General features: G+C 38.4%; 52 protein-coding genes and 1 tRNA gene (1 of these 53 only partly in view). 44 read left to right on the plus strand and 9 right to left on the minus strand.

The window, feature by feature from the left end; genetic code table 11:
• The first annotated feature begins 91 nt into the window (after positions 1 to 91).
• The 17 genes from HT693_RS03710 to smc all read left to right on the plus strand — a co-directional run bounded on the left by HT693_RS03710 (position 92) and on the right by smc (position 20,140).
• Positions 92 to 1,135: a TIGR00341 family protein gene (locus HT693_RS03710; RefSeq protein WP_007284808.1), complete on the plus strand. Its 1,044-nt coding sequence runs from the start codon at positions 92 to 94 to the stop codon at positions 1,133 to 1,135.
• 165 nt (positions 1,136 to 1,300) lie between these two features.
• Positions 1,301 to 3,388 (plus strand): type I DNA topoisomerase, encoded by a 2,088-nt coding sequence (topA, locus tag HT693_RS03715; RefSeq protein WP_172924871.1) that lies wholly within the window; start codon positions 1,301 to 1,303, stop codon positions 3,386 to 3,388.
• Positions 3,389 to 3,493: 105 nt separating this feature from the next.
• Complete coding sequence (locus HT693_RS03720; protein ID WP_166736707.1) at positions 3,494 to 3,853, plus strand: YbaN family protein; 360 nt, start codon at positions 3,494 to 3,496, stop codon at positions 3,851 to 3,853.
• Between the two features lie 92 nt (positions 3,854 to 3,945).
• Positions 3,946 to 4,578 carry a copper homeostasis protein CutC gene (locus tag HT693_RS03725; RefSeq protein ID WP_172924873.1) on the plus strand — a complete coding sequence of 211 codons (633 nt, stop codon included), beginning with the start codon at positions 3,946 to 3,948 and terminating at the stop codon, positions 4,576 to 4,578.
• A gap of 43 nt (positions 4,579 to 4,621) precedes the next feature.
• Complete coding sequence (locus HT693_RS03730; protein WP_172924875.1) at positions 4,622 to 5,278, plus strand: MmcQ/YjbR family DNA-binding protein; 657 nt, start codon at positions 4,622 to 4,624, stop codon at positions 5,276 to 5,278.
• A gap of 314 nt (positions 5,279 to 5,592) precedes the next feature.
• Entirely contained in the window at positions 5,593 to 7,155 is a 1,563-nt protein-coding gene (locus tag HT693_RS03735) for a 2-isopropylmalate synthase (protein ID WP_172924877.1), read from the plus strand.
• An 11-nt stretch (positions 7,156 to 7,166) separates the two neighbouring features.
• Complete coding sequence (gene leuB, locus HT693_RS03740) at positions 7,167 to 8,204, plus strand: 3-isopropylmalate dehydrogenase (protein ID WP_172924879.1); 1,038 nt, start codon at positions 7,167 to 7,169, stop codon at positions 8,202 to 8,204.
• The gene (locus HT693_RS03745) at positions 8,201 to 8,470 is read left to right on the plus strand and encodes a DUF1294 domain-containing protein (protein WP_172924881.1); all 270 of its coding nucleotides are present in this window, start codon (positions 8,201 to 8,203) and stop codon (positions 8,468 to 8,470) included. The genes leuB and HT693_RS03745 overlap by 4 nt, the downstream gene beginning before the upstream one ends.
• A 3-nt stretch (positions 8,471 to 8,473) precedes the next feature.
• The gene (gene leuC, locus HT693_RS03750) at positions 8,474 to 9,856 is read left to right on the plus strand and encodes a 3-isopropylmalate dehydratase large subunit (RefSeq protein ID WP_172924883.1); all 1,383 of its coding nucleotides are present in this window, start codon (positions 8,474 to 8,476) and stop codon (positions 9,854 to 9,856) included.
• Between the two features lie 9 nt (positions 9,857 to 9,865).
• Positions 9,866 to 10,459 (plus strand): 3-isopropylmalate dehydratase small subunit, encoded by a 594-nt coding sequence (leuD, locus tag HT693_RS03755; protein ID WP_172924885.1) that lies wholly within the window; start codon positions 9,866 to 9,868, stop codon positions 10,457 to 10,459.
• Between the two features lie 24 nt (positions 10,460 to 10,483).
• Entirely contained in the window at positions 10,484 to 11,263 is a 780-nt protein-coding gene (locus HT693_RS03760; RefSeq protein ID WP_000160505.1) for a Sua5/YciO/YrdC/YwlC family protein, read from the plus strand.
• A gap of 156 nt (positions 11,264 to 11,419) precedes the next feature.
• A complete protein-coding gene (locus HT693_RS03765) occupies positions 11,420 to 13,129 on the plus strand; it encodes an AAA family ATPase (RefSeq protein WP_172924887.1) in 1,710 nt (569 codons plus the stop codon).
• Positions 13,116 to 14,432 (plus strand): McrC family protein, encoded by a 1,317-nt coding sequence (locus tag HT693_RS03770; RefSeq protein WP_001866200.1) that lies wholly within the window; start codon positions 13,116 to 13,118, stop codon positions 14,430 to 14,432. Before HT693_RS03765 ends, HT693_RS03770 begins: the two co-directional genes overlap by 14 nt.
• 174 nt (positions 14,433 to 14,606) lie before the next feature.
• Entirely contained in the window at positions 14,607 to 15,593 is a 987-nt protein-coding gene (locus tag HT693_RS03775; RefSeq protein WP_000931155.1) for a GMP reductase, read from the plus strand.
• Between the two features lie 65 nt (positions 15,594 to 15,658).
• Positions 15,659 to 15,730 (plus strand) — tRNA-Arg (locus HT693_RS03780).
• A gap of 181 nt (positions 15,731 to 15,911) precedes the next feature.
• The gene (gene rnc / locus HT693_RS03785; protein ID WP_000661493.1) at positions 15,912 to 16,610 is read left to right on the plus strand and encodes a ribonuclease III; all 699 of its coding nucleotides are present in this window, start codon (positions 15,912 to 15,914) and stop codon (positions 16,608 to 16,610) included.
• Positions 16,601 to 20,140 (plus strand): chromosome segregation protein SMC, encoded by a 3,540-nt coding sequence (gene smc, locus HT693_RS03790; RefSeq protein ID WP_000280947.1) that lies wholly within the window; start codon positions 16,601 to 16,603, stop codon positions 20,138 to 20,140. Before rnc ends, smc begins: the two co-directional genes overlap by 10 nt.
• 193 nt (positions 20,141 to 20,333) lie before the next feature.
• On the opposite strand, the gene HT693_RS03795 is transcribed toward smc, so the two are convergent.
• Entirely contained in the window at positions 20,334 to 21,185 is an 852-nt protein-coding gene (locus HT693_RS03795; protein WP_172924889.1) for an Rgg/GadR/MutR family transcriptional regulator, read from the minus strand.
• A gap of 79 nt (positions 21,186 to 21,264) precedes the next feature.
• On the opposite strand from HT693_RS03795, the gene shp3 reads away from it, so the two are divergent.
• The 13 genes from shp3 to tnpA all read left to right on the plus strand — a co-directional run bounded on the left by shp3 (position 21,265) and on the right by tnpA (position 34,109).
• Positions 21,265 to 21,336, plus strand: a complete 72-nt coding sequence (gene shp3, locus HT693_RS03800; protein WP_001812431.1) for a peptide pheromone SHP3 — start codon at positions 21,265 to 21,267, stop codon at positions 21,334 to 21,336.
• Positions 21,337 to 21,437: 101 nt separating this feature from the next.
• Positions 21,438 to 23,294: a hypothetical protein gene (locus HT693_RS03805; protein WP_000744515.1), complete on the plus strand. Its 1,857-nt coding sequence runs from the start codon at positions 21,438 to 21,440 to the stop codon at positions 23,292 to 23,294.
• Between the two features lie 495 nt (positions 23,295 to 23,789).
• The gene (locus HT693_RS03810) at positions 23,790 to 24,260 is read left to right on the plus strand and encodes a hypothetical protein (protein ID WP_172924891.1); all 471 of its coding nucleotides are present in this window, start codon (positions 23,790 to 23,792) and stop codon (positions 24,258 to 24,260) included.
• A 5-nt stretch (positions 24,261 to 24,265) separates the two neighbouring features.
• On the plus strand, positions 24,266 to 25,387 hold the full coding sequence (locus tag HT693_RS03815; RefSeq protein ID WP_172924893.1) for a hypothetical protein: 1,122 nt from the start codon (positions 24,266 to 24,268) through the stop codon (positions 25,385 to 25,387).
• Between the two features lie 3 nt (positions 25,388 to 25,390).
• Complete coding sequence (locus tag HT693_RS03820) at positions 25,391 to 26,323, plus strand: hypothetical protein (protein ID WP_001144047.1); 933 nt, start codon at positions 25,391 to 25,393, stop codon at positions 26,321 to 26,323.
• Positions 26,310 to 27,536: an MFS transporter gene (locus tag HT693_RS03825; RefSeq protein ID WP_138704662.1), complete on the plus strand. Its 1,227-nt coding sequence runs from the start codon at positions 26,310 to 26,312 to the stop codon at positions 27,534 to 27,536. Before HT693_RS03820 ends, HT693_RS03825 begins: the two co-directional genes overlap by 14 nt.
• On the plus strand, positions 27,520 to 28,287 hold the full coding sequence (locus tag HT693_RS03830) for a site-specific DNA-methyltransferase (RefSeq protein ID WP_138704661.1): 768 nt from the start codon (positions 27,520 to 27,522) through the stop codon (positions 28,285 to 28,287). Before HT693_RS03825 ends, HT693_RS03830 begins: the two co-directional genes overlap by 17 nt.
• 21 nt (positions 28,288 to 28,308) lie before the next feature.
• Positions 28,309 to 28,842 carry a hypothetical protein gene (locus HT693_RS11870; RefSeq protein ID WP_240152713.1) on the plus strand — a complete coding sequence of 178 codons (534 nt, stop codon included), beginning with the start codon at positions 28,309 to 28,311 and terminating at the stop codon, positions 28,840 to 28,842.
• A gap of 81 nt (positions 28,843 to 28,923) precedes the next feature.
• Positions 28,924 to 29,475: a UDP binding domain-containing protein gene (locus tag HT693_RS11875; RefSeq protein ID WP_240152715.1), complete on the plus strand. Its 552-nt coding sequence runs from the start codon at positions 28,924 to 28,926 to the stop codon at positions 29,473 to 29,475.
• Between the two features lie 1,069 nt (positions 29,476 to 30,544).
• A complete protein-coding gene (locus HT693_RS03845; RefSeq protein WP_172924895.1) occupies positions 30,545 to 31,336 on the plus strand; it encodes an HAD family hydrolase in 792 nt (263 codons plus the stop codon).
• Complete coding sequence (locus HT693_RS03850) at positions 31,336 to 32,154, plus strand: Cof-type HAD-IIB family hydrolase (RefSeq protein ID WP_050208148.1); 819 nt, start codon at positions 31,336 to 31,338, stop codon at positions 32,152 to 32,154. The genes HT693_RS03845 and HT693_RS03850 overlap by 1 nt, the downstream gene beginning before the upstream one ends.
• Positions 32,155 to 32,157: 3 nt before the next feature.
• Positions 32,158 to 33,447 (plus strand): signal recognition particle-docking protein FtsY, encoded by a 1,290-nt coding sequence (gene ftsY, locus HT693_RS03855; protein ID WP_000522341.1) that lies wholly within the window; start codon positions 32,158 to 32,160, stop codon positions 33,445 to 33,447.
• Between the two features lie 197 nt (positions 33,448 to 33,644).
• On the plus strand, positions 33,645 to 34,109 hold the full coding sequence (gene tnpA / locus HT693_RS03860) for an IS200/IS605 family transposase (protein WP_000057429.1): 465 nt from the start codon (positions 33,645 to 33,647) through the stop codon (positions 34,107 to 34,109).
• 135 nt (positions 34,110 to 34,244) lie between these two features.
• Here tnpA and zwf read toward each other — a convergent pair whose 3' ends face one another.
• The 3 genes from zwf to HT693_RS03875 form a co-directional block, all read right to left on the minus strand.
• A complete protein-coding gene (gene zwf / locus HT693_RS03865) occupies positions 34,245 to 35,735 on the minus strand; it encodes a glucose-6-phosphate dehydrogenase (protein WP_000096154.1) in 1,491 nt (496 codons plus the stop codon).
• 150 nt (positions 35,736 to 35,885) lie between these two features.
• Positions 35,886 to 36,626 carry an amino acid ABC transporter ATP-binding protein gene (locus HT693_RS03870; protein WP_001096330.1) on the minus strand — a complete coding sequence of 247 codons (741 nt, stop codon included), beginning with the start codon at positions 36,624 to 36,626 and terminating at the stop codon, positions 35,886 to 35,888.
• Positions 36,626 to 38,791 (minus strand): ABC transporter permease subunit, encoded by a 2,166-nt coding sequence (locus HT693_RS03875; protein ID WP_000726253.1) that lies wholly within the window; start codon positions 38,789 to 38,791, stop codon positions 36,626 to 36,628. The genes HT693_RS03870 and HT693_RS03875 overlap by 1 nt, the downstream gene beginning before the upstream one ends.
• A 182-nt stretch (positions 38,792 to 38,973) precedes the next feature.
• On the opposite strand from HT693_RS03875, the gene HT693_RS03880 reads away from it, so the two are divergent.
• The 5 genes from HT693_RS03880 (at position 38,974) to HT693_RS03900 (ending at position 43,555) form a co-directional block, all read left to right on the plus strand.
• On the plus strand, positions 38,974 to 39,927 hold the full coding sequence (locus HT693_RS03880; protein ID WP_138704660.1) for a CPBP family intramembrane glutamic endopeptidase: 954 nt from the start codon (positions 38,974 to 38,976) through the stop codon (positions 39,925 to 39,927).
• 76 nt (positions 39,928 to 40,003) lie between these two features.
• Complete coding sequence (gene uvrB, locus HT693_RS03885; RefSeq protein ID WP_138704659.1) at positions 40,004 to 41,992, plus strand: excinuclease ABC subunit UvrB; 1,989 nt, start codon at positions 40,004 to 40,006, stop codon at positions 41,990 to 41,992.
• A gap of 9 nt (positions 41,993 to 42,001) precedes the next feature.
• On the plus strand, positions 42,002 to 42,565 hold the full coding sequence (locus HT693_RS03890; protein WP_000639828.1) for a GNAT family protein: 564 nt from the start codon (positions 42,002 to 42,004) through the stop codon (positions 42,563 to 42,565).
• Positions 42,531 to 43,019: a GNAT family N-acetyltransferase gene (locus HT693_RS03895; RefSeq protein ID WP_050223079.1), complete on the plus strand. Its 489-nt coding sequence runs from the start codon at positions 42,531 to 42,533 to the stop codon at positions 43,017 to 43,019. The genes HT693_RS03890 and HT693_RS03895 overlap by 35 nt, the downstream gene beginning before the upstream one ends.
• Before the next feature lie 68 nt (positions 43,020 to 43,087).
• Positions 43,088 to 43,555: an 8-oxo-dGTP diphosphatase gene (locus tag HT693_RS03900; RefSeq protein ID WP_172924897.1), complete on the plus strand. Its 468-nt coding sequence runs from the start codon at positions 43,088 to 43,090 to the stop codon at positions 43,553 to 43,555.
• Here HT693_RS03900 and HT693_RS03905 read toward each other — a convergent pair.
• From HT693_RS03905 to coaB, 5 genes are all read right to left on the minus strand, one after another.
• Positions 43,552 to 44,067 (minus strand): transcription repressor NadR, encoded by a 516-nt coding sequence (locus tag HT693_RS03905; RefSeq protein ID WP_138704657.1) that lies wholly within the window; start codon positions 44,065 to 44,067, stop codon positions 43,552 to 43,554. The genes HT693_RS03900 and HT693_RS03905 overlap by 4 nt on opposite strands.
• A gap of 11 nt (positions 44,068 to 44,078) precedes the next feature.
• Positions 44,079 to 44,606: an ECF transporter S component gene (locus tag HT693_RS03910; RefSeq protein WP_172924899.1), complete on the minus strand. Its 528-nt coding sequence runs from the start codon at positions 44,604 to 44,606 to the stop codon at positions 44,079 to 44,081.
• Between the two features lie 178 nt (positions 44,607 to 44,784).
• Positions 44,785 to 45,348 carry an ECF transporter S component gene (locus HT693_RS03915; protein WP_000747412.1) on the minus strand — a complete coding sequence of 188 codons (564 nt, stop codon included), beginning with the start codon at positions 45,346 to 45,348 and terminating at the stop codon, positions 44,785 to 44,787.
• The gene (gene coaC / locus HT693_RS03920) at positions 45,332 to 45,883 is read right to left on the minus strand and encodes a phosphopantothenoylcysteine decarboxylase (RefSeq protein WP_172924901.1); all 552 of its coding nucleotides are present in this window, start codon (positions 45,881 to 45,883) and stop codon (positions 45,332 to 45,334) included. The genes HT693_RS03915 and coaC overlap by 17 nt, the downstream gene beginning before the upstream one ends.
• An 11-nt stretch (positions 45,884 to 45,894) precedes the next feature.
• Positions 45,895 to 46,584, minus strand: a complete 690-nt coding sequence (gene coaB / locus HT693_RS03925) for a phosphopantothenate--cysteine ligase (RefSeq protein WP_172924903.1) — start codon at positions 46,582 to 46,584, stop codon at positions 45,895 to 45,897.
• A 229-nt stretch (positions 46,585 to 46,813) separates the two neighbouring features.
• On the opposite strand from coaB, the gene HT693_RS03930 reads away from it, so the two are divergent.
• The 9 genes from HT693_RS03930 to HT693_RS03975 all read left to right on the plus strand — a co-directional run.
• Positions 46,814 to 48,484: a formate--tetrahydrofolate ligase gene (locus HT693_RS03930; RefSeq protein WP_172924905.1), complete on the plus strand. Its 1,671-nt coding sequence runs from the start codon at positions 46,814 to 46,816 to the stop codon at positions 48,482 to 48,484.
• A gap of 415 nt (positions 48,485 to 48,899) precedes the next feature.
• The gene (mutY, locus tag HT693_RS03940; protein ID WP_172924907.1) at positions 48,900 to 50,075 is read left to right on the plus strand and encodes an A/G-specific adenine glycosylase; all 1,176 of its coding nucleotides are present in this window, start codon (positions 48,900 to 48,902) and stop codon (positions 50,073 to 50,075) included.
• A gap of 55 nt (positions 50,076 to 50,130) precedes the next feature.
• Entirely contained in the window at positions 50,131 to 50,835 is a 705-nt protein-coding gene (gene yycF, locus HT693_RS03945) for a response regulator YycF (protein ID WP_050223087.1), read from the plus strand.
• Complete coding sequence (vicK, locus tag HT693_RS03950; RefSeq protein WP_172924908.1) at positions 50,828 to 52,177, plus strand: cell wall metabolism sensor histidine kinase VicK; 1,350 nt, start codon at positions 50,828 to 50,830, stop codon at positions 52,175 to 52,177. The genes yycF and vicK overlap by 8 nt, the downstream gene beginning before the upstream one ends.
• Before the next feature lies 1 nt (position 52,178).
• Entirely contained in the window at positions 52,179 to 52,988 is an 810-nt protein-coding gene (locus HT693_RS03955) for an MBL fold metallo-hydrolase (RefSeq protein WP_172924910.1), read from the plus strand.
• Between the two features lie 90 nt (positions 52,989 to 53,078).
• Positions 53,079 to 53,312: a DUF6290 family protein gene (locus HT693_RS03960; protein WP_172924912.1), complete on the plus strand. Its 234-nt coding sequence runs from the start codon at positions 53,079 to 53,081 to the stop codon at positions 53,310 to 53,312.
• 10 nt (positions 53,313 to 53,322) lie between these two features.
• Positions 53,323 to 53,577 carry a type II toxin-antitoxin system RelE/ParE family toxin gene (locus HT693_RS03965; protein WP_172924925.1) on the plus strand — a complete coding sequence of 85 codons (255 nt, stop codon included), beginning with the start codon at positions 53,323 to 53,325 and terminating at the stop codon, positions 53,575 to 53,577.
• A 75-nt stretch (positions 53,578 to 53,652) separates the two neighbouring features.
• Positions 53,653 to 55,524 carry an Eco57I restriction-modification methylase domain-containing protein gene (locus tag HT693_RS03970; RefSeq protein ID WP_172924914.1) on the plus strand — a complete coding sequence of 624 codons (1,872 nt, stop codon included), beginning with the start codon at positions 53,653 to 53,655 and terminating at the stop codon, positions 55,522 to 55,524.
• A gap of 164 nt (positions 55,525 to 55,688) precedes the next feature.
• Positions 55,689 to 57,671, plus strand: partial view of a DEAD/DEAH box helicase family protein gene (locus tag HT693_RS03975; protein WP_172924916.1) — the 5' portion only. It continues 1,272 nt past the right edge of the window; only the first 1,983 of its 3,255 coding nucleotides appear in the window; it begins with the start codon at positions 55,689 to 55,691; its stop codon lies off the right edge, out of view.

Raw genomic sequence — 57,671 nt, forward strand, 5'->3', positions numbered from 1 at the left:
TACATATATCTACGGCAAGGTGAAGCTGACGTGGCTTGAAGAGATTTTCGAAGAGTATTAGCGACTAGTTAGCTGGGAAAGGAAGATATTTGTGACAAATAATAAACTGTATTCGTTGATAGAATTTAGAAATAAAATATATGAAGAATTAGAACTTTCCAGAAGTGATTTAGCGATTTTACTATGTGCCATGCTTATCGCCTCTATCGGATTAAATATGGATTCGACTCCCGTGATTATTGGAGCCATGTTAATCTCTCCTTTGATGACACCTATTCTGGGAGTGGGGCTCTCTCTAGCTATATTTGATTTTAAATTGTTAAGAAAATCTTTTAAAATATTAGCTATTCAAATTCTTGCCAGTCTAATAGCTTCAACACTTTATTTTTATCTTTCTCCCATTTCGTATGCTAGTTCGGAGATTGTTGCTAGAACCTCTCCGACTATTTGGGATGTTCTCATTGCTTTTGTAGGAGGGATAGCTGGTATTATTGGTGCTAGGAAAAAAGAGACCAATAATATTGTTCCTGGTGTTGCTATTGCAACCGCCTTGATGCCTCCTCTTTGTACAGTAGGTTATGCTATTGCTTCTGCTAATCTAAAATTTATCATAGGCTCCTCTTACCTATTCCTCATCAATTGTAGCTTTATTGTCATTGCGACTTATATAGGTGTTAGGTTGATGATGGTTAAGAAACATTATTTTAAAGATAATGAAGAAGACTCTAAAATGCGCAGGATTTTGCTTCTAGTTGCTGTTTTGCTGATGATTCCGAGTTTTATCTCTGCAACGACTTTAGTGAGAGAAACGTTGAAAAAAGAGTCCCTTAAGAAATTTATATCAGAGCAATTTCAGGGGCATAATATTTTGAAAAAAATCTATTCTAAAAAGACTCATACCCTAAAGCTAACCATTTCAGGAAATTATTTGACAGAAGAAGAACTCGATATGATTTCAAGTAAGAGAGGTGACTATGGTTTAAGTGATGTTTCTGTTCAAGTTTCCCAATTGTCTGATTCAGAACAACTTAGTAAGGAAGAACTGGTGGAGTATTTCTTCCAGTATATCAAGGATAAGGAAGCGAAAGAAAAGGAAAAGGCTAATAAATTTGATACAGAGTCTGAGGAACAATAATTTCTTGAGAATAGCTGGTTTTTCTCGTGAGTCTTCTATGTATATCAAAGGAAGATTGTGGTCTTAAGTATAAACTTTTCTTCTATTATAGTAGCTAAGTCTTGACAGGGTTCAAAAAATGGTTTACACTTTATAAAGTTTATTACTTTGAAAAGGTGTGATACTGTGGCTACGGCAACAAAAAAGAAAAAATCAACAGTTAAAAAAAATCTAGTCATCGTGGAGTCGCCTGCTAAGGCCAAGACGATTGAAAAATATCTAGGCAGAAACTACAAGGTTCTAGCCAGTGTCGGGCATATCCGTGATTTGAAAAAATCCAGTATGTCCGTCGATATTGAAAATAATTATGAACCGCAATATATCAATATCCGAGGAAAAGGTCCTCTTATCAATGACTTGAAAAAAGAAGCTAAAAAAGCTAATAAAGTCTTTCTGGCGAGTGACCCGGACCGTGAAGGAGAAGCGATTTCTTGGCATTTGGCCCATATTCTCAACTTGGATGAAAATGATGCCAACCGTGTGGTCTTCAATGAAATCACCAAGGATGCAGTCAAAAATGCTTTTAAGGAGCCACGCAAGATTGATATGGACTTGGTTGATGCCCAACAGGCTCGTCGTGTCCTGGATCGCTTGGTAGGCTATTCGATTTCGCCTATTTTGTGGAAGAAGGTTAAGAAGGGCTTGTCAGCAGGGCGCGTACAGTCCATTGCGCTTAAGTTAATCATTGATCGTGAGAATGAAATCAATGCTTTCCAGCCAGAAGAATACTGGACAATTGATGGCGTCTTTAAAAAGGGAACCAAGCAATTTCAGGCTTCCTTCTATGGAGTAGACGGCAAAAAGTTGAAACTGACTAGCAATGATGAGGTCAAGGAAGTCTTGTCTCGTCTGACCAGTAAAGACTTTTCAGTGGATCAGGTAGATAAGAAAGAGCGCAAACGCAATGCTCTATTACCCTATACCACTTCATCTATGCAGATGGATGCTGCCAATAAAATTAACTTCCGTACTCGAAAAACCATGATGGTTGCCCAACAGCTCTATGAAGGGATCAATATCGGTTCTGGTGTGCAAGGTTTGATTACCTATATGCGTACCGATTCGACCCGTATCAGTCCTGTAGCGCAAAATGAAGCAGCAAGCTTCATTACGGACCGTTTTGGTAGCAAGTATTCTAAGCATGGTAGCAAGGTCAAAAATGCTTCTGGAGCTCAGGATGCTCACGAGGCTATTCGCCCGTCTAGCGTCTTTAATACACCAGAAAGCATCGCTAAGTATCTGGATAAGGATCAGCTCAAGCTTTATACCCTTATCTGGAATCGTTTTGTGGCAAGCCAGATGACAGCTGCTGTCTTTGATACTATGGCTGTTAAATTATCTCAAAATGGGGTCCAATTTGCTGCCAATGGTAGTCAGGTTAAGTTTGATGGTTATCTTGCTATTTATAATGATTCTGATAAGAATAAAATGTTACCAGATATGGCTGTTGGAGATGTGGTTAAGCAGGTCAATAGCAAACCAGAGCAACATTTCACCCAACCGCCTGCTCGCTATTCTGAAGCGACCCTTATCAAGACCTTGGAAGAAAATGGGGTTGGACGTCCGTCCACCTACGCACCAACCATTGAAACTATTCAGAAACGTTATTATGTTCGCCTTGCAGCCAAACGCTTTGAACCGACAGAGTTGGGAGAAATTGTTAACAAGCTCATCGTTGAATATTTCCCAGATATCGTAAACGTAACCTTCACAGCTGAAATGGAAGGCAAACTAGATGATGTCGAAGTCGGAAAAGAGCAGTGGCAACGTGTTATTGATGCCTTTTACAAACCATTCTCTAAAGAAGTGGCCAAGGCTGAAGAAGAAATGGAAAAAATCCAAATCAAGGATGAACCAGCTGGATTTGACTGTGAAGTGTGTGGCAGTCCAATGGTCATTAAACTTGGTCGTTTTGGTAAGTTCTACGCTTGTAGCAATTTCCCAGATTGCCGTCATACCCAAGCAATCGTGAAAGAAATCGGTGTAGAGTGTCCAAGTTGTCATCAGGGACAAATCATTGAGCGTAAAACCAAACGTAATCGTCTCTTCTATGGTTGCAATCGCTATCCGGAATGTGAATTTACCTCTTGGGATAAGCCTGTTGGTCGTGACTGTCCAAAATGTGGCAACTTCCTCATGGAGAAAAAAGTCCGTGGTGGTGGCAAGCAGATTGTATGTAGTAAGGGTGACTACGAAGAAGAAAAGATTAAATAAGAGGAGAGTCCTGGAAGTGAATTTCAGGCTCTTTTTGATTAGTACTTGACAAAATTCACCGTTGTATGCGAAACTAGAAGAGGATTATTTTAATTAGGAGTAGTTATGCGTCTTATCTATCTGATAATTGGTTTTTTATCACTGGCCTTGGCAATTGTTGGGGTTGTTTTACCCTTGTTGCCTACAACGCCTTTTCTTTTGTTGTCTATTGCTTGTTTCTCCAGAAGTTCCAAGCGCTTCGAAGATTGGCTTTATCATACCAAGCTCTATCAAGCATATGTAGCTGATTTTCGCGAGACTAAGTCTATTGCCCGTGAACGAAAGAAAAAAATCATCGTATCTATCTACAGCTTGATGGGAATTTCCATTTATTTTGCCCCTCTCTTACCAGTCAAAATCGGTCTGGGAGCTTTGACTATTTTTATAACCTATTATCTCTTCAAGGTCATTCCAGACAAAGAATAGTTAAAATAGTAGTTATTTGCCTTGATAAAATTGAAAGCATATTCACAACAATATGATATAATAAGTTCAAAGTAATCTTCAAGGAGAATCAAATGATTTACGAATTTTGTGCTGAAAATGTGACCTTGCTTGAAAAAGCGATACAGGCTGGAGCTCGTCGAATCGAACTCTGTGACAATCTAGCAGTTGGAGGGACAACTCCCAGCTATGGAGTGACCAAGGCAGCGGTTGAACTGGCAGCTAACTACGATACGACCATCATGACCATGATTCGTCCACGTGGTGGCGACTTTGTCTACAATGACCTAGAAATTGCTATCATGCTAGAAGACATTCGCTTTACTGCTCAGGCTGGAAGTCAAGGGGTTGTATTTGGGGCTTTAACTGCTGATAAAAAGTTGAATAAGGCTAATCTAGAGAAGCTAATTGAGGCTTCAAAAGGGATGGAAATTGTCTTCCACATGGCCTTTGATGAATTGAGCGATGATGATCAACTGGAAGCTATTGACTGGCTCAGTCAAGCTGGAGTTACTCGTATCCTGACTCGTGCGGGTGTATCTGGTGACTCCTTAGAAAAACGTTTTGCCCACTATCACAGAATTTTGGAGCACGCTAAAGGTAAGATTGAAATTTTACCAGGTGGAGGGATTGACTTGGACAACCGTCAAACCTTTATTGACCAGTTGGGCGTGACACAATTGCACGGAACCAAGGTTGTCTTTTAAAAAATAGAAAGGAACTGCTAGCTTTGGGTAGCAGTTTTCACTTATGTTTGAAATTTTTAAATCCTATCAGTTTAATCAAGAAAAGGCTCAAGCTTTTGGTTTTGTAGAAAATGGGGAAGTCTGGAATTATAGCTCCAAGATTTTGCAGGGCGACTTTGTCATGGCTGTGTTCATCTCTGCTAATAATGTGAGTTTTCAGGTATTTGACCGAGAAACAGGTGATCTTTATCCTCAAGTCCATATTCAAAGTATGACAGGAAGTTTTGTAGGAAGTGTCCGTGAGGCTTGTTTGGAGACTCTTTACCAGATTCGGAAGGCTTGTTTTGATGTGCAGGATTTTATCTGTCCTCAGACTAAGCGTATCATGGCTCAGATTCAGGAAAAGTATGCTAATCAGTTGGAGTATCTGTGGGAGAAATCGCCTGATACAGCAGTGTTAAGACATGAAAGCAATAAAAAATGGTATGCTGTTTTGATGAAAATCTCTTGGGATAAGCTGGAAAAGGGGAGAGAAGGTCTAGTCGAAGCAGTCAACCTCAAACATGACCAAGTAGCGGACCTGATTTCACAAAAGGGAATTTATCCAGCCTTTCATATGAATAAACGTTACTGGATTAGTGTGGCGCTTGATGATACTTTATCAGATGAAGAAGTACTGGGATTGATGGCAAAAAGTTGGAACTTAACCACTAAAAAATGAAATATTTCAAGATTTTTCAACGACTTTCAATTAGCAAAATATTCTCTACTGAAGAAATTTTCAGAAAATATTTGATTTTTTCTTGACAAGTGCTTTTGCCTATGCTAAAATACTTAACAAGATATCAAACGAAGGAGAAAGTCAAACATGAGAACAGCTAAGTTTAATCAATTTGCTTTGTTGTTGAGGTACTCGGGCTAGTGCAAAAAGCATTAGTCCTGTTTGGCTTACCAAGCGGGAGTAAATCAACATCTCGCTTGGGTTTCTGAGCGAGATGTTTTTTTAAAAATCACATTTGTAAAAGGGGAAATCTTATGAGAACAGTTGAATTTCTAGATACTAGCCTTCGGGATGGAGAGCAGACACCGGGTGTTAACTTTTCAATCAAGGAAAAAATTGCCATAGCAAGACAGCTGGAGAAATGGGGTATTTCAGCAATCGAAGCTGGTTTTCCGGCGGCGAGTCCTGATTCATTTACAGCAGTGCAGGAGATTGCCAAGGTCTTGAAAAAAACGGCAGTGACTGGCTTAGCACGATCTGTCAAGTCTGATATTGATGCTTGCTACGAGGCCCTCAAGGACGCCAAGTATCCACAAGTTCACGTTTTTATTGCTACTAGTCCGATACACCGAAAGTATAAGCTCAATAAGAGTAAGGAAGAGATTTTGGAAGCTATTAAGGAGCATGTTTCCTATGCCCGTTCCAAGTTTGAGATTGTCGAATTCTCTCCTGAAGATGCGACTAGAACAGAGTTGGATTTCCTCTTGCAAGTTGTTCAAACAGCGGTCGATGCAGGGGCGTCTTATATCAATATCCCTGATACGGTAGGATTCACCACTCCAGAAGAGTACGGCGCTATCTTCAAATACTTGATTGAGAATGTCAAGACAGATCGTCAGATTATCTATTCACCACACTGTCACGATGACCTCGGAATGGCAGTGGCTAATAGCCTTGCTGCTGTTAAGAATGGGGCAGGACGTGTTGAAGGAACCGTCAACGGTATTGGGGAGCGAGCTGGAAATGCTGCTTTGGAAGAAATAGCAGTGGCCCTCAATATTCGCCAAGATTACTACCAAGCAGAAACTAGTATTGTCCTAAATGAGACCATCAATACGTCAGAAATGGTTTCTCGCTTCTCAGGAATTCCAGTTCCTAAAAACAAGGCCGTCGTTGGTGGTAATGCCTTTTCTCATGAATCTGGTATTCACCAAGATGGAGTTCTTAAAAATCCTCTTACTTATGAGATTATCACTCCTGAATTGGTTGGTGTTAAGAGTAATAGTCTTCCGCTTGGAAAATTGTCTGGTCGCCATGCTTTTATTGAGAAACTAAGAGAATTGGCCCTAGACTTTACAGAAGAGGACATCAAACCACTCTTTGCGAAGTTTAAGGCACTGGCCGATAAGAAGCAAGAAATTACAGATGCAGATATTCGTGCGCTGGTAGCTGGAACCATGGTTGAAAATCCAGAAGGCTTCCATTTTGATGATTTACAACTGCAAACCCATGCAGATAATGACATTGAAGCGCTTGTTAGCCTAGCCAATATGGATGGTGAGAAAGTTGAATTTAATGCGACAGGGCAAGGTTCTGTTGAAGCAATCTTTAACGCTATCGACAAGTTCTTTAATCAATCTGTCCGCTTGGTGTCCTATACCATTGATGCTGTGACAGATGGAATTGATGCCCAGGCTCGGGTCTTGGTCACTGTTGAAAACAGAGATACAGAAACCATCTTTAATGCAGCAGGGCTTGATTTTGATGTGTTGAAGGCTTCTGCTATTGCCTATATAAACGCTAATACCTTTGTTCAAAAAGAGAATGCTGGTGAGATGGGACGCAATGTTTCCTATCGCGACATGCCGAGTGTGTAAAGGAGAAGGCTATGATAAAGAAAATAGTTGCTCTAGCAGGAGACGGAATTGGCCCAGAAATCATGGAGGCTGGGTTAGAGGTTCTGGAAGCTATATCTAAAAAAACAGGCTTTGACTATGAAATAGACAGACGACCTTTTGGAGGTGCAGGTATTGATGTTGCAGGGCATCCCTTACCTGATGAAACCCTCAAGGTATGTCGTGAAGCAGATGCCATTCTCCTAGCGGCTATCGGTAGTCCTCAGTATGATGGAGCAGCGGTTCGGCCTGAACAAGGTTTGCTGGCTCTCCGTAAGGAATTCAATCTTTACGCTAATATTCGCCCTGTAAAAATCTTTGACAGTCTCAAGCATTTGTCACCACTCAAACCGGAACGAATTGCTGGTGTAGACTTTGTCGTAGTGCGTGAGTTGACAGGCGGGATTTACTTTGGAGATCATATCCTTGAAGAGGGAAAAGCGCGTGATATCAACGACTATAGCTATGAGGAAGTGGAGCGGATTCTTCGCAAGGCCTTTGAAATTGCAAGAAATCGCAGAAAAATCCTTACTAGTATCGATAAGCAAAATGTTCTAGCGACTTCAAAACTCTGGCGTAGAGTGGCTGAGGAAGTCGCACAGGATTTCCCAGATGTAACCTTGGAACACCAGTTAGTGGACTCAGCTTCCATGCTTATGATTACCAATCCTGCTAAGTTTGATGTTATTGTAACGGAGAATCTTTTTGGAGATATTCTCTCTGATGAATCAAGTGTTCTATCTGGCACACTTGGGGTTATGCCATCAGCCAGTCATTCGGAAAATGGACCAAGTCTTTATGAACCCATTCACGGTTCAGCACCTGATATTGCAGGTCAAGGAATTGCCAATCCTATCTCCATGATTTTATCAGTGGCCATGATGTTGAGAGATAGTTTTGGACGTTATAAGGATGCGGATCGTATCGAGCATGCTGTTGAGGCAAGTTTAGCGGCTGGTGTTTTAACAAGAGATATAGGGGGACAGGCTTCGACCAAGGAAATGACGGAAGCTATTATTGCAAGGTTATGAAGTTAGATGAAAAAATTACTCTAGTCCTTTTGATTTGGAATGTCATGGTTTTCTTGATTTATGGCATTGACAAATCCAAGGCAAGGAGAAGAGTTTGGCGCATCCCTGAGAAAATCTTACTCATTTTAGCCTTTACTTGTGGTGGTTTTGGGGCTTGGTTAGTAGGAATCATTTTTCACCACAAGACTCGAAAATGGTATTTTAAAACAGTTTGGTTTCTCGGGATGGTGACAACACTAGTAGCCTTATATGTTATTTGGAGGTAATGGATGGCAGGAAAATCGATTTTTGATAAATTATGGGACCGTCATGTCATCACAGGAGAAGAGGGGCAGCCGCAACTCATGTATGTGGATCAGCACTATATCCACGAAGTGACCAGTCCGCAAGCATTTCAAGGATTACGAGACGCAGGTCGCAGATTGAGACGACCAGACTTGACATTTGGAACCTTTGACCACAACGTCCCGACGGTCAATATCTACGATATTCGAGATGTAATTTCCAAAGCTCAAATTGATAAGCTGGCTGAAAATGTTGAGGAGTTTGGGATTGAACATGCGGCCCACGGTTCTGAAAAACAGGGGATTGTTCACATGGTGGGACCAGAAACTGGACGGACCCAACCAGGAAAATTCATTGTCTGTGGAGACAGCCATACGGCAACCCACGGAGCTTTTGGAGCCATCGCCTTTGGGATTGGGACTAGTGAGGTTGAACATGTCTTCGCTACCCAGACCCTCTGGCAGGTCAAACCCAAGAAAATGCTGGTAGAATTCACTGGCGTTCCTCAAAAAGGAGTTTATTCTAAGGATTACATTCTCGCCCTGATTGCCAAGTACGGTGTTGCTTGCGGTGTTGGCTACGTGGTGGAATATCGTGGACAAGCGATTGATGCATTGAGCATGGAAGAGCGAATGACCATCTGCAATATGTCCATCGAGTTTGGCTCTAAGATGGGAATCATGAATCCGGACCAAACCACCTATGATTATCTCAAGGGTCGCGAGTGTATTCCAGAGAACTTTGAAGAGGCTGTGGCTGATTGGAAAACAATTGTCAGTGATGATAATGCTGTTTACGATAAGGTTATCCGGATGGATGTCTCAGACTTGGCTCCCATGGTGACCTGGGGAACCAATCCTGCTATGGGCGTTGACTTTGACAGTAGCTTCCCAGAAATTAAGGACATGAATGATGAACGAGCTTACAATTACATGGATTTGGAACCTGGTCAAAAGCCAGCTGATATTGAACTAGGCTATATCTTTATCGGTTCTTGTACCAATGCTCGTCTCAGCGACTTGCAACTGGCTGCGCGATTTGTCAAAGGGAAGAAAATAGCTCCTAACTTAACGGCTATCGTAGTCCCAGGCTCTCGTCCTGTCAAAAGAGCTGCTGAGAAGTTGGGATTGGACAAGGTCTTTCTAGATGCTGGATTTGAGTGGAGAGACCCAGGTTGCTCTATGTGTCTAGGGATGAATCCTGACAAGGTACCAGATGGTGTTCACTGTGCCTCAACCAGCAATCGTAACTTTGAAGACAGACAGGGCTTTGGCGCTAAGACCCATCTTTGCAGTCCAGCCATGGCAGCTGCAGCAGCTATCGCAGGGCGCTTCGTAGATGTTCGGCTAATGCCAGAAGCCCAGTAAGGAGAGGTTATGGAGAAATTTACAGTTTATACAGGAACGACTGTTCCTCTTATGAATGATAACATTGATACTGACCAAATCCTACCCAAGCAGTTTCTAAAGTTAATTGATAAAAAAGGCTTTGGTAAGTACCTCATGTATGCTTGGCGTTATTTGGATGACAAGTATACTGAGGACCCAGACTTTGTCTTTAATCAACCTGAATACCGCAAAGCTAGTATTCTCATCTCAGGGGATAACTTTGGGGCAGGGTCTTCGAGGGAACACGCAGCTTGGGCTCTAGCGGACTACGGTTTTAAGGTCGTGATTGCAGGGTCTTTCGGTGATATTCATTACAATAATGAACTCAATAATGGCATGTTACCTATTGTTCAGGCTAGAGAGGTTAGAGAGAAACTAGCCCAGCTAAAACCAACCGATCAGGTAACTGTGGACTTGGAACAACAAAAAATCATCTCACCAATTGGAGAATTCACTTTTGAAATCGATAGTGAATGGAAACACAAACTCTTAAATGGTTTGGATGATATCGGTATTACTTTGCAGTATGAAGACTTGATTTCTGCTTATGAAAAACAACGACCAGCCTACTGGCAGGATTAGAAAAATAGAAAAGGAAATAGAACTATGACAAAACACATTCAATGGAACGGAACACTTTCACAAGAAGGCTATGACATTTTAAAAGGTGAAGGCGGATGTATCGTTTGCCCTACTAAAGTTGGTTACATCATCATGACTAGCGATAAGGCTGGTCTTGAACGTAAGTTTGAAGCTAAAGAACGTAACCGTAACAAACCAGGTGTGGTTCTCTGCGGTAGCATGGATGAGCTTCGTGCTTTAGCACAACTTAACCCAGAAATTGAAGCCTTCTACCAAAAACATTGGGATGAAGATATTCTTCTTGGTTGTATCCTTCCTTGGAAACCAGAAGCTTTTGAAAAACTGAAAGCATACGGTGATGGCCGTGAAGAACTTATGACTGACGTGCGTGGAACGAGCTGTTTTGTTATTAAATTTGGGAAAGCTGGTGAACAATTAGCTGCCAAACTTTGGGAAGAAGGCAAGATGGTCTATGCCTCATCTGCAAATCCATCTGGAAAAGGAAATCGTGGTAAGGTAGAAGGTATCGGAGAACGCATCGAAGGGGCAGTTGACCTTGTTATCGAGGCGGACGACTATGTGGCATCTATCCAACCTGACAAAACGATTGAAACACGCTACGAGCAAGGTGTGATGGTGTCTATGGTCGATAAGGACGGCAAACTCATCCCAGAACAAGGAGGAGCTCGCTCAACTTCACCAGCTCCAGTTGTAATCCGCAAAGGGCTTGACATTGATAAGATTATGATGCACCTGTCAGACACCTTTAACTCATGGGACTACCGTCAGGGTGAGTATTATTAAGATAAAAAAGAAGTCTAGTGTTAAGAGGGAATACCCTACTCTACATTAGGCTTTTTCTTTAGAAATTCTTTTCTTTTTTTTATAGATATGATATGCTAGAGGTGAACTATATATTAATAGAACTTACTTGTAAAAGTTAATTAAAGGAGTATTCAAATGAACAGTGAACAAAATAACTATTTTTTTGTTGGTACAAAATTTGGTGATGATGATTATCTTGAATATTTTAGGAAAGAAGGAAAGTGGGAATTAGGATGGCATAACAACGAGGAAAATAAACAGTATCAAAAAATGTTAAAGTTGTTTAATAAAATTAAACCAGGTGACGTTTTATTTGCTAAATCCACATATGTCAAAAAGAAGAATTTACCTTTTGTAAAGAAAGATGATTCAAAGGTTTCTGTGATGAAAATTCGTGGAATGGCGACTGTTAAAGAGGTTTTAGATGATGGGCATACCATTATTGTTGATTGGAAAAAAGAGTATATAGAGAGGGAGTGGTTTTTCTTTACGGGGCAAGAAACAATATGGTTTCCATCAGATATTAAGTATCGAACTAAAGAGACTAATCAGTTAATAAAATTTGCTGCAAGTGATGAAATCATAATTCAAGACTATGACTATTTTTTGAATCATCCTAATTGGAAAAAGTATAAAAAATTAGAAAGTGAAACTATGTTAAGGAATGATTTTTTATTTAATTATAGTGGTATATTAAGAAAATCCAAAAACCTCATCCTCCGTGGTGCACCGGGGACGGGAAAAACTTATCTTGCTAAAGAAATTGCTAAAGAGTTAACGGAAGGCAACGAAGATCAAATCGGCTTTGTACAGTTTCATCCATCTTATGATTATACGGATTTTGTTGAGGGTTTAAGACCGGATTCAAATGAGGATGGCAGTATATTTTTTAAATTAAAAGAAGGTATTTTTAAGAAGTTTTGTCAGAATGCTATAGATTCTAAGAAGATTGGAGGTCAAGATAATTTTGAAGAAACGTGGGCTAAGCTAACGGATGCTATCAATGAAAAGCAAGGACAATACTTCTTCCCTCGTAGTTCGGTTCCAGCCAGTTTAAATAGTCAAGGGAATGTGAAGTTTGATTCTCCTGTTGCTACCAAAGAAAAAGTGTATCTTTTGTACAAGGGTGAGGAGACTAAGTTAAAGTACGAAACTTATCAAAAAATCGTTTTAGATCACATGAAAGAAAGTTATGGCTTATGTGATTATGTATCTCCAACGATTGATACAGACAAAAAATTCGTCTTCATCATTGATGAAATCAACCGTGGGGAGATTTCTAAGATTTTTGGTGAGCTCTTTTTCTCAATTGACCCTGGCTATCGTGGTGAAAAAGGAAGTGTTTCTACCCAATATGCAAATCTACACGAAACTGATGAAAAGTTCTATATCCCCGAAAATGTTTACATCATCGGAACTATGAATGATATTGATCGTTCAGTGGATACCTTTGATTTTGCTATGCGTCGTCGTTTTCGTTTTGTTGAAGTTACTGCCGAGGGTCAAGTTGGCATGTTGGATAAAGAGCTGAATATCCATGCAGAAGAAGCAAAAATTCGTCTAAGAAACTTGAACGCTGCTATCGAAAATGTTCAGGAATTAAACAGTCATTATCATATTGGACCAAGTTATTTTCTTAAGTTGAAGGATGTAGATTTTGACTATGAATTACTCTGGTCTGATTATATTAAGCCTCTCCTAGAAGACTACTTGCGAGGTTATTATGATGAGGTTGAAACTTTGGAAACTTTGAAAAAAGCATTTGAACTGACAAATAATGAGCAAAAAGATCAGGCAGTAGCTGATGACAATGAAGGCGATGAAAACGATGATGCGGATTACTGATAATCAACACAAGATTATTAAAGAAAAATTTGTTGAAGAATATCCTAAACTAAGCAATCTTCTTTTAGACAGAACCTTGGAAAGTCTATCCCAAGATGAACGTATTTTCATTTTTCCAAATGATTTGACTCATACTCCTGATTTGGATAAGGACCAAAAGATTTTTGAAACAGTCAATCAGAAAATCAAGACAGGGAACGTGATTGGTTTTCTTGGATATGGTCAGGAAAGATTAACGATTTCCTCACGATTTTCTGATGAGAGTAATGACCATTTTTTGCATTATCTCTTAAACAAGGTTCTTCATATCAATCTCACTAGTTTAGATGTTGCTTTGTCTCGTGAAGAGAGGCTTTATCAACTTTTGATGTATCTCTTCCCCAAGTATCTACAAGCTGCTATTCGAAAAGGTCTTTATAAGGAATACCAGAGATTTTCTCATAACGACAGTCATGTTAAGGGAGTGATTGATGTAAGAAACCATCTCAAGAAAAATCTTCCTTTCACGGGAAATATTGCCTACACAACGAGAGAGTTCACCTATGATAATCCCCTCATGCAGTTGGTCCGTCACACTATTGAATACATTAAGAATCAGAAAAGCATTGGTCAAGGGGTACTAGATAATCTCTCAACTAGTCGTGAAAACGTATCTGAAATCGTGCGTGTAACGCCCTCTTATAAACTAGCTGATCGTGCTAAGATTACTCGGAGAAATCAATCTAAACCTATACGTCATGCATACTTTCACGAGTACAGAAACTTACAAGAACTTTGTCTGATGATCCTAAACCAAGAAAAGCACGGTTTAGGGTATCAAGATCAAAAAATCTATGGTATTCTCTTTGATGTTGCCTGGCTTTGGGAAGAGTATGTTTACACCTTGTTGCCAAAAGGTTTTGTACATCCCAGAAATAAGGATAAGACGGATGGAATTTCAGTATTTTCTGTTGGGAAACGAAAAGTATATCCAGATTTTTATGACAGAGAACGAAAGATTGTTCTAGATGCAAAATATAAAAAACTGGAATTGACTGAAAAAGGAATCAACCGTGAGGACTTATTCCAGCTGATTTCCTATTCTTATATTTTAAAAGCTGAGAAGGCTGGACTTGTTTTTCCGAGCAAGGACAAGGTTATTGATAATGAGATGGGAAACCTAGCAGGTTATGGAGCTCAATTGAAGAAGTGGTCTATTCGAATCCCTCAGAATGCCTCATTCTATAGTGCATTTTGTAAAATGATGGAAAATTCAGAAGAAAATTTTAAAGCGATTATTGATGAAGAAGTGGGGAGAAAATAATTTCCCCTCTTTCTTTTATTTTTAACACAAGCAAAACCCGAACAATATATTTTAATTCATAAAATAATTTGACAAAAACTGTACTTTGGTTTATAATAAATTAAGGAAACGTCGGAAAAGGCGTAGTGATGCGAGAGCATAGGTAGGTCATTACAAAAGAAACGAGACATCGATATGTTAAATGAATTTCCAATTTTTGATTACGAAGATATTCAATTGATTCCAAATAAATGTGTCATTAAAAGCCGTGCAGAAGCGGATACAAGTGTCACTTTAGGAAATCACACCTTTAAACTACCTGTTGTGCCAGCGAATATGCAGACGATTTTGGATGAAAATGTAGCAGAGCAACTGGCTAAAGGTGGTTACTTCTACATTATGCACCGTTTTGATGAGGCAGGACGCATTCCTTTTATTAAACGCATGCACGATCAAGAACTCATTGCTTCTATCTCTGTCGGTGTTAAGGACTATGAGTATGATTTTGTTAGCCAGCTCAAGGCTGATGCTCCTGAGTATATCACTATTGATATTGCTCATGGTCATGCGGATAGCGTGATTTCTATGATTCAACACATCAAGAAAGAATTGCCAGATACCTTTGTCATTGCTGGAAATGTGGGAACACCAGAAGCTGTGCGTGAATTGGAAAATGCTGGTGCGGATGCGACTAAGGTCGGAATTGGTCCTGGTAAGGTTTGTATAACCAAGGTCAAGACAGGTTTTGGTACAGGTGGTTGGCAGTTGGCTGCTCTCCGTTGGTGTGCCAAGGCTGCGCGTAAACCGATTATCGCTGATGGAGGAATTCGTACTCACGGTGATATTGCCAAGTCTATCCGATTCGGTGCCAGCATGGTCATGATTGGTTCCCTCTTTGCAGGACACATCGAAAGTCCAGGGAAAACGATTGAAGTCGATGGTGAACAGTTCAAAGAATATTACGGTTCAGCCTCACAATATCAAAAGGGTGCTTACAAAAATGTGGAAGGCAAACGTATCTTGCTTCCTGCCAAAGGTCATCTGCAAGACACTTTAACTGAGATGGAACAAGACCTTCAAAGTGCTATTTCTTATGCAGGTGGACGTCAGGTTGCTGACCTTAAACATGTTGATTATGTTATCGTGAAAAACTCCATCTGGAATGGGGATGCTTCCCACTAAGACGGCCTATCTCACTAGAAAAAACTTGTTATTAGAGCAAATTTTTGTTATAATAAAACAAGTTTCCACCCTTAGTGTAATGGATATCACGTAAGATTCCGGTTCTTGAGATGGGGGTTCGATTCCCTCAGGGTGGATGTAAACATCCTAAGAAAGCCTTTAATAGGGCTTTTTTTTATTCTGTCCCAGCTTTAACTCAAAAACTGAAAATCTTATTTTAAAGAATGCCCAAATGCTTTCCAGTCCCATTTTAAAGTGACTCAGGGGGCTTTTTTTGATATAATAAAAAGGACTGTTATCAGTTAGAAAGAGGTTGGTATGAAAGAATTACAAACTGTACTAAAGAACCATTTTGCAATCGAATTTGCAGACAAAAATTTACTGGAAACTGCCTTTACTCATACGAGTTATGCCAATGAGCACCGCCTCTTAAAAATTTCACACAATGAGCGCTTGGAATTTTTAGGAGACGCTGTTCTACAGTTATTGATTTCAGAATATCTGTATAAAAAATATCCTAAAAAGCCTGAGGGTGACCTGTCTAAACTACGTGCCATGATTGTCCGCGAGGAGAGTTTGGCTGGTTTTGCGCGTGATTGCCAGTTTGACCAATTTATAAAACTTGGTAAAGGAGAAGAAAAATCTGGTGGTCGCAATCGTGACACCATTCTTGGTGATGCCTTTGAAGCCTTTCTTGGTGCCCTCCTTTTGGACAAGGATGTGACCAAGGTCAAGGAATTTATCTATCAAGTCATGATTCCTAAGGTTGAAGCAGGTGAGTTTGAGATGATTACAGACTACAAAACCCATCTCCAAGAGTTACTTCAGGTCAATGGGGATGTGGCTATTCGTTATCAGGTGATTTCTGAAACGGGTCCTGCCCACGATAAGGTATTTGATGTAGAAGTTCTTGTTGAAGGTAAGAGCATTGGTCAAGGTCAAGGTCGTTCTAAGAAATTAGCAGAGCAGGAAGCTGCCAAAAATGCCGTTGAGAAAGGGCTGGATTCATGTATTTAAAGGAAATCGAAATTCAGGGATTCAAGTCTTTTGCTGACAAGACCAAGGTCGTCTTTGACCAAGGTGTGACGGCGGTTGTTGGACCAAATGGATCTGGAAAGTCCAATATTACAGAAAGTCTGCGTTGGGCCTTGGGGGAGTCAAGTGTTAAGAGTCTCCGTGGGGGCAAGATGCCGGATGTCATTTTTGCTGGAACTGAAAGTCGCAAACCGCTCAATTATGCTTCTGTAGTTGTGACTCTGGATAATCATGACGGATTTATCAAGGATGCAGGACAAGAAATCAGGGTAGAACGTCATATCTATCGTAGTGGAGATAGCGAATACAAGATTGACGGCAAGAAAGTCCGTCTGCGTGATATTCATGATCTTTTCTTGGATACTGGATTGGGACGAGATTCCTTCTCTATCATTTCCCAAGGGAAGGTTGAGGAGATTTTCAACTCCAAGCCTGAAGAACGCAGAGCTATTTTTGAAGAGGCTGCTGGAGTTTTGAAATACAAAACTCGTAGAAAAGAGACTGAGAGCAAATTGCAACAAACTCAGGATAATCTAGACCGCTTAGAGGACATTATCTATGAGTTGGATAATCAAATCAAGCCTCTTGAGAAGCAAGCAGAAAATGCTCGTAAGTTTTTAGATTTGGAAGGTCAACGCAAGGCTATTTACTTGGATGTCCTTGTTGCTCAAATCAAGGAAAATAAGGCTGAACTAGAGTCGACAGAAGAAGAGTTGGTACAGGTTCAGGAACTCTTGACAAGCTATTACCAAAAGCGTGAAAAATTAGAAGAAGAAAATCAAACTCTTAAAAAGCAACGCCAAGATTTACAGGCTGAAATGGCTAAAGACCAAGGCAGTTTGATGGATTTGACCAGTCTGATTAGTGATTTAGAGAGAAAATTAGCCCTATCGAAATTAGAATCTGAGCAAGTAGCCCTCAATCAACAGGAGGCACAAGCCCGTTTGGCTGCTTTGGAGGATAAGAGAAATTTACTCAGCCAAGAAAAATCTGATAAGGAAAGCTCTTTGGCACTTTTAGAGGAAAATCTAGTCCAAAATAATCAAAAACTCAATCGACTAGAGGCTGAATTGCTGGCTTTTTCAGATGATCCTGATCAGATGATTGAGCTTTTGCGTGAACGCTTTGTAGCTCTTTTACAAGAAGAAGCGGATGTCTCAAACCAACTGACTCGTATTGAGAATGAGTTGGAAAATAGTCGTCAGCTTTCTCAAAAACAAGCAGATCAATTAGAAAAGCTGAAAGAACAGCTGGCTACAGCTAAAGAGAAGGCTAGTCAGCAAAAGGCGGAGCTTGAAACTGCCAAGGAGCATGTTCAGAAATTATTGGCTGACTACCAAGCTATTGCCAAGGAGCAAGAGGAGCAGAAAGCTTCCTATCAAGCTCAGCAAAGTCAACTATTTGACCGTCTGGACAGTCTTAAAAACAAGCAGGCTAGAGCCCAAAGTTTGGAAAATATCCTGAGAAATCACAGTAACTTTTATGCAGGTGTTAAGAGTGTCCTCCAAGAAAAAGACCGCCTTGGTGGGATTATTGGGGCAGTTAGTGAGCATCTGACTTTTGATGTTCATTATCAAACTGCCTTAGAGATTGCGCTTGGAGCAAGCAGTCAGCACATCATCGTAGAGGATGAGAACGCGGCGACTAAGGCTATAGATTTCCTCAAACGCAACAGGGCTGGTCGTGCAACCTTCCTTCCTTTGACAACGATTAAGGCTCGTACGATTTCTAGCCAGAATCAAGATGCTATCGCTGCAAGTCCGGGATTTCTGGGCATGGCAGATGAGTTGGTGACATTCGATAATAGGTTGGAAGCTATTTTCAAGAACTTGCTAGCTACGACGGCTATTTTTGATACTGTAGAGCATTCGCGTGAAGCAGCTCGCCAGGTTCGTTATCAGGTTCGTATGGTGACATTGGATGGAACAGAGTTGCGAACAGGTGGTTCCTATGCGGGTGGTGCCAATCGCCAGAATAACAGTATTTTTATCAAGCCAGAACTGGAGCAATTGCAAAAAGAAATTGCTGAAGAGGAAGCAAGTCTTCGTTCAGAAGAGTCGAGTTTGAAGATCTTACAAGACCAGATGGCTAGATTGACCGAATCATTAGAAGCTATTAAATATCAGGGAGAGCAGGCTCGTATTCAGGAGCAAGGCTTGTCCCTCGCCTATCAGCAGACCAGTCAGCAAGTTGAAGAACTGGAAACTCTTTGGAAACTCCAAGAAGAGGAATTAGATCGTCTTTCTGACGGAGATTGGCAAGCAGATAAGGAAAAATGCCAAGATCGCCTTGCTACCATTGCCAGTGACAAGCAAAATCTGGAAGCTGAGATTGAAGAAATTAAGTCCAACAAAAATGCCATCCAAGAACGCTATCAAAATTTGCAGGAAGAGCTAGCGCAAGCTCGCCTGCTTAAGACAGAACTGCAAGGGCAAAAACGTTATGAAGTGGCTGATATTGACCGTCTAGGCAAGGAATTGGATAATCTGAATATCGAACAAGAGGAAATCCAGCGCCTTCTTCAAGAAAAGGTTGACAATCTTGAGAAAGTTGATACAGAATTGCTCAGTCAACAGGTAGAAGAAGCCAAAATGCAGAAAACAAACCTCCAACAAGGTTTAATTCGTAAGCAGTTTGAGTTGGATGATATTGAAGGTCAACTGGATGATATTGCTAGTCATTTGGATCAGGCTCGCCAGCAGAATGAAGAGTGGATTCGCAAGCAAACACGTGCTGAATCCAAGAAAGAAAAGGTCAGCGAGCGCTTGCGCTATTTACAAGGTCAATTAACAGACCAGTATCAGATTAGCTATACTGAAGCTCTAGAAAAGGCGCATGAATTGGAAAATCTCAATCTGTCAGAGCAAGAGGTGCAGGATTTGGAGAAGGCTATTCGCTCACTGGGTCCTGTCAATTTGGATGCCATTGAACAGTACGAAGAAGTTCACAGCCGTCTGGCTTTCCTCAATAGCCAGCGAGATGACATTTTGTCAGCGAAAAACCTGCTCCTTGAGACCATTACAGAGATGAATGATGAGGTTAAGGAACGCTTTAAATCAACTTTTGAAGCCATTCGTGAGTCCTTTAAAGTGACCTTCAAACAGATGTTTGGCGGAGGTCAGGCAGACTTGATATTGACTGAGGGCGACCTTTTAACAGCTGGTGTGGAGATTTCTGTTCAACCTCCAGGTAAGAAAATCCAGTCGCTTAATCTCATGAGTGGTGGGGAAAAAGCCTTATCAGCTCTTGCCTTGCTCTTCTCCATTATTCGTGTCAAGACCATTCCATTTGTCATCTTGGATGAGGTGGAAGCTGCGCTGGATGAAGCCAATGTTAAACGTTTTGGGGATTACCTCAATCGATTTGACAAGGACAGCCAGTTTATCGTTGTGACCCACCGTAAAGGAACCATGGCAGCGGCTGATTCCATCTATGGAGTGACCATGCAAGAGTCAGGTGTCTCAAAAATTGTTTCAGTTAAGTTAAAAGATTTAGAAGGTATTGAAGGATGACAATTAAACTAGTAGCAACAGAAATCGGAATAAGTAAATTGATACAATAGCCTATAAAGAAAGCCTTGAAATTTAGCTGATTTCAGGGCTTTTTAACTGTCTATTGCTATCAGGGTAAAATCATTAGAGATGTTGCGAGTTTATGGAGACACCCTTGATTTGTAAAATGTTAAATAGTAGAGAATCATTTCATCTATTCTTTGTTTACCAGTTTATCGAAATGGCTAGTATAGTGTAATTTTAACTTGTTTTCTCCTAAAATATCAAGGACTTGTATGGCCTGTTTCATTTTTTCAATTCCGCTATCTAAATGACGCTTAAATTCAAAGTAACCAGTTGCATAGAGAAAAACTGTCTGTTCATAAAAGTTTAATTCATTATCTAATAATGCTTTTATTTCGGTGATTAGACAAGTACAGTTTGAAAATTCTTCCTTATCTACGCTAAGAATTAGACAATTGATGGCCAATTGAGTGACAATTCGCTTATTTGTTTTATTCAACGAAGAGTAGATGTAATTGTTCAACATTTCCTTTGTTAATAGGAAGTAGGAGTTGTAGTTTATTGTTCGTACACAGTTACCTAATAAAGTGATTTCATAGTAACCCCATTTTTCAACTTTAAAGAGATAATCTGTCAATTGAAGTAATTCTTTATTTGATGGAATAATGCTGGAATCCATTGTATGTAGAATGGATTTTATCATTGTTTTATCGAAAGAATTTAAAGTGTAATGTGATGAGTCAGAAAGTAGAGCAGCTATATTTTTGATGTTATGTGATGAATATTGCTTACGAATATATTGAACCAAATTAGCGAATAATTCAGCATTAGTATAATTTTCATTATGTAAAATAAGAAACTCATCTAAAGTAATGTGTAATTTGTCTAAAATATTGATAAGTCGAATACAAGATATCTCTGATTCCCCACGTTCGAATCTAGATATTTGAGATTTTGAAAGGTGTTCATCTGCTACAGAGCATAGACTAATTTGTTTTCCTTTACGAACTTTTCTAAGTGTGATGCCAAGTTTTGATTTCATAATTTCCCATTTTCCCAACAAAAATTAAATCCGTTTTTATTTATTGTACAATAAATAAAAACGGAAAGGAAGTCCGAGTATGAAGAAAATTTCAAAATTTTTGCCGATTTTGGTTTTGGTGATGGATATTATTATAATTGTTGGTGGGTAAAATGCTTAAGTGTACACTTAAGTCTTTAGAATATTCTAAAGACTTAAGATTTTATAGATACATAGTATAAAATACGGTATTTATAATTTGGGAGGCTTTAATTGAAAAAACAGAATTTATTTAAAATATCAAATAATGTACAAGAGTATTCGAATGCTTTTAATACTATGGGTTTAAATTTTCAAGGAGAAATTCCTATTTTTGTTGACCACAAAAGAGAAGATTTACTTCATAATATCAAGCGAATTAACAATGAATATTCCGAATGCTATAAAACAACGCCAATTTACCAATGCGATGCAGGGATCACTCTATCTTCTGATTTAGAGTTTTATAAAAACTGTAGGTTATTTTGTAAGAAGTGGGTGACCTCTTTAAATGAGATGATAAACATAGAAAATCTGGTAGTAATAGGACTATATAAAGATTTTTCGCAATATAAAATTTTGACTATATTAGAATATTGTAAGAAAAATAATATTGAACTGTACATACTGACAGGAAGAGATCTATCTTCATTGTCTTGGATGATAGGAAAGCAGTTTTACTCAAAAAGTGAAAAAGAAGTACGAAAAGCAGTCTTTTCGCATAAAAAGTTAAATGAATTTAGTGAAACAAAAAACAAATGGGATATTTTTGATATAAAAAGGCTTGAAAATGAAAATATAAAAAATCTTTTGGAAGAAAAATCTTGGTCAGAATTAGTTTTTCATGGACATGGAAAAGAAGATCATCTAAATTTAGCTGATTTCACTTTGCATGGTTTTAATAAATTAATTCCTCAACAAGAAAAATTTGCTCCTTCTTGGGGCCATCAAGGGCAATCTTTTTTTAAGGATGAGAGTAAAGCAATACGTATTAGCTCTATAAATGTTGAAACATTATTTTTATTATCTTGTAGTAATTTTCCGTTTAATGATTGTAGATTGTATGATTCTAGATTCAACTTAACATTAGATGCTATCGATGGAATAGCAAGAAATATTGTTGCTTCTATTGCTGTTCAATCGATTGATAATCCAGAGATATATGAAATTTTTTCAGATTCAAATTTGACAAATATTGGAACCAAACTTCATAATAAATTAAATGATGTACAGCCGTTTGTTTCAATTGTTAATATTGGACTCCCAAATACTAGAAAAGTAGATCAATCACTTGAAAATATAAATGGGATTGTCCGATTAACCCAAAGTAGCAAAATGATTTTATCGCGACTTGCTTCATATGTTTCGTCTGGGTTATTAAGTAGTGAACATGAGGTAAAAAAGTTATCTAATAATGTTTTAGCAGATTACATGCAAATGACACGCAGAGGTACCTATGGAGTGACAGAAGAAAAATATTTAAATTTTGAACAAAATTTAATAAATAGAGTAAATCCTATTTCTAAAAAGATAGCTGAAATAATGATTCAGAACCAAAATGACGAGCTTTTCGAATTTGATCGATATAATATTTTTAGGTCTATAATTGATGAAAGTAGTATTTTCAAAAAAATATGTTGTTGTGGAAGTTCGGGTGTTGGTTGCAACTATATTCCAGAAACTAACAATTTATTCAATATTAATTCTTTCTATTGTTATAGGTGCGGTGATAAAAATACTTCAATGACAGGCATGCCAGAAGTAGATTTTATGTGTGATAATTATGATAGAGAAAGATTAAGAATAAAATATAAGATTGTTATTACTCCACAACATAGAGGAGATGTTTACTTAGGAGTACAGCTACCAACATATGTAGAAAAGTCATCAAATACCTCACCAGAGTTGAAAAGAATACGTTTTAAAAATATTGGAACTAAAGTAGTTGAAGGAGAGATCTGTTTTAACGAGGATACTTTACTTCAAAGCTATTATCTTAAGCTATTTATTATTCAGAATGGGGGAATAGCTATTAGTAGATGTTTCTTCAATTTAATAAATAATTGTGAGGGAAAGTTTGAAAAAATATAAATGTAATATATTTATTATTTACTCTAATTTTGAGTAATTGAAACACGAGGAGTATTCCTTCACCAAATTTGAGAAAGGCCTATTTCTTTTTATAAACAAGTCGCTTATCTAATAATAAATTTACTAATTATAATCTTAAGAAATCGTAAAGCAATACAAGATATCAGATATTTATCTGTAAATCTATTAATTAGCATTCTAGTCTTATCTTCATTATAAAATCAGTATTTTGAGATGTACAAGACAAGCTTCCTAGTTTTCTCTTTGATTTTTTTAGTATTATGGTCACAGTTGGTTGTACCTAATAGGATGAACTACAGTTATAATGATGGATTTTTTCAAATGTATTGGCTGAAGCACTCACTTAATCGCCTCGTCGCGATTTGTAATAGTGATATGTTTTCACGTTTTATATTATAGTTTTAAACAAAGAGCACAATACTTTTTAACTCAGTGTTGTGCATTGAATGAAACGAAAGAAAGGAATGAATAACAATGGATATTTTTTTAGATACACCAATCACAGGAATAATTAATCCGAACTTGAAAAGTCCGTTAGAAACTGCGACAAAGTCCAGAATTAAGGGGATTATTTCTGATTTGAGATCGTATGGTCATAATGTGTTTTGTGCTCTAGAGGAAGAAGAATTTGGCAAAAAGATTGCAGATTCTTTAGAATGTACCCTTAGAGATTATTCGATACTGAAACAAAGTAATGTATATATTACTTTTCCAAATAATAGTTATGGATGTGCTGTGGAACTTGGTTGGGCTTCAGCGCACTCTATTCCTATTGTCTTAGGAATTAACAAAAGAATCGGTTCAAAAACACCATTGTATGAAGGTTTACACACAACAGGTACTCAGGTTCATGTTATTTATTATGATTCTGAAGATGAGTTTCCAGATAAACTTGAATGGTTAAAAATATTAAAGTACATAGAAAAGCATATATTTATTAGGTGATTGTTATGAGAATTTTGACAGTAACTACAAATTTTGGTTTTGGTCCGTCTTCCAAATTATATTCTATTATCAAAGAGCTATTGAAGATGGGATATAAAGAGATTACATTTTGCGGAAATGGAGAATCTATAAATTTTTTTAAGACCAACTTTGGTAATAGATTAGAATACATCGAGTGTGATACTGATGAAATTAGGTCTGAAAGCTTTTTGAAAATAGTAGATATTAAGAATTATGAACTCTTAATTAATGTTATGAATCTGAATATTCCTAAAATTCAACGAGATACAAATTTAAATGTAAAAAGTGTATTTGTTGATAGTCTAAGTTGGATGTGGGAAAACCCCCTAGATGGGATTAACGAATATGATATTTATTTTGTTCAAAATGCTTTTATTGATCCCAATAATTTATCGCAGTATAAGAATATCCAAACAATAAATCCTATTATTAATACGGAAGGAATAACAAAAACAAAAGATTTCAAAAACAATAAAATTCTATTAAATTTCGCTGGTATAGTTACTCCATATGAAAATGATGTATTTTTCAAAAAGTACATGTTATTTTATCTAAAACTTTTTTCAAAAATACCTAATATTGATAAATATGAGATTGATTGTGCTTGTAACATGACGCAGAAAAAATGGATTGAATCAAACAACCGTTTTGACTACAATGTTACATTTAAAGTAATGTCCCATAAAGAGTTTCTATCAGCGTCATGTGAAGCAAGTAGGATATTTACAACACCTGGTTTGACATTTTATTTAGAGAGTTTAGAATTAGGCTTAAAACCACATTATTTTTTGCCTTCAAATTATTCTCAGGCATTATTGCTTGAAAAATATAATCAAATCTCTGGGAATTGTAATACCTTATCTAAGTATGGATATTTATTTTCAACAGATGAGTTACTTGAAGAAAGTGAAGGTGTGACTAAAGTAAGAGAAGCATTTTCTAATATTAGTACAAGATATAAAGAAGAAATCTTCGACAATATAATATCATATATTAATGAAGGTTCGGTGTATGAATCAAAAAATGAAATTCAATATAAGGAAGAGAGCGGTATTCGTTCAATTATTAGAATTATGCTTGAAAAAGGACTATTGAAAGGAAGATAATACATGCCTGTGATTGAAGATATTGATTTTTCCAATTTACTAGTGAAAAAAATGTATAAAAAAGATTTAAATCAGATAATTTCATTAAATGACTTAAATTATGATGCTAGTTTTAGGGATAATTTAATAGTTTTTGATGAAACAAGTAATTTTTCTCCAAATAACAGTCTTGTTGTTGGGGGGGCTTGTATTGATCGCTGTGATGCAAAAATTGATAATCTGGCTATCAATTTTTACTTTGATATACTGATGCCTATTAATGAGGCCATCATGAAAAATTTAAATTGTGCAATATATGTGGATACACCTATTGAATCATGTAAAGATGATTGTGAAAAAGAAAGATGGCAACAATTTGTTAAACGCTTAGAAATATTTTTTGAACAGCTAGGAAAACGTGTAGGCATTGAAATAAAAATAATTCGAAGAGATTTATCTTATAAAATGATTGATAAGATATTAAAAAAACATAACTTTAGTGATGATGAATTAAAAGGTTTGTATGATTTAGTGCCTAGTGCAAAGAATATTGTATTTGGACCAGAACTATTACTTCATTTTCGTAGATCAATCATTTCGTATTTACCAGAATTCATTTCAGAATATTTTGAAGAAAATTTTGAAGAAATTATAGTTTGTGAAGAGTTAAGTCAGTGTAAAGCAATTGGCAAAGCCTGGAGAATCAGTAATAAAATATATCCCAAAATATATATAGATATGCCATCTCTTAGTTGTAGAAATCGCATGCATAGGAGTAATAATGGGAAAATAGGTATTTTTGAATCAGCATCTTTGAATAAAACTAGAAAATCTGATCCATTGTTTCATGAATTTATGAATAGAATAGAATTGGAAGCTATTTTTAAATCTTTTGATGTTGATAATTTTTGGTTAGTAAAAGATGAATTAGAAGGAATGTGGTATGAGAAGCAATAAAATTTCATCAGAGTTAAAATATTATCTATATATCATTTTTACAAATTTACGATTTACTAGAATAGTAAATATTATCTTTATTGTTCAGTTTTTGGGATTATCTTTAGTACAATTTGCATTTTTTCAATCTATTTTTCTATTTTCACAATTAGTTTCAGAGATTCCCTCCGGAATTTTAGGAGATAGGTTTAGTAAGAAGAAAATCGTTCTATTGGGACTAGTTCTGTTATCAATTACTCCATTATTAACTCTTTCATCAATCTTGCTAATGAAGGACTATGTTTACTATGTTATACTAGGTGCATTTGTTTTAGAAGGAGTAGGAAATGCTTTTTTAAGTGGAGCTGATGATGCCTTGTTTTTTGAATCTCTAAGAAGTGAAGGCAAGGAGGAGAGTTATGGGAAAATACGAGGAAAGTTACAATTAATCAGCGCTCTGACTTTGGGGATTGCTACATTTATAGGAGGTGGTTTATATAGCATTACAAGATGTTTACCATATTTTATACAATCTTTTACACTTATAGGTTCAATGATAATCATCATATCTATTCCAGATAATCAGAAACACTCTATAGAAGATCTTAATCAAAATGGTGTTCCGAAATTTAAAGAATTATTTTCAGTTTTTCATAGGTTGCTAAAATCTACTAAAATTCTTTTCATGTTCGCTTTTACTACGGTTATTGTCTCAGCAATTAACGTAGTATTTGCTTTATTACCAGATTATTTTTCTAAAATAGGATTTTCTACATCTATTAATGGAGCTATGTTTATGATTTATAGTATCATTGGTGGCATAGTAGCAACTCAAGCTTATAAAATATCAAAAATAAGAGTTTCTAAATTAATTATGCTGCTATCATTGATACTAATGATTTCCATTATTTTTCAAATTTTGCCTTTCAATGCCACATTTATATTTAGTTTTCTACTGTTGTACATTATCATAGATATTCTTGATCCTATTATCATGGAGATGTTACATCTTTGGGTTGATGACAATTCAAGAGCAACAGTTATATCAGGACTATCCTTTTCAATTAGTCTTGTTACAATGTTGGTAAATCCGATAATTGGTGTAGGAATTCAAATATTTAATATGAGAATAACTATCTTATTGATTTCTTATTTTATGATTGTAATGATATTAATCTCGTATATGTTAATAGAAAAAACTAAAAGGAGTAAAAAACATGAAAACAGAGAATAAGGCTTATTTAGGTGATTCCAGAGCTATGGAAGATGTAGAAAATGATTCTGTTGATTTAATAATCACTTCTCCACCATATTTTAATTTAGTTGATTATCAACACGATAATCAGATTGGGTTAACAGAAACATATAAAGGCTATATTCAGAGTCTAAATAGTGTTTGGGAAAGATGTAGTAAAATATTAAAAGAAACAGGAACAATTTGCATCAATATTTGCAGTTCTGTAGAAATTAGCAGAAAAAATCAAAATATGTATTACGATATCAAACATGAAATTGAAAAATTCTTTGCGGAGCATAATTTCTATATTGAAGGGACAATAATATGGAATTTGAATAATACTTCATATATCAAAAATCAAGTTGAAAAATATCCTTCAAGTTATTCGAATAATGAGTCTTTGATTCTAAATAACTATGAATACATATTGATTTTTAAGAAAAAGTCAGAATTTATAGTGTGGGATAGAAACATTGAGGGCACTAAATTTATTGACTGCATTTGGAATATACCTTGGGATTATTCTACAAGACCACCAGCTTTTCCAGAACAAATTGTCAATCAACTTATTGATATTTATTCTCTGGAAGGTGATGTTGTGTTGGATCCGTTTATGGGGCAAGCGACTACATCTTTGTGTGCTTTTAAGAAAAATAGAAAGTTCATTACCTATGAATTAAATCCAACCACTTATAAATTAGGTTTAAAAAAACTAAATCAAGTGGGTGCGCTGAATGTAAACAGATAAGAAAGTAGTAGAAGGTCTATTATGAAAATAACTACAGTTGGTATGGGGTACGTCGGTTTGACTTTATCTGTCCTGTTATCTCAGGAACATGACGTGGTTGGATTAGACATTAATTTACAGAAAGTCGAACAGCTTAATAATAAAATTTGTCCATTTATCGACTATGAGTTGGAGAGATATTTTTTAAATAAAGATTTGAAATTCGAAGCTTGTATTTATGATGAGAAGTACTTTGAAAAAGTTGATTGTATCATAATAGCAATACCAACAGACTTTGATGAAAATAAAGGAGTATTAGATACTGAGGGTATAGAATCAGTTATAGCTGATTGCCTAAGTATTAATCCTGTTGCATATATAGTTATAAAATCTACAGTGCCAATCGGATTTACGAATTATTTGAATACAAAATTTCACACAGATCGGATCATTTTTTCTCCAGAGTTTTTGCGTGAAGGAAAAGCATTATTAGATAACTTATTTCCATCTAGAATTATTTTGGGAGGGAGAGCTGAATATTGTCAAAGATTTGGAAGATTATTATCGGAGTTCTAGTTAAATGAAGTTGCCCCGATTCTACTGACAAATTCAGCTGAAGCTGAAGCAATTAAGTTATTTTCAAATTCATACCTTGCAATGAGAATTGCGTTCTTCAATGAAATTGATAGTTTTTCCATTATGAAAGGGTTAAATACTAAAAATATCATTGAAGGAATTTGTTCTGAAGAAAGAATCGGAGAATTTTACAATAATCCTAGTTTTGGTTATGGAGGATACTGTTTACCTAAAGATACAAAACATATGTTAAGTGAATGTGAAGGCCTTCCAACTGTTTTGTTAGATTCTATTGTATTAAGTAACCAAAAAAGATCAGAGTTTATAGCAACACAAATAACAAAAAATAATATATACAATGTAGGCATTTATCGTTTGCTAGCTAAAAAAGATTCTGATAATATTCGTGATTCGTCAACTGAAAATGTGATTAAACAATTAACGAAATATAATGTAAATATTATTATTTATGAACCGTTTTTGTCTTCAAAAGAGATTTTTGATGCTAAAGTTGTAACGAATCTGGAAGAATTTAAAAAAACATCGGATGTTATTATTTCAAATAGAATTTCAGATGAATTGTCTGATGTATTAGAAAAAGTTTATACAAGAGATATATTTAATAGGGATTAAATAATAATATTTTACTTTTGAGAAGTTGCGATAACATAATATTTGAGAAAATCAAAGTATATTACGATTTATAGCGAAATGAAATAAAAATTGAACAAATTTATTGGGGAAGTTAAACCAATTTCTAACAATGTTTTAGAAACAACGGTGTACTATTTCAATGTCAATATACTATGTTATAACATGTTTTTTATAAGATAAGTAACTATAGAAGAAAAGTTTCTATAACAACCTCTTCCTCATCCGAAAGAAACCTCTTATTGGGTCTTAAAAAGTGATAGCCAGCAGACCTATTATTAGACTTTTTTGTCAGGGAAAGATGAGCAACAAGGTATCACGCTTTACCATCATGATCAGCGACGGAGTGGTTTAGTAGTGCAGGAATCTCATGGAGCTTATTCTGCTTATGCGATAGCAGTCCAAGGTTTAGGAGCAAAGCGATGCTAAGCTTGGTAAACTGCGAGATGCTCGTCCGCTTATCGTCAACTGGAAGAAGCTGCACTTGTTGGTTGTTGGGCACATGTGAGAAAGGAGTTTTTTGAAGCGACGCCCAAGCAAGTGGGGAAATCATCGTTAGGTGCTAAAGGCTTAGCTTATTGATGGGATACATTGTCGATTGATGAACGACTACAGAAACGTCAAGAAAAGCTCCAACCCTGAATGGAAGACTTCTTTGTTTGGTGCCGGATCCAGTCAGTTTTACAGGGTTCAGAACTAGGGAAGGCTATTGAATACAGGCTCAATTCTGAAGAAACCTTTAAGACAATTTTGAAAGACGAGCATCTCTTCCTTGTTATTGGACGATAAACAAGTGGAACTTACTCTGACTTGGAATTCCACTTGTTTTTTCGATTTTTATCAGATTAATTTCAACTTTTATTGGCGGTGGAAGTTAGTTTGGGAATTTAGAAAAAATCCAGTTATACTAAAGGGTTAAGTAATATTGGATAAAAATTAAGTGATAAAGTCGGGAGTTTATCAAGCGTCTAATCTCAAATGGATTAGGCGCTATTTGCTTTTTCTATGGTATAATAGAAGGTGGATTTATTAATTGGAGTATGAAGAATTTATGATTAAACTAGTAGCAACGGATATGGACGGAACCTTCCTAGATGGGAATGGACGCTTTGATATGGATCGTCTCAAGTCTCTCTTGGCTTCCTACAAGGAAAAAGGGATTTACTTTGCGGTGGCTTCGGGTCGGGGATTTCTGTCTCTGGAAAAATTATTTGCTGATGTACGTGATGACATTATTTTCATCGCGGAAAATGGCAGTTTGGTAGAGTATCAAGGTCAGGACTTGTATGAAGCGACTATGTCTCGTGACTTTTATCTGGCAACTTTTGAAAAGCTGAAAACGTCACCTTATGTAGATATCAATAAGCTCCTTTTGACTGGTAAAAAGGGCTCTTATGTGCTAGATACGGTTGATGAGACTTATTTAAAAGTGAGCCAGCATTATAATGCAAATATCCAAAAAGTAGCGAGTCTAGAAGATATTAAAGATGACATTTTCAAATTTACAACCAACTTCACAGAAGAAACGCTGGAAGCTGGTGAAGCTTGGGTAAACGAAAATGTCCCTGGTGTTAAGGCCATGACAACTGGCTTTGAATCCATTGATATTGTTCTGGACTATGTCGATAAGGGTGTGGCCATTGTTGAATTAGCCAAAAAACTTGCTATCACAATGGATCAGGTTATGGCTTTTGGAGACAATCTAAATGACTTGCATATGATGCAGGTTGTGGGACATCCTGTAGCTCCTGAAAATGCACGACCAGAAATTTTAGAATTAGCAGAGACTGTGATTGGTCACCATAAAGACCAGTCGGTTATAGCTTATATGGAGGGCTTATAATGGTAGATATAAAATTGATTGCATTGGACTTGGACGGGACCTTGCTGACTACTGATAAAAGGCTGACGGATCGTACCAAGGCAACTTTGAAAGCTGCGCGTGATCGTGGTATCAAGGTCGTATTGACAACTGGTCGTCCCTTAAAAGCTATGGATTTCTTTCTCCATGAGTTAGGGACTGACGGTCAGGAAGATGAGTATACGATTACTTTTAATGGTGGTTTGGTTCAGAAAAATACAGGTGAAATCCTTGATAAAACAGTCTTTTCATATGATGATGTGGCACGTTTGTATGAAGAAACAGAGAAATTATCACTACCTCTTGATGCCATCTCAGAAGGAACAGTTTATCAAATCCAATCGGACCAAGAAAGTCTTTATGCTAAATTCAATCCAGCATTGACCTTTGTTCCAGTGGACTTTGAAGACTTATCTAGTCAAATGACCTATAATAAATGCGTGACTGCCTTTGCTCAAGAACCCTTGGATGCAGCCATTCAAAAGATTTCTCCAGAATTGTTTGACCAATATGAAATCTTTAAATCACGTGAAATGTTGCTAGAGTGGTCACCAAAGAATGTTCATAAAGCAACAGGTTTGGCAAAACTAATCAGTCATTTGGGAATAGACCAAAGCCAAGTCATGGCTTGTGGTGACGAGGCCAATGACCTCTCTATGATTGAATGGGCAGGGCTCGGTGTTGCCATGCAAAACGCTGTTCCTGAAGTCAAGGCAGTCGCAAATGTAGTGACGCCAATGACCAACGATGAAGAGGCTGTCGCCTGGGCTATCGAAGAATATGTGCTAAAGGAGAACTAAGATATGGGATTATTTGACCGTCTATTCGGAAAAAAAGAAGAACCTAAAATCGAAGAAGTTGTAAAAGAAGCTCTGGAAAATCTTGATTTGTCTGAAGATGTTGAGCCTGTCTTAACAGAAGCTCAGGAAGTTCCTCAAGAAGAAGCAGAGGTTGAAAGTTCTGAAGAAACTCTGCTCCAAGAAGAGGATAATCAAGAGACAGTTGAAGAAAGTCTGGATTCAGAGCTAGCTGTAGAAGTTCAACAAGAAGAAGTCGAAGAATTGCCAAACTCAGAAGAAGTCACAGAGGAAGAGAATCCTGAGTTTCTAGAGACTGTAGAAGGAAATAGTTCTGAAGTGCTTGAAGCAGAAACGCCTCAAGCAGAAGAAACTGTTCAGGAGAAATATGACCGCAGTCTTAAGAAAACTCGTACAGGATTTGGTGCCCGCTTGAACGCCTTCTTTGCTAACTTCCGCTCTGTTGACGAAGAATTTTTCGAGGAACTAGAAGAACTGCTCATCATGAGTGACGTTGGTGTCCAGGTAGCTTCAAACTTAACAGAAGAGCTCCGCTACGAAGCCAAGCTCGAAAACGCCAAGAAACCTGACGCACTGCGCCGTGTCATCATTGAGAAATTGGTTGAGCTTTATGAAAAGGATGGTAACTACGATGAAAGCATCCACTTCCAAGATGGCTTGACAGTCATGCTCTTTGTTGGTGTTAATGGTGTTGGGAAAACAACTTCTATTGGGAAACTAGCCCACCGCTACAAACAAGCAGGTAAGAAGGTCATGCTGGTTGCGGCAGATACCTTCCGTGCAGGGGCAGTAGCCCAGCTTGCTGAATGGGGCCGTCGTGTGGACGTTCCAGTGGTGACTGGACCTGAAAAAGCTGACCCAGCCAGTGTGGTCTTTGATGGCATGGAACGTGCCGTAGCTGAAGGTATCGATATTCTCATGATTGATACTGCTGGTCGTTTGCAAAACAAGGACAACCTCATGGCTGAGTTGGAAAAGATTGGTCGTATCATTAAACGTGTTGTTCCAGAGGCCCCCCATGAAACCTTCTTGGCTCTTGATGCATCAACAGGTCAAAACGCTCTTGTACAGGCCAAAGAATTTTCGAAAATCACGCCATTAACTGGAATTGTCTTGACTAAGATTGACGGAACTGCTCGAGGTGGTGTTGTTCTAGCCATCCGAGAAGAACTCAATATTCCTGTAAAATTGATTGGTTTTGGTGAAAAAATCGATGATATTGGAGAGTTTAACTCAGAAAACTTTATGAAAGGTCTCTTGGAAGGCTTAATCTAACCAGAAACAAAAATCCTGCAAGGCATAAACTTGCAGGATTTTTTTTATTATGTGACTATTAGTCCGTCTCGCTCCGTTAGGTGCGAGACAAAAAAACCACCCGCTATGCGGGTGCGCGTCGAAGGTTATACCAAAAAAACTCCGAACGCGATACAATAAAGGTGTTCAAGCTAATTGTAAAGCGAAAGGAGAAAAATATGGCACAAAAGGCTCATAGTTTATCGCACACAAAGTGGCATTGTAAGTATCACATTGTGTTCACCCCTAAGTATAGACGAAAAGTTATCTATAATCAATATCGAAGTAGTTTAGGCGAAATATTTCATCGCTTGTGTAGTTATAAAGGAGTTGAAATTATCGAGGGTCACTTAATGCCAGACCATGTACACATGTTAGTAAGTATTCCACCAAGGATAAGTGTTTCGAGTTTCATGGGTTATTTAAAAGGAAAAAGTGCACTCATGATGTTTGACAAACACGCCAATCTCAAGTACAAGTTTGGGAATCGGCATTTCTGGGCGGAAGGTTATTATGTAAGTACAGTAGGGCTTAATGAAGCCACAATTAAGAAATATATCCAAGAACAGGAAAAGCATGATATAGCACTAGATAAATTGAGTGTAAAAGAATATGAGGATCCCTTTAGGGATAGTGGTAAGTAATACTAAAGCCTCTTTAAGAGGCAAGTGACGAGTCAAGAGCAATGAGGCTTGAACAAAGTGAAAGCCAGCGTCTTTAGGCGCTGGCTGGTAATTTGGGCTTATAGCCCTGGGACAAACCACCCGTTTGACGGGTGGTTATGATTCTAAACGACCATCTTGACGATAGGCGATATCTGGTTGCCAAGTCCATTTAGCACCAAATTTTTCAAGTAAGTCAAAGCTGGCTTGAGGTCCCATGCTTCCAGCTTTATAGTCATGAAGTGGGGCACCATTTTCAGCCCAGAGCTCTTCGATACGGTCAATCAATTTCCATGACGCACCAACTTCATCCCAGTGGCTAAAGTTAGTTGAGTTGTTATTTAGGACATCATAAATCAATTTCTCGTATGGTTCTGGAGAAGCACCAGTTGCTGTTGCATCTGTACGGTAATCAAGTGAGTTAGGAGCCAAGTTGAATTCTTCTCCTACTTGCTTCCCATTTAGACTGAGAGAGAAGCCTTCTGTTGGTTGGATATAGATGGTCAAAATGTTTGGAGCAAGTGGTTCTCCAAAGATAGAGTCCATTTGTTTAAAGACGATGTTGACATGAGTTCCTTTTTCAGTTAGTCGTTTACCTGTACGGAAAAAGAAAGGAACACCACGGAATCGATCGCTGTCTACAAAGAAAGCACCAGATGCAAAGGTTTCAGTTGTGGATTCTGGATTCACATTTGGCTCGCTACGATAAGAGATATATTTCATGCCATCAATCTTACCTGAACGGTATTGACCACGGATAAAGTGTTCTTTAAGCTCTTCATCCGTTGGATGATAGAGGTTTTTAAAGACCTTAATCTTTTCGGCACGAATCTCGTCTTTTGTGAAGCTGGCTGGCTTGTCCATAGCAAGGAGAGAAAGAAGTTGTAGTGTATGGTTTTGTACCATGTCACGGAGGGCACCAGATTGGTCATAGTAGCCACCACGTTCTTCTACACCCAAGCGCTCCGCAAAGGTAATTTGAACATTATCGATAAAGTCCTTGTTCCAAACGTTTTCAAAAATCAAGTTTGCAAAGCGAACTGCAAAGATACTTTGAATCATTTCCTTCCCAAGATAATGGTCGATACGGAAAATTTGTTCTTCGTCAAATGTTGCTAGGAGCTCGTCATTCAACTTGCTTGCGCTTGCGTAATCTGTACCAAATGGTTTTTCAACGATTAAACGTTCAAAACCTTTACCGTCAACAATGTTTTCAGACTTGAGGTGTTTGGCAATAGTTCCAAAGAACTGAGGCGCCATAGACAAGAAGAAGAGCTTGTTGTGTTCAGCTTGGTACTTGTCATTTAGCTCAGTCTGCAATTGACGCAAAGCAATGTAGTGCTCCGTATCATTGACATCATGACTTTGATAGTAGAAGTGGCTAGCGAACTCTTGAGCCTGTTCGGTACTATCTGCCAAATCAAGGATCGATTCGACTACAACAGATTCAAAATATTCCTTGCTCCAAGGACGACGGGCAGTTCCAATGACGGCAAAATGTTTGGAAAGATTGCCGGATTTATATAGTCTAAATAGGGAAGGGTAGAGCTTGCGTTTAGCCAGGTCTCCACTCGCACCGAAAATTGTAACAATAACCTTAGATGACATCTAGCTACCTAATTTCTATTTTTATTCCTAGTCTTGCTAGGTATGAGGAAACCTCATTTCATAAACTTAATTCTAACATAATTTTCCGAAAAATCAAAAAATCCAATACGAGGTAGAAAAAAACTGCAAGGAAATCCTTACAGTTTGCGTTTAGACGTTTAAGACCTTGTCCAAGAAATCTTTCAGACGTGGGTGTTGTGGGGTATCAAAGATTTGATCAGGTGTTCCGTCTTCTAGGAATTCACCGTCCGCAGTAAAGATAACTCGGTTGGCAACCTGACGAGCGAATCCCATCTCATGGGTTACGATAATCATGGTCATACCTTGCTCAGCCAATTCCTTCATAACGTTTAGTACGTCTCCGACCATTTCAGGGTCAAGGGCAGAAGTTGGTTCATCAAAGAGCATGATGTCTGGATTCATTGCTAGACCACGAGCGATGGCCACACGTTGTTTTTGACCACCTGATAGGCTATCTGGACAGGCCTTAGCCTTATCTGCTAGACCAACCTTTTCAAGCAACTCCATTCCCAATTTTTCAGCTTCTTCCTTGGTCATCAACTTGTGCTCAATAGGAGCAAAGGTGATGTTGTCCAAAACAGACATGTGTGGGAAGAGATTGAAGTGTTGGAACACCATTCCGATATTTTCACGGACGTGGTCAACGTTGGTTGTTTTTTCAGTTAAGTCATAACCGTTCACAGTGATGTGACCGCTAGTAACTTCTTCCAAAAGATTTAGGCTACGAAGGAAAGTTGACTTACCAGAACCCGAAGGACCGATGATACAAACAACATCTCCTTCATAGAACTTGGTCGTAATTCCTTTTAAAACTTCATTTTTTCCGTAGCTTTTGTGTAAATCATTTACATCAATTTTTAATTTTGCCATTAACGAATCCTCTTTTCTAAGCGTTTCGCTAGTTTAGTCAAAAGCGTGATAATTACAAGATAGAAGATAGCAAGGATTGCATACATCTTGAAACTTTGGTAGTTACGGGCAATGATAATCTTACCAGTTTGGAAGAGTTCAACCAAACCGATAGCAGATACGATAGTTGTATCTTTAAGAGCGATAACGAATTGGTTAACAAAGTTTGGCAACATCAATTTAGTTGCTTGTGGCAAGATAATCTTACGCATGGTTTTTCCATAAGAGATCCCCAAGCTTCGGCTGGCTTCCATTTGACCAACCGGAACGGCCTGAATACCACCACGAACGATCTCAGCGATATAGGCGGCTGCATTGAGTGAGAGGGCAATGGTACCAGCTACAAAGTCGTTAATTGGACTTTGTAGACCTGTGATAGACTCGATGAAGTTTGGAATTCCCCAGAAGATGAAGGCTGCAAGAATCATCAAAGGAATACCACGGATAACGTCAACGAAAATCTCAGAGATCACACGAAGAGATTTGTATGGGCTGACACTAAACATACCAAAGATAATCCCGATAACAATGGCAATAGCAAATGAGATAAGAGCTAGAGCAAGAGTGATACCAAGCCCGCTAAGGAGTTGTTTGTAGTTGTTTTGAAGCAAGCCCCAGATAGTTGTCTCATCAACAGTGCTTGTTGAAGCAGTTGAAGATTCGCTAGCTAGGTATTTATCAAGAATCTTTTGGAATTCTCCGTTTGCTTTAAGGTTTGCAAGTCCGTTGTTGAACATCTCAATCAATTCTGGATTTGCTCCTTTTTTAACAGCAAAGGCTGTTTCACCGATTGGAGTTCCAGCGATTGGTGTTTTCAATTTTTGCCCTTGGCTGATAGAATATTTGAGAACAGGCTCATCATCCATAACGGCATCAATGGCACCAGTGTTTAAACTGTCATACATTGACGAACCATCAGCGAAGGTTTTGATTTTGTAGCCGTATTTGCTTTGATTTTCTGTTAGGAAGGTTTGAGAAGCAGTTCCGTTTTTAACACCAACTGTCTTTCCTTTTAGATCTTCATAAGAAGCAATATTGCTTGATTCTTTGACACCAAGAATGGTATTGGCAGTGTAGTATGATTCTGAGAAGTCAAAAGTTGCCTTACGAGCATCTGTGACAGACATACCAGCAATGATACCATCAGCTTGTCCAGCTTGAACAGCACTGATAGCGGCATCAAAACCAGGGTTGGTGATTTCAATTTCAAAACCTTGATCTTTAGCGATTGCCTTAATCAATTCCATATCAATACCAGTGTATTGGTTGCTTGAATTTTGGAAAACAAAAGGTGCAAAAGAAGAATCGCTGGCAATGATGTATTTAGCTTTAACAGGAATGGCTTTGAAGCCTGCAAGAGTAGTTGTAGTTGGCACTGCTGAAGATGATGAAGCAGTCCATTTCTTGATGATTTTATCAAGACTACCATCTTTTTTCATTTCAGCTAAGGCTTGGTTAAATTCAGTAACCAGGTGTTCGTATTTGCTTCCTTTTTTAACACCGAAAGCAAAACTTCCTACAGCTTCCCCATCCATTTCAATATGAAGGTCTTGACCTTGGTTAATGGCATACTCGATAACAGGTTTGTCATCCATCATGGCATCGATGGCACCAGCAGTCAAGCTGTTGTTCATCAAATCACCAGTGTCAAATGTTTTAATAGTAAAACCGTATTTATCCTTGATACTTTCAAGGAAACGTTGAGCGGCTGTTCCGTTTTTAACACCAACAGTTTTTCCTTTTAATTGGTCATATTTACTAATCTTGTGTGACTTAGTAGTTGCAATGACAACTTTTGTATCATAGTAAGTATCAGACATGGTGAAAACTTTTTCACGTTCTTTTGTCTTTGTCATCCCTGCCATGATAGCGTCAGCTTGACCAGCTTGAACCGCATTGACCGCTGCGTCAAATCCAGGATAGGACATCTGAATGTTCCATCCTTTAATCTCAGCGACTTTGTTAATAATGTCAACATCAATTCCTTTATAAGTTTGATCTGAATCTTTAAACTCAAAAGGCGCATAGGCAGTATCAGACACAATCTTAATCGTCTCAGCTTTTGCAATACCTAATGAGAAAATTGGGAATAAAATTAGCAAAAATGCTAGAAATTTTTTCTTCATTTTTAGTCTCCTTTTCCGAATATTTTCCCATTATATCAGAAAAAGTAAAAAAAGGCAAATTTTTATATTCCTGTGTCAGAAAATGTAACATTGTTTTTTCTTTTCTTTCTTTCTTTCTTTCTTGAATTGCTATTAAAAAGTGCTATAATAATAGTATATATAGAAGAAAAGAGGATAGGGATATGAAGAACAAAAGAATATTTAAAGACTTCCAAGCTTCAAAAATGAGTTTAAACATTTACACAAGCCCCTTGTTAGCCTTTGCTTTTGTCTTCATAGGAGAGTTTGTGGCTTATACTCTGTATGGTATTAGTTTGTTAGCTCTCATCGGACTTGCTAGAAATTTTGGAGAGGTTGGTCAAAATCTTGCAACCTATTTGCAGACCTTGCATCAGAGCTTGACGGATAAAACAGGTGACTTTCATTTAATTTTAGATTTACTGGCCTTTGGTTTCATTCTCAATACTGTGTTTAGATGGACTAGAAAAGTTGAGAAAAGACCTATTCGAACTTTGGGATTTTATAGAGAGAATTTCCTCAGCAATCTCCTTAAAGGATTTGGTCTAGGTTTGGCACTTTTTCTTCTGACCTTGTTAGGTTTAGTGGTCTTAGGTCAATATCGTTTGGAATCCATTCACTTGAATCCTTATTCTCTTGCCTTTGTCGTCTTTACTATCCCATTTTGGATTTTACAGGGGACAGCAGAAGAAGTGGTGGCCCGTGCTTGGCTACTTCCTCAATTGGCCTCAAGAACCAATCTAAAACTAGCTATTCTTATATCTAGCCTGTTCTTTACCCTGCTTCATATGGGCAATTCTGGCCTCACCCCTCTATCTCTAGTAAATCTCTTTTTATTCGGAGTTGCCATGGCTCTTTACCTTCTCAAAACTGATACAGTTTGGGGTGTTGCAGGTATTCATGGTGCTTGGAATTTTGCTCAGGGTAATCTCTTTGGGATTTTAGTTAGTGGTCAACCGTCAGGAACGTCTCTGATGACCTTTTTACCACAAGGCAATCAAGATTGGCTATCAGGTGGTTCTTTTGGTATTGAGGGTTCCATCGTGTCCAGTATTATTTTGTTTCTGCTGATTCTTTATCTCGCTTATCAATTAAAGAAAGAAAATGAAAGGATGTGACTTCGGTCCGTCCTTTTCTTCGTGAAAATGCTACAAGTATGCTAAAATAGGAATAGCACATGGAGAGAGGATTCTTATGATTAACCGCATTACAGATAATCAATTTAAACTAGTATCAAAATATCAACCATCAGGAGATCAACCCCAAGCTATCGAGCAGTTGGTTGATAATATCGAGGGTGGAGAAAAAGCTCAGATTCTGATGGGGGCGACCGGAACAGGGAAGACCTATACCATGAGTCAGGTCATTTCCAAAGTCAATAAACCCACTCTGGTCATTGCCCACAATAAAACTCTGGCAGGACAGCTCTATGGGGAGTTTAAAGAATTTTTCCCTGAAAATGCAGTTGAGTACTTCGTATCCTACTATGATTATTACCAGCCAGAGGCCTATGTCCCTTCTAGCGATACCTATATTGAGAAGGATAGTTCTGTCAATGACGAGATTGACAAGCTTCGCCACTCCGCTACTTCGGCCCTTTTGGAGCGTAATGATGTTATTGTCGTGGCCTCAGTCTCTTGTATCTATGGTTTGGGTTCGCCCAAGGAATACGCTGACAGTGTCGTTAGTCTCCGTCCTGGTCTAGAGATTTCTCGTGATAAACTCTTGAATGACTTAGTTGACATCCAGTTTGAGCGAAACGATATTGATTTCCAACGGGGAAGATTTCGTGTGCGTGGGGATGTGGTAGAGATTTTCCCAGCCTCTCGTGATGAGCACGCTTTTCGAGTAGAATTTTTTGGAGACGAAATTGACCGTATTCGTGAGGTTGAGGCTCTGACAGGACAGGTCTTAGGAGAAGTGGATCATTTGGCGATTTTTCCAGCGACACACTTTGTGACCAATGACGACCACATGGAAGTTGCCATTGCTAAAATTCAGGGCGAATTAGAAGAGCAACTAGCTGTCTTTGAAAAGGAAGGCAAACTACTTGAAGCCCAACGTTTGAAACAGCGGACAGAGTATGATATCGAAATGTTGCGTGAGATGGGCTATACCAACGGGGTTGAGAACTATTCACGTCACATGGATGGACGGAGTGAGGGTGAGCCTCCTTATACCCTTCTCGATTTCTTCCCAGATGATTTCTTGATCATGATTGATGAGAGCCACATGACCATGGGACAAATCAAGGGCATGTACAATGGAGACCGTTCGCGTAAAGAAATGCTAGTAAATTATGGTTTTCGTTTGCCGTCTGCTCTGGATAATCGTCCTCTCCGTCGTGAAGAGTTTGAAAGCCATGTCCATCAGATTGTTTACGTTTCAGCGACACCGGGCGACTATGAAAATGAACAGACCGAGACAGTAATTGAGCAAATCATTCGTCCAACGGGACTCTTGGATCCTGAGGTGGAAGTCCGTCCGACTATGGGACAGATTGATGACCTTTTGGGTGAAATCAATGCCCGTGTTGAAAAGAACGAACGAACCTTTATCACAACTTTGACTAAGAAAATGGCAGAAGACTTGACTGACTACTTCAAGGAAATGGGCATCAAGGTCAAGTACATGCACTCGGATATCAAGACTTTGGAACGGACGGAGATCATCCGTGACCTGCGCTTGGGTGTCTTTGACGTCTTGGTTGGAATCAACCTCCTACGTGAAGGGATTGATGTTCCTGAAGTGAGTCTCGTAGCTATTCTCGATGCTGACAAGGAAGGTTTCCTTCGTAACGAACGTGGACTCATCCAGACCATTGGTCGTGCTGCCCGTAACAGTGAAGGGCATGTCATCATGTATGCGGACACGGTTACCCAGTCTATGCAACGTGCTATCGATGAAACTGCCCGTCGTCGCAAAATCCAGATGGCTTATAATGAAGAACACGGTATTGTGCCTCAGACAATCAAGAAAGAAATCCGTGACCTGATTGCTGTGACCAAGGCAGTTGCTAAGGAAGAGGACAAGGAAGTCGACATCAATAGCCTCAACAAACAAGAGTGCAAAGAACTAGTCAAAAAGCTTGAGAAACAAATGCAAGAAGCAGTTGAAGTGCTTGACTTTGAACTAGCAGCTCAGATTCGTGATATGATGCTGGAAGTCAAGGTCTTGGATTAGGGGAATAGTATGATTTATTTAAGAAAGTTAAAGAAAGAAGATTTGATGTCTTTATGGGAAATGGCTTATTCACAGCTTAATCCAGTTTGGAAACAGTATGATGCTCCCTATTATGATGATTATCAGTATTTTTCAAATTTTAAAGAATTCGAACTACAAAAATCAGAATCCATTTTAAGCCACTCAAATCGCCTTGGTATTTTTGTTGATGATAAACTAGTTGGGACTGTTTCGCGTTATTGGGTATGTAAAGAAACAAGATGGATGGAATTGGGAATTGGTATTTATGATAAAAAATTCTGGAACACTGGTATTGGGAAAGTTGCTATGTTGCAGTGGATAGATAGGACGTTTCAGGATTACTTGGAGTTGGAGCATCTGGGTTTGACAACTTGGTCAGGAAATCTTGGTATGATGAAACTTGCTGAAAAATTAAGAATGAAAAAAGAAGCTCATATTCCAAAAGTTCGTTATTATCAAGGTAAATATTTTGATAGTATTAAATATGGTATTTTGAGAGAAGACTGGGAGAAAATAAATGACGGTTATTATCAAATCAATGGAAACTCCTGAAGAGATAGAAGATAAATCCCTCGTTCACTGGCAAACGTGGAGAGAGGCTTATGATGACCTTTTGCCTGCAGAATTTCAGGAGACAATGACATTAGAAAGATGTCGACTCTTTAGTCAAAAGTATCCAGAAAATACATTGATTGCGATAGATGATCTGAAGGTAGTTGGTTTTATCAGTTATGGTAACTTTCGTGATGAGACTATTCAAGCTGGTGAAATTATTGCTTTCTATGTTTTAAAAGACTATTACGGAAAAGGCATAGCACAAAAGTTAATGAAAGCGGCTTTGACTGCTCTTAATCATTTTTCTGAAATTTTCTTATGGGTATTGAAAGATAACAAGCGAGCCATTGCTTTCTATCAAAAAATGGGTTTTACTTTTGATGGACAAGAAAAAATACTTGAACTTGGAAAGCCTATGAAGGAAAAACGGATGGTATTCTATTCTAAATAATTCTCAAAAGTAAAAGCTAATATGGTACCAAGTCTGAAAATGTAATAAATTAGAAAGCGAGTAAATTTATGTCCCGTTCCCAATTAACGATTTTAACAAACATTTGTCTGATTGAAGACCTCGAAACGCAGCGCGTGGTGATGCAGTATCGCGCCCCTGAAAACAATCGCTGGTCTGGTTATGCCTTTCCAGGAGGTCATGTAGAAAATGGCGAGTCTTTTGCAGAGTCCGTCATTCGTGAAATCTATGAAGAAACAGGATTGACTATCCAAAATCCTCAACTTGTCGGTATTAAAAATTGGCCACTAGATACAGGTGGGCGCTATATTGTCGTTTGTTATAAGGCGACTGAGTTCTTTGGTACCCTTCGCTCTTCAGAAGAGGGAGAAGTTTCTTGGGTGCAAAAAGACCAGATTCCAAACTTGGATCTGGCCTATGATATGTTACCCTTGATGGAGATGATGGAAGCTCCCGACAAGTCAGAGTTTTTCTACCGCCATCGTACAGAAGATGGCTGGGAAAAGAAAATCTTCTAGTCTTTTACTAAATAACCGAGCTGCTCCAAGGCCTCCTCGATATAGTGGAGGTCTTGTTGTGTCTCGGCTTCAACTAGGTGATAATGAATACCATCTGTTAACTCAGAAATTGGCTTAAAGTCAGAACGTTCAACTTGTTCTAGAAAATGTTGCACGTCGCGGCGACAGGTCAGTTTTAGTAAGGTTTCAATCTCTCCATAAACAGGATGATCAATCAAGATATTTTGAACGCGACCACCATTATCTACGATAGCAAGTAATTCTCGTCCAATTTCTTCAACTTCATGCTTGACCTTAAATAATTTGTGATGATAAGTATTTGCATTAGCATCTTTATAGATATAACCACGATTGGTAGATAGAATTGGAGATCCATCAGCTCTTAAAATTGCAATATCTTGAACAATAACTTGTCGAGTGACATGAAAGTGCTCAGCTAATCTTTGGCCATTGAGGGCTTTAGGAGCTTCTTTCAAGAGTTGGAGCAGGGCTTGTTTGCGATCTTTTGTCATAGTTCTTCCTTTTAACGGCGTTTTCGAAGCACTTTATAGACAGCTAGTGCTAATGTATAGTCTACCATACTATGGATAATTGTACCAAATCCAACTAGTACAAATAGAACATAAAACATATTTTCTACATTGGTACCAGAAGTTGCGTAAAAAACGACACAGGCCAATACTTCAGCAAGGGCATGAACAACAGCCAAAACAAAGTTGAAAATCCAGGAAGCTTTTGGTTTATCTAGGGTATCGGGGAATTTTTGTAGGTAAAGAGCCCCCAAAGTCCCAAAAAAGATATGGGAAAAAGCTCGAAAAACGATAACCATGGGATAGCCAGCCATCAAAAATCCAAAACTAGAGGCTAGGATGACAAAAACTGCCATCAAGGGCGACAAGAACATAGCGATAAAAATAGCGATGTGGCTTCCCAAAGTGTAAGAAGCAGGTGGAATGACAATCTTAAAAGGCATAACAATTGGAATCAAAATCGCAATAGCCGTTAAAAGGGCAGTCATTGTCATAAATTGTGTCTTTTTCTGTGTGTTCATAAGAATCTCCTTTTTAACTGTATATACACTAGTATAGTACAATAAAAAAGACAATAAAGCAAGGATTTACTTAGGTTTATAGGTCGTTTTTTTTAGTTAAAAGTTAGTAAAGATTTCACTAAAAAGAAACTGTATAGAGCAAAATCTCCACCTTCAAGCATGAAAGCGGAGATTGTTTTTATTTCTTCAAGGTTTGTAGTCGTGGAACAATGGCTAGGGTTAGAACTGCGGAAATGACTAATTCGGCAATGGAGTTTGTTGAGATAACGGTTGCCAGGAGTTTTTGAATATTACCATCAAAGACATTTCCAAAAAGGTAGAAAATTCCACCAAGGACAAAGACTGTGTTGGTAAGTGAACCAAGGGCACCAGCTAAAATCAGACCAGTTTTATTTTTCATCAGTTTATAGACTAGATAAGGAGTTAAACCAATCAAAATACGTGGAACGATGGCAATGATAGCTGAGTAGATGTTTCCGTTTGGTACAAATGGGGAGAAGAGGTAGCTTGTCGGTAGAATTGTAATCGTGTTAACCGTTAAGCTAAGCAGCCCCATCAAAAATCCAAGTGTAACCCCAACTCGTGGACCGTAGATAATGCTGGCAATAATGACAGGAATATGAACAATGGTCGGTTTGATTGGAAATGGAAAAAGGTTAAAGATAAGTGAGCTTAGAAAATGAATCACAAGCATGGTTGCAAAGAAGATAGCAATGGGTGCAATATTAGAGCGTTTTTTCATCGAGAGTTTCCTTTATTCTTTCTAAAATAATTGTGAGGTCGGCTAAAGCTCCTCGTCCATGGTCGCCACAAGCTAGTAGGGATTCCTTAGGAGCAATCAGCTGATAGCCGTAGGCTTCTAATGTTTTCAGATTAGCCTGAGTTGCTGGATGGTCATACATTTTTGTATTCATAGCTGGTGCGATGAGTTTGGGAATATGACTGGGCAGGGCTAGAGCTGTACAGGTTACCATGTTATCCGCAAAGCCGTGGGCTAGTTTTGCAATAGTGTTAGCAGTTGCAGGGGCCACGATAAATAAATCCGCCTTTTTTCCAAGTTCGATATGATTGACTTGGTCAGGATAAGGTTCCTTCATGACATACAAGTGAACAGGATTCTGTGAGAGTACCTGTAGTGTCAAAGGTTGGATAAACTCTGTAGCAGCCTGAGTCATTAAAACAGTGACTTGATGACCTTGTTTTTTTAGAAAACTGACTAAATCTGCCGACTTGTAAGAGGCGATTGATCCCGTTACAGCCAAGAGAATGTTTGCCATAGCTTTCCTTTCTATGAATGGTAGGCTTGAATTTTTTCAAGGAGGAGTTCTGCAATTTCTTCTTTAGTCTGGACTGTTTGAAGCTGATCTTTCTCAACAAAGATAGCTCTGTGCTGGTTTGCTGAAATTTGAGTCAGGTCATTTGCTATGATTAAATCTGCTTGATTTTTGAAAAGACTTTTTCGTGCAATGTCAACCAGATGATCTTCGGTAACATCAACCAGCAGTTTGAAACCAATCAGATGAATAGTAGGATTCCATTCCTTGACTAGGGATATGATTTTGGGTGTCTTTTTAAGGAACAAAACCTGAACCTCATCAGTTGAAGAAATCTTGGCCTGATGATTCTGCTTGTTTAAAAATTCTTCTAGATTGGAGCTAGCCTGAACTTCCTCAAGCCCTGTCATATAAACAGGAGTGTAGTCGGACACCGCCATTGAGTGAATCAAAACCTGATAATCTGCAACCCGTTCTTGCATTTCCAGTAGAAGATCCTTGGTATTGTTAATTTCTCGAATGATTAGGTTGGGATGGGATTCTGGCTTCAAAGCTCGTTTTGTCGTCATTAAACAAACTTCATGTCCTGAAGCAAGCAAGGTTTCTGTGATGATTTTCCCCAAGTGACCTGTAGAATGGTTAGTGATAGAGCGGACGCTATCGATAGCTTCGCTGGTACCGCCCGATGTAACTAAAATTTTCATAGCACTATTGTACACAAAAATAAACGGTAAGTAAAATGAAAGTGATAAATTTTTGGTAGAAACGAATATTTACTATAGTTTCAAACTATAAAGCCATATAAAATTTAAGAAAGGGCTCTAAAAACCTTAAAAAAATGGATATTTACGAACGTTTAGAGAGTTTGAGGATGTTAAAAATCTTGTTTTGTGATATAATGAATTATCATATAAGAGGTTAGAGGAGTTTTGAATGAAAACAGATATTGAAATCGCACAGAGTATTGAGTTGAAGCCAATCGTTGATGTTGTAGAGAAACTTGGTATTTCTTACGATGATTTGGAGTTGTATGGAAAGTACAAGGCTAAGCTTAGCTTTGATAAAATTCGTGCAGTTGAGAGCAATCCAGTTGGGAAATTGATTTTGGTTACTGCCATCAATCCAACACCTGCAGGTGAAGGAAAGTCGACGCTTACCATTGGTCTTGCGGATGCCTTGAACAAGATTGGCAAAAAAACCATGATTGCTATCCGCGAACCGTCTCTTGGTCCAGTCATGGGGATCAAGGGTGGTGCTGCTGGTGGTGGGTATGCACAAGTTCTGCCAATGGAAGACATCAACCTCCACTTTACTGGAGATATGCATGCTATTACAACTGCCAACAATGCCCTTTCTGCCTTGATTGACAACCACTTACATCAAGGGAATGAGTTGGGAATTGACCAACGTCGTATCCTCTGGAAACGCGTTGTGGACTTGAATGATCGCGCCCTTCGTCATGTAACTGTTGGACTTGGTGGCCCTCTAAACGGTATTCCACGTGAGGATGGATTTGACATTACAGTTGCTTCCGAAATCATGGCAATTCTTTGCTTGGCAACGGACATCGAGGACTTGAAACGTCGTTTGTCCAATATTGTTATCGGTTATCGTTACGACCGTACACCAGTTTCTGTTGGCGATTTGAAGGTTGAGGGTGCCTTGGCTTTGATTTTGAAGGATGCGATTAAGCCGAACTTGGTTCAGACAATTTACGGAACACCTGCCTTTGTACACGGTGGTCCATTTGCCAATATCGCTCACGGATGTAACTCTGTCTTGGCAACTACAACAGCCCTTCACTTGGCTGATTACACAGTTACTGAAGCTGGTTTTGGTGCAGACCTTGGTGCCGAGAAATTCCTTGATATTAAGACACCAAACTTGCCAACATCTCCAGATGCAGTTGTCATTGTCGCAACCCTTCGTGCCCTTAAGATGAATGGTGGTGTGGCTAAAGATGCTCTTACAGAGGAAAATGTTGAGGCAGTTCGTGCCGGTTTTGCCAACTTGAAACGCCATGTTGAGAACATCCGTAAGTTCGGTATTCCAGCAGTTGTAGCAATCAATGAATTTGTCTCTGATACTGAAGCAGAAATCGCAGCCTTGAAAGAACTTTGTGCCTCAATCGATGTACCAGTTGAGTTGGCAAGTGTCTGGGCTGATGGTGCAGAAGGTGGAGTAGCTCTTGCTGAAGCGGTTGTCAAGACTATCGCTGAAAATCCAGCTAACTATAAACGTTTGTATGACAATGACCTTTCTGTTCAAGAAAAGATTGAAAAGATTGTTACTGAAATCTACCGTGGTAGCAAAGTAAACTTTGAGAAGAAAGCTCAAACACAAATTGCTCAAATCGTTCAAAACGGTTGGGACAAATTGCCAATCTGTATGGCAAAAACTCAATATAGTTTTTCAGATAATCCAAATGCACTTGGAGCACCTGAAAACTTTGAAATTACCATTCGCGAATTGGTGCCAAAATTAGGTGCAGGCTTCATCGTTGCCCTAACTGGCGATGTGATGACCATGCCAGGCCTACCAAAACGTCCAGCAGCTCTCAACATGGATGTTGAAAGCGATGGAACCGTTCTAGGCTTGTTCTAGTGGATTGAAATTGACTTTGAGAGACTGGGTAAAAACTCAATTTCAGGAGAAAATGAAGTAAATTTTCCCATAATAGAGCGCATAATATCAAGGTTTTTCAACACCGGATATTATGCGTTTTTTGAGTTTAAATATTTTTGCCCTACCTATTTCTTATTTGCTGCAAGCAGTTCATCAATAAAATTTAGTCCTCTTTCCCTTGGGAAGAGGCTTTTTATACTCAATGAAAATCAAAGAGCAAACTAGGAAACTAGCCGCAGGTTGCTCAAAGCACTGCTTTGAGGTTGCAGATAAGACTGACGAAGTCAGGAACCATACCTACGGCAAGGCGACGTTGACGTGGTTTGAAGAGATTTTCGAAGAGTATTAATACTAGGAAAAGGACAGTTAGAGTCTTCTGTGTTATACTAGAGATATGTTAGATTTGAAAGAATATGGTATTGCCATGTGGCCAGAGGAGAAGATTATTTCTTTCCGTGAGAAACTTCTCAGTTGGTATGATGAAAACAAAAGAGATTTACCCTGGCGTAGAAGTAAAAATCCTTATCATATCTGGGTTTCTGAAATTATGCTCCAGCAGACCAGGGTGGATACAGTTATCCCTTACTACGAAAGATTCCTGGACTGGTTTCCAACTGTCGAAAGTTTGGCGAATGCGCCTGAAGAGCGTTTGTTGAAGGCTTGGGAGGGACTGGGATATTATTCTCGAGTACGCAATATGCAGGCTGCAGCCCAGCAGATTATGACTGATTTTGGTGGCCAATTTCCAAATACCTATGAAGGAATTTCCAGTTTGAAAGGGATTGGCCCTTACACAGCAGGAGCTATTTCCAGTATCGCTTTTAACTTGCCTGAGCCAGCTGTAGATGGTAATGTCATGCGGGTCTTGGCGCGTCTGTTTGAAGTCAACCATGATATTGGGATTCCAAGTAATCGCAAAATTTTTCAGGCAATGATGGAAATCTTGATTGACCCAGAGCGTCCGGGTGATTTTAATCAAGCTTTGATGGACTTGGGGTCTGATATTGAGTCTCCTGTAAATCCCAGACCTGAAGAAAGCCCAGTCAAGGACTTTAGTGCGGCATATCAGAATGGAACCATGGACCGTTATCCAATCAAGGCTCCCAAGAAAAAGCCAGTTCCCATTTATCTAAAAGCCTTGGTGGTCAAAAATACTCAGGGACAATTTTTACTTGAAAAAAATGAAAGTGAAAAGCTATTGGCAGGTTTTTGGCATTTCCCATTGATAGAAGTTGATAACTTTTCGCAAGAAGAGCAGTTTGACCTCTTTCATCAGGTTGCGGAAGAAAGTGTGAACTTTGGTCCCAGTCCAGAAGAGAGTTTCCAGCAGGACTATGACCTAGAAGTTGATTGGCTTGATGCTTATTTTGAGACTGTCAAGCATGTCTTTAGCCATCGCAAGTGGCATGTTCAAATTGTAGCAGGTCAGGTGAGTGACTACCATGATTTTTCAGATAGGGAAGTTCGCTGGCTTTCACCAGAAGAGTTTAAGAATTACCCACTTGCCAAACCCCAACAAAAAATCTGGCAGGCTTATGCAAAAGCCAACTTAGACAGTAGCAAAGACTAGCTATCGTGTCTTCTTGTTATTTTTTTGCTATAATAGTAGAGAAAAAGGTGAACATATGAAAAAAATACTAATTGTAGATGATGAGAAACCAATCTCGGATATTATCAAGTTTAATATGACCAAGGAAGGTTACGAAGTTGTAACTGCTTTTAATGGTCGTGAAGCGCTAGAACAATTTGAAGCAGAGCAGCCAGATATTATTATTCTGGATTTGATGCTTCCAGAAATTGATGGTTTAGAAGTTGCTAAGACCATTCGCAAGACCAGTAGTGTGCCTATTATCATGCTGTCAGCTAAGGATAGTGAATTTGATAAGGTTATCGGTTTAGAGCTTGGAGCAGATGACTATGTGACAAAACCCTTCTCCAATCGTGAGTTGCAGGCGCGTGTTAAAGCTTTGCTGCGTCGTTCTCAACCTATGCCAGTAGATGGGCAGGAAGCAGAAAGTAAACCTCAGCCTATCCAAATTGGGGATTTAGAAATTGTTCCAGACGCCTACGTGGCTAAAAAATATGGCGAAGAACTAGACTTAACCCATCGTGAGTTTGAGCTTTTGTATCATTTGGCATCGCATACAGGTCAAGTCATTACGCGCGAACACTTGCTTGAGACTGTCTGGGGTTATGACTATTTTGGTGATGTCCGTACGGTTGATGTGACTGTCCGACGTCTGCGTGAGAAGATTGAAGATACGCCCAGCCGACCAGAGTATATCTTGACGCGCCGTGGTGTAGGGTATTACATGAGAAATAATGCTTGATTTACTGAAACAAACCATTTTTACCAGAGATTTTATCTTTATCCTGATTTTGTTAGGTTTCATCCTTGTTGTGACCCTCTTATTACTAGAGAATAGACGTGATAATATTCGGTTGAAGCAAATCAATCAAAAGGTTAAAGATTTGATTGCAGGAGATTATTCCAAGGTTCTTGATATGCAAGGTGGGTCTGAAATCACCAATATTACCAATAATTTGAATGACTTGTCGGAGGTTATTCGTCTCACTCAGGAAAATCTAGAACAAGAGAGTAAGAGGCTAAATAGTATTCTGTTTTATATGACAGATGGGGTTCTTGCGACCAATCGTCGGGGGCAGATTATCATGATTAACGATACAGCCAAGAAGCAACTGGGATTGGTTAAAGAAGATGTTCTGAATAGAAGCATTTTGGAAGTACTCAAGATAGAAGAAGACTATGAATTGCGTGATTTGATTACCCAAAGTCCAGAATTGTTGCTAGATTCCCAAGACATCAATGGCGAATATCTGAGCCTTCGAGTTCGCTTTGCCTTGATTCGTCGAGAGTCTGGCTTTATTTCAGGTTTGGTGGCTGTTTTGCATGATACGACGGAGCAGGAGAAGGAAGAACGCGAACGGAGACTCTTTGTGTCCAATGTTAGCCATGAGTTACGGACTCCTTTAACCAGCGTGAAATCTTATCTTGAAGCCTTGGATGAGGGAGCTTTGTGTGAAACTGTAGCACCAGACTTTATCAAGGTGTCTCTTGACGAAACCAACCGTATGATGCGCATGGTGACGGATCTCCTCCATCTCTCACGGATTGATAATGCTACCAGTCATCTGGATGTGGAACTGATTAACTTCACTGCCTTTATTACCTTTATCCTCAACCGTTTTGACAAGATGAAAGGACAGGAAAAGGAGAAAAAATATGAGTTGGTGAGAGATTATCCTATCAATTCTATCTGGATGGAAATTGATACAGATAAGATGACGCAGGTTGTCGACAATATTTTAAATAATGCCATTAAGTATTCGCCAGATGGGGGTAAAATCACTGTCAGAATGAAGACAACTGAAGACCAGATGATTTTATCCATTTCTGACCAGGGTTTAGGGATTCCTAAGCAGGATTTACCACGTATCTTTGACCGTTTTTATCGTGTGGATCGTGCTAGAAGTCGTGCACAAGGTGGTACAGGTTTGGGACTGTCTATTGCCAAAGAAATTATCAAACAACATAAGGGCTTTATTTGGGCCAAGAGTGAATACGGTAAGGGATCAACCTTTACCATTGTGCTCCCTTATGATAAGGATGCAGTGAAAGAAGAAGTATGGGAGGATGAAGTAGAAGACTAGAATGAGTGAAATAGGCTTTAAATATAGTATTTTAGCGTCAGGTTCCAGTGGAAATTCCTTTTATCTGGAAACCCCAAAAAAGAAGCTTTTAGTGGATGCAGGGCTGTCTGGTAAGAAAATTACTAGCCTACTTGCTGAAATAAATCGCAAGCCAGAAGACTTGGATGCCATCTTGATTACGCATGAGCATTCAGACCATATCCATGGAGTGGGTGTTTTGGCTCGCAAGTATGGTATGGATCTTTATGCCAATGAAAAGACCTGGCAAGCTATGGAAAATAGTAAATATCTTGGCAAGGTGGATTCTTCGCAAAAGCATATCTTTGAGATGGGCAAAACCAAAACCTTTGGAGATATTGACGTCGAGAGTTTTGGTGTAAGCCATGATGCAGTCGCACCGCAGTTCTATCGCTTTATGAAGGATGATAAAAGTTTTGTCCTTTTGACAGATACAGGTTATGTCAGTGACCGTATGGCAGGGATTGTCGAAAATGCGGACGGCTATCTTATCGAGTCCAACCATGATGTAGAGATTTTGCGAGCAGGTTCTTACGCTTGGCGACTCAAACAACGAATCCTATCGGATCTGGGTCACCTTTCTAACGAAGATGGTGCCGAAGCCATGATTCGGACGCTAGGAAATCGCACTAAGAAAATCTATCTTGGTCACTTGTCTAAGGAAAACAATATCAAGGAGCTGGCTCACATGACTATGGTCAACCAGCTAGCACAAGCTGATCTGGGAGTTGGAGTAGACTTTAAGGTTTATGATACCTCACCAGATACCGCAACACCATTGACAGATATATAGAAAGAACGCTGAGAAGGTGTTCTTTTTATATTGACTGAACACCTAAAAAGTAATACAATGGTGTTACCATTAAAAAAGGGAGTGCAAAAGATGACTACTATTACATTAAAAGTTTCTGAAGCTGATAAAACATTTATGAAAGCAATGGCTAAGTTTGAAGGAGTTTCCCTGTCGGAACTGATCCGCACCAAAACTCTTGAAGCTCTAGAAGACGAATACGATGCTCGTGTGGCAGATTTAGCCTATCAAGAGTATTTAGAAGACTTGGAAAAAGGAGTTGAACCCATTACTTGGGAAGAAATGATGCATGATTTAGGCTTGTAGGATGAATAATTTGTATAAATTAGTTCCGACAAGACGATTCATCAAGCAATTGAAAAAATTGGACCGTTATACGCAGAAGCTAATTACAAACTATTTACAATCCAATGTTTTGGAAGACCCAAGACGACACGGAAAGGCTTTGGTTGGTAATCGCGTTGGTCAATGGTGCTATAGAATTGGTAATTATCGAGTTATCGTACAAATTGTAGATGATGAATTAGTCGTTGCTACTCTAGAAGTTGGTCATCGGAGAGATATTTATTGAATTACTTTTTTCCAAGTAAATTTTCATTCTTTAAAATATGATATAATAGGGATTACAATATAAGAGAGGTTGCTTATGGCAATAGATATTAGTGAAGAGCAGTTGGCTAAGGAGTCTGCTGATTTATTAAAAATACTTTTAAAAGATAGAACAACAAAGAAAAATATAGTTTGGGCGACGCATTCTTATAACTTGTTAGGAAAAGGCTTTAGTCCTAGTGATAGTATTAGTCCAAGTAAGGTTACTGGAAACTATGCTAACTTGATTCAGCCCAGATCTGAAAAATCCAAGTATGAGCAAAAAGATCGTACAAAAATAAGGGCAGAAGTGTTTACACCAACTTGGTTGGTCGCAAAGCAAAATGGATATGTGGAAGCCGACCTTGAAGCTCTGGATCTTGAAGATTATATCCAAGTGCGATGGCTAGAAATTACCTGTGGTGAAGCACCTTATATGGTAACTCGCTATGATACAGTGACTGGTAAGGAAATTCCATTATCTGAACGAGTTGGTTTTGTTGATAGAAAATTGCAGCGCATTAGTCGTGAGGTCTCAGATGAAGTCACCTTTTATGAATTTGTAAAAAAAGCTTATCGAGCTTCTTATGGCTATGAGTATCAAGGAGATTCTCTCCTTTTGGCGCGTGAGAATCTTTTGGCAACTTTTGAGGACTATTATCTAGCTAAGACTGGAAATCAACCAACCTTAGAGCAAAAGAAAGAAATTGCGACTATTATTTCTTACAATGTCTTTCAGATGGATGGATTGAAAAAAAGTAGTCCTTATTCAGCTAAACAAAAGCAATCTCAACAATTGAGTTTGTTTGCGGATGAGCTAGAAGTCCAAGAAGTAGAAGAATCTAAAACCCATATCAAAGACTGGAAAAAGAATAGAATGATAGGTTTTGAGCGCCTATCTAGCGAGGAAAGTGAAATGAAATTTGATGTCGTGATAGGAAATCCGCCGTATCAGGAAATAGGAGAAGCTAGAGATGAGCCGATATATCACTATTTTATTGATGAAGCTTATAAAATCGCAGATAAATCTATACTAATCACCCCAGCAAGGTTTTTATTTAAAGCCGGTCAAACTCCAAAAAATTGGATGGAAAAGATGCTAGAAGATAAGCATTTAAAAGTTCAATTCTATGAGCTTAAAAGCGATAAAGTATTCACAGGAACAGATATTAAGGGTGGAGTAGCAATAACTTATCGTGATGCTGATAAAGATTTGGGACCAATCGGAGTATTTACTATTTTTGAATCTTTGAATAGTATTGTAAAAAAAATCGAAAAACATCCAGACTTTGAAACTTTTTCTGATTTAGTTTATCCTCAAGGTATTTATAGATTTTCAGATGAACTTTTTTCTGATTATCCAAATGCTGAAAAGTTGCAAGGAAAAGGGACAAAAAATAAAATTGTTTCAAAATCACTGACTCAGTTAGATTTTGTTTTCAAAAACAAAGAAGAAAAAGACCATGTTGCTCTACTTGGAAGAATTGGCTCCGAACGTGTTTATCGATATATTAATAAAAAATATTTAGATTTACCGGAAACATTCGAAAATTATAATGTTTTTGTACCAGAAGCTAATGGAAGTGGTGCCTTAGGTGAAGTCTTATCAACACCCCTAATCGGGGAACCCCTAATCGGGCATACAGATACTTTTTTATCTATTGGTAATTTTAAAACAAAATTTGAAGCCGATGCTTGTATTAAATTTATTAAAACTAAATTCGCTAGAGTATTATTAGGTGTTTTGAAAGTTACTCAGCATAACTCACGCAAAACTTGGTATTACGTTCCACTCCAAGACTTTACAAATGATTCAGACATTGATTGGACACAATCAGTGGCTGATATTGACCGTCAGCTCTATCAAAAATATGGTCTTTCTCCAGAGGAAATTGCCTTTATTGAGACACATGTAAGGGAGATGGATTAGAGAAGTATTTTTATTTGACAAATAGCGCTCAATGATCTATAATAGACACATAGGATTAGGTCAGGAAGCATACGATGCCCTGACCCTTTTTGTACTTATGAGATGAGAAAGTCATTTGTTAGATAAATTGACTTGGTTAGCAAACGTTCAAAAAAGGAAAACTTATGCCAGTAGAAATAAAAACCGCTAAAGAAATTCATCCTAAAATCTATGCCTACACCACACCGACAGTAACCAGTAATGAAGGCTGGATTAAGATTGGGTATACAGAACGTGATGTCACACAACGTATCAAGGAGCAAACTCATACAGCTCATATAGCTACAGATGTCTTATGGACTGGTGATGCAGCTTATACAGAAGAGCCTGATAAGGGGAAAACTTTCAAGGATCATGATTTCCACCATTTCTTGTCTTTCCATGATGTAGAACGTCGTCCTAAGACGGAATGGTTCTATTTTAATGGAACTCCTGAAAAATCTAAAAATCTATTCGATAAATTTGTTCAGCATGATTTGTCTGGTTATCAACCTGGAAAAGGACAGGACTATACTCTGCGACAAGAGCAAGAAGAAGCAGTTGCTAAGACATTAGCTTATTTCCAAGAACATGCTGGAGGCAAATTTCTCTGGAATGCCAAACCACGATTTGGTAAAACCTTGTCTACCTATGACCTAGCTCGTCGAATGGAAGCTGTTAATGTCCTAATTGTAACAAACCGCCCTGCCATTGCTAACTCATGGTATGATGATTTCGAAACATTCATAGCAGGTCAAACGACTTATAAGTTTGTTTCTGAATCAGACAGCCTTAAGAGTCGTCCAACCTTGTCACGAAAAGAATTTGTTGGTATTTTAGATGACGATGTAAGACAACTTGCTTTTATCAGTCTTCAAGACTTGAAAGGCTCTGCTTATCTAGGTGGAGAGCATAACAAACTTAAATGGGTTACAGATCTCCACTGGGATTTATTGGTTATCGATGAGGCTCACGAAGGAGTTGATACCTTTAAGACAGACCAAGCTTTTAATAAGATCCGTCGAAACTTTACCTTACACCTTTCTGGAACTCCATTTAAAGCATTGGCAAAGGGAGATTTTACCGAGGAGCAAATCTATAACTGGTCTTATGCTGATGAGCAGGCAGCCAAAACTATTTGGTCGCCTGAGCAAGAAGAGGAAAATCCATATGAAACCTTACCTCAGTTAAATCTCTTTACCTATCAAATGTCTCAGATGATTGGTGAAGAGCTAGAGAAAGGCGCTCAACTTGATGGTGAAAATATTGACTATGCTTTTGACTTGAGTGAATTTTTCGCTACAGATGATAAAGGGAAATTTATCCATGAACAAGATGTCAGAAATTGGTTAGATACTCTGTCAAGCAATGAAAAATATCCATTTTCAACCAAAGAACTTCGGAACGAACTCAAGCATACTTTTTGGCTGTTAGAACGTGTAGCCTCAGCTAAAGCTTTAAAAGCTCTACTAGAAGAACATCCCATCTATGAAAATTATGAGATTGTGTTAGCTGCTGGCGACGGGCGTATGTCCGAGGATGACGATAAAGTCAAACTCAAATCCTTGGACTTGGTTAGAAAAGCGATAGCAGAGAATGACAAAACCATTACCCTCTCCGTTGGTCAGTTGACGACAGGGGTCACTATCCCTGAATGGACAGGTGTATTGATGTTATCAAATTTGAAATCACCTGCTCTTTATATGCAGGCTGCATTTCGTGCTCAGAACCCATATTCATGGACCGATAGCAAAGGAAATCATTTCCGCAAAGAAAAAGCCTATGTATTTGACTTTGCGCCGGAAAGAACCTTGATTCTCTTTGATGAGTTTGCCAACAACTTATCGCTTGCGACTGCAGGAGGCGGCGGGACTTCGACAACTCGTGAAGAAAATATTAGAGAATTATTAAACTTCTTTCCAGTTATTGCCGAAGACCGTGCTGGTAAGATGGTTGAAATTGATGCCAAGGCAGTTCTAACCATCCCTCGTCAGATAAAAGCTAGAGAAGTTCTTAAACGTGGCTTTATGTCCAATCTCTTATTTGATAATATCAGCGGTATTTTCCAAGCTAGTCAAACAGTTTTAGATATTTTAAATGAGCTGCCAGTTGAAAAGGAAGGGAAGGTA

This window comes from Streptococcus sp. 2154, assembly GCF_013277255.1.
GTDB lineage: Bacteria > Bacillota > Bacilli > Lactobacillales > Streptococcaceae > Streptococcus > Streptococcus pseudopneumoniae.

Bases quoted from the DNA above. Each gene is read 5' to 3' on its own strand.
- HT693_RS03820 (WP_001144047.1), top strand. From the start codon at position 25,391: ATGCCTGTGATTGAAGATATTGATTTTTCCAATTTACTAGTGAAAAAA.
- HT693_RS03815 (WP_172924893.1), top strand. From the start codon at position 24,266: ATGAGAATTTTGACAGTAACTACAAATTTTGGTTTTGGTCCGTCTTCC.
- HT693_RS03850 (WP_050208148.1), top strand. From the start codon at position 31,336: ATGGTAGATATAAAATTGATTGCATTGGACTTGGACGGGACCTTGCTG.
- smc (WP_000280947.1), top strand. From the start codon at position 16,601: ATGTATTTAAAGGAAATCGAAATTCAGGGATTCAAGTCTTTTGCTGAC.
- HT693_RS03915 (WP_000747412.1), bottom strand. From the start codon at position 45,348: ATGAAAAAACGCTCTAATATTGCACCCATTGCTATCTTCTTTGCAACC.
- HT693_RS11870 (WP_240152713.1), top strand. From the start codon at position 28,309: ATGAAAATAACTACAGTTGGTATGGGGTACGTCGGTTTGACTTTATCT.
- leuC (WP_172924883.1), top strand. From the start codon at position 8,474: ATGGCAGGAAAATCGATTTTTGATAAATTATGGGACCGTCATGTCATC.
- HT693_RS03825 (WP_138704662.1), top strand. From the start codon at position 26,310: ATGAGAAGCAATAAAATTTCATCAGAGTTAAAATATTATCTATATATC.
- HT693_RS03770 (WP_001866200.1), top strand. From the start codon at position 13,116: ATGCGGATTACTGATAATCAACACAAGATTATTAAAGAAAAATTTGTT.
- HT693_RS11875 (WP_240152715.1), top strand. From the start codon at position 28,924: ATGAGAATTGCGTTCTTCAATGAAATTGATAGTTTTTCCATTATGAAA.
- HT693_RS03845 (WP_172924895.1), top strand. From the start codon at position 30,545: ATGATTAAACTAGTAGCAACGGATATGGACGGAACCTTCCTAGATGGG.
- HT693_RS03765 (WP_172924887.1), top strand. From the start codon at position 11,420: ATGAACAGTGAACAAAATAACTATTTTTTTGTTGGTACAAAATTTGGT.
- tnpA (WP_000057429.1), top strand. From the start codon at position 33,645: ATGGCACAAAAGGCTCATAGTTTATCGCACACAAAGTGGCATTGTAAG.
- HT693_RS03795 (WP_172924889.1), bottom strand. From the start codon at position 21,185: ATGAAATCAAAACTTGGCATCACACTTAGAAAAGTTCGTAAAGGAAAA.
- rnc (WP_000661493.1), top strand. From the start codon at position 15,912: ATGAAAGAATTACAAACTGTACTAAAGAACCATTTTGCAATCGAATTT.
- HT693_RS03730 (WP_172924875.1), top strand. From the start codon at position 4,622: ATGTTTGAAATTTTTAAATCCTATCAGTTTAATCAAGAAAAGGCTCAA.
- HT693_RS03910 (WP_172924899.1), bottom strand. From the start codon at position 44,606: ATGAACACACAGAAAAAGACACAATTTATGACAATGACTGCCCTTTTA.
- uvrB (WP_138704659.1), top strand. From the start codon at position 40,004: ATGATTAACCGCATTACAGATAATCAATTTAAACTAGTATCAAAATAT.
- HT693_RS03970 (WP_172924914.1), top strand. From the start codon at position 53,653: ATGGCAATAGATATTAGTGAAGAGCAGTTGGCTAAGGAGTCTGCTGAT.
- coaC (WP_172924901.1), bottom strand. From the start codon at position 45,883: ATGGCAAACATTCTCTTGGCTGTAACGGGATCAATCGCCTCTTACAAG.
- HT693_RS03760 (WP_000160505.1), top strand. From the start codon at position 10,484: ATGACAAAACACATTCAATGGAACGGAACACTTTCACAAGAAGGCTAT.
- HT693_RS03745 (WP_172924881.1), top strand. From the start codon at position 8,201: ATGAAGTTAGATGAAAAAATTACTCTAGTCCTTTTGATTTGGAATGTC.
- vicK (WP_172924908.1), top strand. From the start codon at position 50,828: ATGCTTGATTTACTGAAACAAACCATTTTTACCAGAGATTTTATCTTT.
- HT693_RS03775 (WP_000931155.1), top strand. From the start codon at position 14,607: ATGTTAAATGAATTTCCAATTTTTGATTACGAAGATATTCAATTGATT.
- HT693_RS03720 (WP_166736707.1), top strand. From the start codon at position 3,494: ATGCGTCTTATCTATCTGATAATTGGTTTTTTATCACTGGCCTTGGCA.
- HT693_RS03905 (WP_138704657.1), bottom strand. From the start codon at position 44,067: ATGACAAAAGATCGCAAACAAGCCCTGCTCCAACTCTTGAAAGAAGCT.
- ftsY (WP_000522341.1), top strand. From the start codon at position 32,158: ATGGGATTATTTGACCGTCTATTCGGAAAAAAAGAAGAACCTAAAATC.
- zwf (WP_000096154.1), bottom strand. From the start codon at position 35,735: ATGTCATCTAAGGTTATTGTTACAATTTTCGGTGCGAGTGGAGACCTG.
- HT693_RS03810 (WP_172924891.1), top strand. From the start codon at position 23,790: ATGGATATTTTTTTAGATACACCAATCACAGGAATAATTAATCCGAAC.
- HT693_RS03930 (WP_172924905.1), top strand. From the start codon at position 46,814: ATGAAAACAGATATTGAAATCGCACAGAGTATTGAGTTGAAGCCAATC.
- HT693_RS03900 (WP_172924897.1), top strand. From the start codon at position 43,088: ATGTCCCGTTCCCAATTAACGATTTTAACAAACATTTGTCTGATTGAA.
- HT693_RS03960 (WP_172924912.1), top strand. From the start codon at position 53,079: ATGACTACTATTACATTAAAAGTTTCTGAAGCTGATAAAACATTTATG.
- HT693_RS03875 (WP_000726253.1), bottom strand. From the start codon at position 38,791: ATGAAGAAAAAATTTCTAGCATTTTTGCTAATTTTATTCCCAATTTTC.
- HT693_RS03895 (WP_050223079.1), top strand. From the start codon at position 42,531: ATGACGGTTATTATCAAATCAATGGAAACTCCTGAAGAGATAGAAGAT.
- HT693_RS03955 (WP_172924910.1), top strand. From the start codon at position 52,179: ATGAGTGAAATAGGCTTTAAATATAGTATTTTAGCGTCAGGTTCCAGT.
- HT693_RS03735 (WP_172924877.1), top strand. From the start codon at position 5,593: ATGAGAACAGTTGAATTTCTAGATACTAGCCTTCGGGATGGAGAGCAG.
- leuD (WP_172924885.1), top strand. From the start codon at position 9,866: ATGGAGAAATTTACAGTTTATACAGGAACGACTGTTCCTCTTATGAAT.
- HT693_RS03870 (WP_001096330.1), bottom strand. From the start codon at position 36,626: ATGGCAAAATTAAAAATTGATGTAAATGATTTACACAAAAGCTACGGA.
- yycF (WP_050223087.1), top strand. From the start codon at position 50,131: ATGAAAAAAATACTAATTGTAGATGATGAGAAACCAATCTCGGATATT.
- coaB (WP_172924903.1), bottom strand. From the start codon at position 46,584: ATGAAAATTTTAGTTACATCGGGCGGTACCAGCGAAGCTATCGATAGC.
- HT693_RS03725 (WP_172924873.1), top strand. From the start codon at position 3,946: ATGATTTACGAATTTTGTGCTGAAAATGTGACCTTGCTTGAAAAAGCG.
- HT693_RS03830 (WP_138704661.1), top strand. From the start codon at position 27,520: ATGAAAACAGAGAATAAGGCTTATTTAGGTGATTCCAGAGCTATGGAA.
- HT693_RS03880 (WP_138704660.1), top strand. From the start codon at position 38,974: ATGAAGAACAAAAGAATATTTAAAGACTTCCAAGCTTCAAAAATGAGT.
- mutY (WP_172924907.1), top strand. From the start codon at position 48,900: ATGTTAGATTTGAAAGAATATGGTATTGCCATGTGGCCAGAGGAGAAG.
- leuB (WP_172924879.1), top strand. From the start codon at position 7,167: ATGATAAAGAAAATAGTTGCTCTAGCAGGAGACGGAATTGGCCCAGAA.
- HT693_RS03890 (WP_000639828.1), top strand. From the start codon at position 42,002: ATGATTTATTTAAGAAAGTTAAAGAAAGAAGATTTGATGTCTTTATGG.